Source organism: Exiguobacterium sp. EF_C8, from assembly GCF_054956715.1.
Window position 1 is genome coordinate 314,660 of the sequence record NZ_CM143264.1, and the last position, 56,497, is coordinate 371,156.

At 46.2% G+C, this 56,497-nt stretch carries 60 protein-coding genes and 1 pseudogene (2 of these 61 cut by a window edge); 36 read left to right on the forward strand and 25 right to left on the reverse strand.

Annotated elements, in window-relative coordinates; all coding sequences use genetic code 11:
• From ACY2IG_RS01770 to ACY2IG_RS01785, 4 genes are all read right to left on the reverse strand, one after another.
• A protein-coding gene (locus ACY2IG_RS01770; protein ID WP_035411324.1) for a DHA2 family efflux MFS transporter permease subunit crosses the window boundary here: on the reverse strand, positions 1–231 show its start. It extends 1,305 nt beyond the left edge of the window; 231 of the gene's 1,536 nt are visible here — the first part of the coding sequence; its start codon is at positions 229–231; its stop codon lies beyond the left edge, outside the window.
• Positions 232–490: 259 nt separating this feature from the next.
• Positions 491–817 (reverse strand): bacillithiol system redox-active protein YtxJ, encoded by a 327-nt coding sequence (gene ytxJ, locus ACY2IG_RS01775; RefSeq protein ID WP_035411320.1) that lies wholly within the window; start codon positions 815–817, stop codon positions 491–493.
• A gap of 6 nt (positions 818–823) precedes the next feature.
• On the reverse strand, positions 824–2,452 hold the full coding sequence (locus tag ACY2IG_RS01780) for an acetolactate synthase large subunit (RefSeq protein WP_462618277.1): 1,629 nt from the start codon (positions 2,450–2,452) through the stop codon (positions 824–826).
• Positions 2,449–3,885: an NAD-dependent succinate-semialdehyde dehydrogenase gene (locus ACY2IG_RS01785; protein WP_035411314.1), complete on the reverse strand. Its 1,437-nt coding sequence runs from the start codon at positions 3,883–3,885 to the stop codon at positions 2,449–2,451. Before ACY2IG_RS01785 ends, ACY2IG_RS01780 begins: the two co-directional genes overlap by 4 nt.
• Positions 3,886–4,234: 349 nt before the next feature.
• Here ACY2IG_RS01785 and ACY2IG_RS01790 point away from each other — a divergent pair, with 349 nt between their 5' ends.
• The 4 genes from ACY2IG_RS01790 to ACY2IG_RS01805 all read left to right on the forward strand — a co-directional run bounded on the left by ACY2IG_RS01790 (position 4,235) and on the right by ACY2IG_RS01805 (position 7,368).
• The gene (locus ACY2IG_RS01790; protein ID WP_056064035.1) at positions 4,235–5,935 is read left to right on the forward strand and encodes a glycoside hydrolase family 13 protein; all 1,701 of its coding nucleotides are present in this window, start codon (positions 4,235–4,237) and stop codon (positions 5,933–5,935) included.
• A 108-nt stretch (positions 5,936–6,043) separates the two neighbouring features.
• Positions 6,044–6,466: a YwiB family protein gene (locus ACY2IG_RS01795; RefSeq protein ID WP_231496909.1), complete on the forward strand. Its 423-nt coding sequence runs from the start codon at positions 6,044–6,046 to the stop codon at positions 6,464–6,466.
• Positions 6,456–6,875: a hypothetical protein gene (locus ACY2IG_RS01800; RefSeq protein ID WP_050677289.1), complete on the forward strand. Its 420-nt coding sequence runs from the start codon at positions 6,456–6,458 to the stop codon at positions 6,873–6,875. Before ACY2IG_RS01795 ends, ACY2IG_RS01800 begins: the two co-directional genes overlap by 11 nt.
• Positions 6,876–6,930: 55 nt before the next feature.
• A complete protein-coding gene (locus ACY2IG_RS01805) occupies positions 6,931–7,368 on the forward strand; it encodes an NUDIX hydrolase (protein WP_462618278.1) in 438 nt (145 codons plus the stop codon).
• A gap of 48 nt (positions 7,369–7,416) precedes the next feature.
• On the opposite strand, the gene ACY2IG_RS01810 is transcribed toward ACY2IG_RS01805, so the two are convergent.
• The gene (locus tag ACY2IG_RS01810) at positions 7,417–7,764 is read right to left on the reverse strand and encodes a hypothetical protein (protein WP_035411302.1); all 348 of its coding nucleotides are present in this window, start codon (positions 7,762–7,764) and stop codon (positions 7,417–7,419) included.
• A gap of 204 nt (positions 7,765–7,968) precedes the next feature.
• Here ACY2IG_RS01810 and ACY2IG_RS01815 point away from each other — a divergent pair, with 204 nt between their 5' ends.
• The 7 genes and pseudogenes from ACY2IG_RS01815 to ACY2IG_RS01845 all read left to right on the forward strand — a co-directional run bounded on the left by ACY2IG_RS01815 (position 7,969) and on the right by ACY2IG_RS01845 (position 15,887).
• A complete protein-coding gene (locus ACY2IG_RS01815) occupies positions 7,969–10,104 on the forward strand; it encodes a (Fe-S)-binding protein (protein ID WP_462618279.1) in 2,136 nt (711 codons plus the stop codon).
• A gap of 196 nt (positions 10,105–10,300) precedes the next feature.
• Positions 10,301–10,378, forward strand: a pseudogene (locus ACY2IG_RS01820) (MerR family transcriptional regulator); the annotation flags it as partial.
• Positions 10,379–10,405: 27 nt separating this feature from the next.
• Positions 10,406–10,627 (forward strand): MerR family transcriptional regulator, encoded by a 222-nt coding sequence (locus ACY2IG_RS01825; RefSeq protein WP_235514036.1) that lies wholly within the window; start codon positions 10,406–10,408, stop codon positions 10,625–10,627.
• A 36-nt stretch (positions 10,628–10,663) separates the two neighbouring features.
• Complete coding sequence (locus ACY2IG_RS01830) at positions 10,664–11,986, forward strand: hemolysin family protein (protein ID WP_308102221.1); 1,323 nt, start codon at positions 10,664–10,666, stop codon at positions 11,984–11,986.
• A 178-nt stretch (positions 11,987–12,164) separates the two neighbouring features.
• The gene (locus tag ACY2IG_RS01835; protein ID WP_462618280.1) at positions 12,165–13,841 is read left to right on the forward strand and encodes a LytS/YhcK type 5TM receptor domain-containing protein; all 1,677 of its coding nucleotides are present in this window, start codon (positions 12,165–12,167) and stop codon (positions 13,839–13,841) included.
• An 89-nt stretch (positions 13,842–13,930) separates the two neighbouring features.
• A complete protein-coding gene (locus tag ACY2IG_RS01840) occupies positions 13,931–14,962 on the forward strand; it encodes an aldose epimerase family protein (protein WP_462618281.1) in 1,032 nt (343 codons plus the stop codon).
• 70 nt (positions 14,963–15,032) lie between these two features.
• Positions 15,033–15,887 carry a DegV family protein gene (locus ACY2IG_RS01845; RefSeq protein WP_035411284.1) on the forward strand — a complete coding sequence of 285 codons (855 nt, stop codon included), beginning with the start codon at positions 15,033–15,035 and terminating at the stop codon, positions 15,885–15,887.
• Positions 15,888–15,934: 47 nt separating this feature from the next.
• Here the strand turns inward: ACY2IG_RS01845 and crcB (ACY2IG_RS01850) are convergent, their stop codons facing one another.
• Positions 15,935–16,285, reverse strand: a complete 351-nt coding sequence (crcB, locus tag ACY2IG_RS01850) for a fluoride efflux transporter CrcB (protein ID WP_462618282.1) — start codon at positions 16,283–16,285, stop codon at positions 15,935–15,937.
• Positions 16,286–16,684, reverse strand: a complete 399-nt coding sequence (crcB, locus tag ACY2IG_RS01855) for a fluoride efflux transporter CrcB (protein ID WP_462618283.1) — start codon at positions 16,682–16,684, stop codon at positions 16,286–16,288.
• Positions 16,685–16,838: 154 nt separating this feature from the next.
• On the opposite strand from crcB (ACY2IG_RS01855), the gene ACY2IG_RS01860 reads away from it, so the two are divergent.
• The 3 genes from ACY2IG_RS01860 (at position 16,839) to ACY2IG_RS01870 (ending at position 20,108) form a co-directional block, all read left to right on the forward strand.
• Complete coding sequence (locus tag ACY2IG_RS01860; RefSeq protein ID WP_462618284.1) at positions 16,839–18,308, forward strand: methyl-accepting chemotaxis protein; 1,470 nt, start codon at positions 16,839–16,841, stop codon at positions 18,306–18,308.
• A gap of 112 nt (positions 18,309–18,420) precedes the next feature.
• Positions 18,421–19,356, forward strand: coding sequence for an NADP-dependent oxidoreductase (locus ACY2IG_RS01865; RefSeq protein WP_214856188.1), 936 nt, complete (start codon positions 18,421–18,423; stop codon positions 19,354–19,356).
• A gap of 167 nt (positions 19,357–19,523) precedes the next feature.
• Complete coding sequence (locus tag ACY2IG_RS01870; RefSeq protein WP_462618285.1) at positions 19,524–20,108, forward strand: DUF4352 domain-containing protein; 585 nt, start codon at positions 19,524–19,526, stop codon at positions 20,106–20,108.
• A gap of 49 nt (positions 20,109–20,157) precedes the next feature.
• On the opposite strand, the gene ACY2IG_RS01875 is transcribed toward ACY2IG_RS01870, so the two are convergent.
• On the reverse strand, positions 20,158–20,940 hold the full coding sequence (locus ACY2IG_RS01875; protein WP_462618286.1) for a nucleotidyltransferase domain-containing protein: 783 nt from the start codon (positions 20,938–20,940) through the stop codon (positions 20,158–20,160).
• A gap of 104 nt (positions 20,941–21,044) precedes the next feature.
• Positions 21,045–21,395 carry a winged helix-turn-helix transcriptional regulator gene (locus tag ACY2IG_RS01880; RefSeq protein ID WP_290785982.1) on the reverse strand — a complete coding sequence of 117 codons (351 nt, stop codon included), beginning with the start codon at positions 21,393–21,395 and terminating at the stop codon, positions 21,045–21,047.
• Positions 21,396–21,516: 121 nt separating this feature from the next.
• On the opposite strand from ACY2IG_RS01880, the gene ACY2IG_RS01885 reads away from it, so the two are divergent.
• Positions 21,517–22,365 carry a VOC family protein gene (locus tag ACY2IG_RS01885; protein WP_308102213.1) on the forward strand — a complete coding sequence of 283 codons (849 nt, stop codon included), beginning with the start codon at positions 21,517–21,519 and terminating at the stop codon, positions 22,363–22,365.
• 48 nt (positions 22,366–22,413) lie between these two features.
• Here the strand turns inward: ACY2IG_RS01885 and ACY2IG_RS01890 are convergent, their stop codons facing one another.
• The gene (locus tag ACY2IG_RS01890; RefSeq protein WP_308102212.1) at positions 22,414–23,199 is read right to left on the reverse strand and encodes an NUDIX domain-containing protein; all 786 of its coding nucleotides are present in this window, start codon (positions 23,197–23,199) and stop codon (positions 22,414–22,416) included.
• Between the two features lie 271 nt (positions 23,200–23,470).
• Between ACY2IG_RS01890 and ACY2IG_RS01895 the strand changes: the two genes are divergently transcribed.
• The 3 genes from ACY2IG_RS01895 (at position 23,471) to ACY2IG_RS01905 (ending at position 26,171) form a co-directional block, all read left to right on the forward strand.
• Positions 23,471–24,052, forward strand: coding sequence for a DedA family protein (locus ACY2IG_RS01895; RefSeq protein WP_313489447.1), 582 nt, complete (start codon positions 23,471–23,473; stop codon positions 24,050–24,052).
• A 273-nt stretch (positions 24,053–24,325) separates the two neighbouring features.
• Entirely contained in the window at positions 24,326–25,693 is a 1,368-nt protein-coding gene (locus ACY2IG_RS01900; RefSeq protein WP_462618287.1) for a PepSY-associated TM helix domain-containing protein, read from the forward strand.
• Positions 25,686–26,171, forward strand: coding sequence for a FixH family protein (locus tag ACY2IG_RS01905; protein WP_462618288.1), 486 nt, complete (start codon positions 25,686–25,688; stop codon positions 26,169–26,171). The genes ACY2IG_RS01900 and ACY2IG_RS01905 overlap by 8 nt, the downstream gene beginning before the upstream one ends.
• 66 nt (positions 26,172–26,237) lie before the next feature.
• Here the strand turns inward: ACY2IG_RS01905 and ACY2IG_RS01910 are convergent, their stop codons facing one another.
• The gene (locus ACY2IG_RS01910) at positions 26,238–27,206 is read right to left on the reverse strand and encodes a hypothetical protein (protein WP_462618289.1); all 969 of its coding nucleotides are present in this window, start codon (positions 27,204–27,206) and stop codon (positions 26,238–26,240) included.
• Between the two features lie 242 nt (positions 27,207–27,448).
• Between ACY2IG_RS01910 and ACY2IG_RS01915 the strand changes: the two genes are divergently transcribed.
• From ACY2IG_RS01915 to ACY2IG_RS01925, 3 genes are all read left to right on the forward strand, one after another.
• A complete protein-coding gene (locus ACY2IG_RS01915; protein ID WP_462618290.1) occupies positions 27,449–28,819 on the forward strand; it encodes a copper amine oxidase in 1,371 nt (456 codons plus the stop codon).
• 63 nt (positions 28,820–28,882) lie between these two features.
• On the forward strand, positions 28,883–29,410 hold the full coding sequence (locus tag ACY2IG_RS01920) for a copper resistance CopC family protein (RefSeq protein ID WP_462618291.1): 528 nt from the start codon (positions 28,883–28,885) through the stop codon (positions 29,408–29,410).
• Positions 29,344–30,393, forward strand: coding sequence for a copper resistance D family protein (locus tag ACY2IG_RS01925; RefSeq protein WP_462618292.1), 1,050 nt, complete (start codon positions 29,344–29,346; stop codon positions 30,391–30,393). Before ACY2IG_RS01920 ends, ACY2IG_RS01925 begins: the two co-directional genes overlap by 67 nt.
• Positions 30,394–30,445: 52 nt before the next feature.
• On the opposite strand, the gene ACY2IG_RS01930 is transcribed toward ACY2IG_RS01925, so the two are convergent.
• Complete coding sequence (locus ACY2IG_RS01930; RefSeq protein ID WP_462618293.1) at positions 30,446–32,239, reverse strand: acyltransferase family protein; 1,794 nt, start codon at positions 32,237–32,239, stop codon at positions 30,446–30,448.
• 136 nt (positions 32,240–32,375) lie between these two features.
• A complete protein-coding gene (locus tag ACY2IG_RS01935; protein WP_313533213.1) occupies positions 32,376–32,537 on the reverse strand; it encodes an ATP-binding protein in 162 nt (53 codons plus the stop codon).
• 301 nt (positions 32,538–32,838) lie between these two features.
• On the opposite strand from ACY2IG_RS01935, the gene ACY2IG_RS01940 reads away from it, so the two are divergent.
• From ACY2IG_RS01940 to ACY2IG_RS01950, 3 genes are read left to right on the forward strand one after another with little or no spacing between them, the layout of a single operon-like run.
• On the forward strand, positions 32,839–33,882 hold the full coding sequence (locus ACY2IG_RS01940) for a bifunctional transcriptional activator/DNA repair enzyme AdaA (RefSeq protein ID WP_462618294.1): 1,044 nt from the start codon (positions 32,839–32,841) through the stop codon (positions 33,880–33,882).
• Positions 33,879–34,925 (forward strand): DNA alkylation repair protein, encoded by a 1,047-nt coding sequence (locus ACY2IG_RS01945; protein WP_329469894.1) that lies wholly within the window; start codon positions 33,879–33,881, stop codon positions 34,923–34,925. The genes ACY2IG_RS01940 and ACY2IG_RS01945 overlap by 4 nt, the downstream gene beginning before the upstream one ends.
• The gene (locus ACY2IG_RS01950; protein WP_329469897.1) at positions 34,926–35,267 is read left to right on the forward strand and encodes a GNAT family N-acetyltransferase; all 342 of its coding nucleotides are present in this window, start codon (positions 34,926–34,928) and stop codon (positions 35,265–35,267) included. It begins immediately after the preceding gene.
• A gap of 37 nt (positions 35,268–35,304) precedes the next feature.
• On the opposite strand, the gene ACY2IG_RS01955 is transcribed toward ACY2IG_RS01950, so the two are convergent.
• Positions 35,305–35,883: an AAA family ATPase gene (locus ACY2IG_RS01955; RefSeq protein ID WP_174315936.1), complete on the reverse strand. Its 579-nt coding sequence runs from the start codon at positions 35,881–35,883 to the stop codon at positions 35,305–35,307.
• Positions 35,884–36,015: 132 nt separating this feature from the next.
• Here ACY2IG_RS01955 and ACY2IG_RS01960 point away from each other — a divergent pair, with 132 nt between their 5' ends.
• Positions 36,016–36,543 carry an NUMOD4 domain-containing protein gene (locus ACY2IG_RS01960; protein WP_052019130.1) on the forward strand — a complete coding sequence of 176 codons (528 nt, stop codon included), beginning with the start codon at positions 36,016–36,018 and terminating at the stop codon, positions 36,541–36,543.
• Between the two features lie 47 nt (positions 36,544–36,590).
• Here ACY2IG_RS01960 and ACY2IG_RS01965 read toward each other — a convergent pair whose 3' ends face one another.
• The 6 genes from ACY2IG_RS01965 to ACY2IG_RS01990 form a co-directional block, all read right to left on the reverse strand.
• Positions 36,591–38,240: a methyl-accepting chemotaxis protein gene (locus ACY2IG_RS01965; protein WP_462618295.1), complete on the reverse strand. Its 1,650-nt coding sequence runs from the start codon at positions 38,238–38,240 to the stop codon at positions 36,591–36,593.
• An 87-nt stretch (positions 38,241–38,327) separates the two neighbouring features.
• The gene (locus ACY2IG_RS01970) at positions 38,328–38,504 is read right to left on the reverse strand and encodes a hypothetical protein (protein ID WP_023466867.1); all 177 of its coding nucleotides are present in this window, start codon (positions 38,502–38,504) and stop codon (positions 38,328–38,330) included.
• A gap of 143 nt (positions 38,505–38,647) precedes the next feature.
• On the reverse strand, positions 38,648–39,052 hold the full coding sequence (locus tag ACY2IG_RS01975; RefSeq protein WP_056063969.1) for an NUDIX hydrolase: 405 nt from the start codon (positions 39,050–39,052) through the stop codon (positions 38,648–38,650).
• Positions 39,049–39,699, reverse strand: coding sequence for a Type 1 glutamine amidotransferase-like domain-containing protein (locus tag ACY2IG_RS01980; protein ID WP_313489459.1), 651 nt, complete (start codon positions 39,697–39,699; stop codon positions 39,049–39,051). The genes ACY2IG_RS01975 and ACY2IG_RS01980 overlap by 4 nt, the downstream gene beginning before the upstream one ends.
• A 48-nt stretch (positions 39,700–39,747) precedes the next feature.
• The gene (locus ACY2IG_RS01985) at positions 39,748–40,746 is read right to left on the reverse strand and encodes an ABC transporter permease (RefSeq protein WP_462618296.1); all 999 of its coding nucleotides are present in this window, start codon (positions 40,744–40,746) and stop codon (positions 39,748–39,750) included.
• Positions 40,739–41,419 (reverse strand): ABC transporter ATP-binding protein, encoded by a 681-nt coding sequence (locus tag ACY2IG_RS01990; protein WP_462618297.1) that lies wholly within the window; start codon positions 41,417–41,419, stop codon positions 40,739–40,741. Before ACY2IG_RS01990 ends, ACY2IG_RS01985 begins: the two co-directional genes overlap by 8 nt.
• Positions 41,420–41,721: 302 nt before the next feature.
• Between ACY2IG_RS01990 and ACY2IG_RS01995 the strand changes: the two genes are divergently transcribed.
• Genes ACY2IG_RS01995 through ACY2IG_RS02005 form a run of 3 tightly spaced genes read left to right on the forward strand, consistent with a single transcriptional unit; the run spans position 41,722 to position 42,618 of the window.
• Positions 41,722–42,006, forward strand: coding sequence for a hypothetical protein (locus tag ACY2IG_RS01995; protein ID WP_462618298.1), 285 nt, complete (start codon positions 41,722–41,724; stop codon positions 42,004–42,006).
• Positions 42,003–42,365, forward strand: a complete 363-nt coding sequence (locus tag ACY2IG_RS02000; protein WP_462618299.1) for a hypothetical protein — start codon at positions 42,003–42,005, stop codon at positions 42,363–42,365. The genes ACY2IG_RS01995 and ACY2IG_RS02000 overlap by 4 nt, the downstream gene beginning before the upstream one ends.
• Positions 42,355–42,618 (forward strand): hypothetical protein, encoded by a 264-nt coding sequence (locus ACY2IG_RS02005; protein WP_462618300.1) that lies wholly within the window; start codon positions 42,355–42,357, stop codon positions 42,616–42,618. Before ACY2IG_RS02000 ends, ACY2IG_RS02005 begins: the two co-directional genes overlap by 11 nt.
• 34 nt (positions 42,619–42,652) lie before the next feature.
• On the opposite strand, the gene ACY2IG_RS02010 is transcribed toward ACY2IG_RS02005, so the two are convergent.
• On the reverse strand, positions 42,653–43,042 hold the full coding sequence (locus ACY2IG_RS02010) for a RidA family protein (RefSeq protein ID WP_069940214.1): 390 nt from the start codon (positions 43,040–43,042) through the stop codon (positions 42,653–42,655).
• A gap of 89 nt (positions 43,043–43,131) precedes the next feature.
• On the opposite strand from ACY2IG_RS02010, the gene ACY2IG_RS02015 reads away from it, so the two are divergent.
• The 3 genes from ACY2IG_RS02015 (at position 43,132) to ACY2IG_RS02025 (ending at position 47,653) form a co-directional block, all read left to right on the forward strand.
• The gene (locus ACY2IG_RS02015) at positions 43,132–43,455 is read left to right on the forward strand and encodes a nucleoside triphosphate pyrophosphohydrolase (protein ID WP_290774517.1); all 324 of its coding nucleotides are present in this window, start codon (positions 43,132–43,134) and stop codon (positions 43,453–43,455) included.
• Positions 43,452–45,767 carry a DEAD/DEAH box helicase family protein gene (locus tag ACY2IG_RS02020; protein ID WP_290774514.1) on the forward strand — a complete coding sequence of 772 codons (2,316 nt, stop codon included), beginning with the start codon at positions 43,452–43,454 and terminating at the stop codon, positions 45,765–45,767. Before ACY2IG_RS02015 ends, ACY2IG_RS02020 begins: the two co-directional genes overlap by 4 nt.
• 83 nt (positions 45,768–45,850) lie before the next feature.
• Complete coding sequence (locus ACY2IG_RS02025; RefSeq protein WP_462618301.1) at positions 45,851–47,653, forward strand: DUF262 domain-containing protein; 1,803 nt, start codon at positions 45,851–45,853, stop codon at positions 47,651–47,653.
• A gap of 135 nt (positions 47,654–47,788) precedes the next feature.
• On the opposite strand, the gene ACY2IG_RS02030 is transcribed toward ACY2IG_RS02025, so the two are convergent.
• Entirely contained in the window at positions 47,789–48,100 is a 312-nt protein-coding gene (locus tag ACY2IG_RS02030) for a nucleotide pyrophosphohydrolase (protein WP_290774508.1), read from the reverse strand.
• Complete coding sequence (locus ACY2IG_RS02035) at positions 48,079–49,776, reverse strand: DUF2075 domain-containing protein (protein WP_462618302.1); 1,698 nt, start codon at positions 49,774–49,776, stop codon at positions 48,079–48,081. The genes ACY2IG_RS02030 and ACY2IG_RS02035 overlap by 22 nt, the downstream gene beginning before the upstream one ends.
• A gap of 100 nt (positions 49,777–49,876) precedes the next feature.
• Here ACY2IG_RS02035 and ACY2IG_RS02040 point away from each other — a divergent pair, with 100 nt between their 5' ends.
• Positions 49,877–50,722, forward strand: a complete 846-nt coding sequence (locus ACY2IG_RS02040; RefSeq protein WP_290774504.1) for a P-loop NTPase family protein — start codon at positions 49,877–49,879, stop codon at positions 50,720–50,722.
• A gap of 45 nt (positions 50,723–50,767) precedes the next feature.
• Here ACY2IG_RS02040 and ACY2IG_RS02045 read toward each other — a convergent pair whose 3' ends face one another.
• Together ACY2IG_RS02045 and ACY2IG_RS02050 are read right to left on the reverse strand one after the other, a co-directional pair.
• Entirely contained in the window at positions 50,768–51,403 is a 636-nt protein-coding gene (locus tag ACY2IG_RS02045; RefSeq protein WP_313586507.1) for a DUF3885 domain-containing protein, read from the reverse strand.
• Between the two features lie 88 nt (positions 51,404–51,491).
• Positions 51,492–51,914, reverse strand: a complete 423-nt coding sequence (locus ACY2IG_RS02050) for a VOC family protein (RefSeq protein WP_035411200.1) — start codon at positions 51,912–51,914, stop codon at positions 51,492–51,494.
• Positions 51,915–52,121: 207 nt separating this feature from the next.
• On the opposite strand from ACY2IG_RS02050, the gene ACY2IG_RS02055 reads away from it, so the two are divergent.
• The 4 genes from ACY2IG_RS02055 to ACY2IG_RS02070 form a co-directional block, all read left to right on the forward strand.
• Positions 52,122–53,135, forward strand: coding sequence for a LacI family DNA-binding transcriptional regulator (locus ACY2IG_RS02055; RefSeq protein ID WP_462618303.1), 1,014 nt, complete (start codon positions 52,122–52,124; stop codon positions 53,133–53,135).
• A 190-nt stretch (positions 53,136–53,325) separates the two neighbouring features.
• Entirely contained in the window at positions 53,326–54,633 is a 1,308-nt protein-coding gene (locus ACY2IG_RS02060; RefSeq protein ID WP_462618304.1) for an ABC transporter substrate-binding protein, read from the forward strand.
• A 58-nt stretch (positions 54,634–54,691) separates the two neighbouring features.
• Complete coding sequence (locus ACY2IG_RS02065; protein WP_035411191.1) at positions 54,692–55,588, forward strand: carbohydrate ABC transporter permease; 897 nt, start codon at positions 54,692–54,694, stop codon at positions 55,586–55,588.
• A gap of 3 nt (positions 55,589–55,591) precedes the next feature.
• A protein-coding gene (locus ACY2IG_RS02070) for a carbohydrate ABC transporter permease (RefSeq protein ID WP_081780419.1) crosses the window boundary here: on the forward strand, positions 55,592–56,497 show its 5' portion. It continues 18 nt past the right edge of the window; only the first 906 of its 924 coding nucleotides appear in the window; the start codon lies at positions 55,592–55,594; its stop codon lies off the right edge, out of view.

A 56,497-nucleotide genomic window follows, 5' to 3' on the forward strand; every position in this document is an offset into this window, starting at 1 on the left:
CGAATACTTTTGAATCAAGAAAGCAGATGTCGGAATCAAGACACCATTGACGAGCATGAAACCAGTCGACAGCCATTGAGCAGTAGCTGGTTCGATCGCTAGATCCTTCATGATTGAAGGAAGGGCGATGTTGAGCAAGGTATTATTTAAGAAAGCGATGAATGCCCCGATCATCAAAACGGCGAGGATGCCGTAAGGAGCGCGAGCTGTGTGAGTTGCACTTTGTTGCATGAATATCCTCCTAACTAAACTAACGGTACAGATTTATATACGGTCGTTCTATCTGTAGTTTATCTTAATCCGATTTAGTTCGAATTACAAATAATAATAGCTAAGAAAGATAATTTTATTTTTTATGTAGTTTTGAAAGCGTTTTTCTAAATGAGGAAAATGATTCGTAAGAAATAAAAAAGCGCAATCCTTCTTTTTAGAGGAAAATTGCGCTTTGTCTTCAGTTTGAAACAGCCAGAAGCTTGTTTCATAGTTAGCGTTACTGAACGTTCGTTTCGAGTGCATCCTTTGTAATGTCGTAGTGAGATGCTGTCCAGACAGATTTGCCGTCCTGAATGAAAAGAACTTGTGGCGACTCATGTCGGACATTATAGTGTTCAGCGATGTGATTCGATAAGGTCCGAGCTTCTTGAACGAAGAGATATGCTGTCGGAACAGATGTTTCATCCGCGAACTTCGTATACTCTGAGAATCCTGCGGCACTGATCGGACATGTCGTACTGTGTTTGCAAATCACGAACGCGCTATGTTCGGACGCAAATTGATCAAAATCAGAAATAGACTGCAGTTTACGTGGTTGTGTCATAATATATCACCCTCCATACGTCCGGAGACGTTCACTTAACTTTAGATTTTCCCGGTAATCGACCGGACAGTCAATCAATACGGGTCCATCGCTCGCGAAAGCTTGATCAAGACAATGGGCAAGCGAACCGTGTTCACCGACGCGAAGTCCAAGCGCACCGAAAGCATGAGCCAGTTGAACGAGATCCGGATTATCAAAGGTGATGTACGATGATTTTCCATATGCTTGTTGTTGTTTCCATTCGATGAGACCATATGTCCCGTCTCGCCAAATTAATACGACGAGTGGCAGCTTCAAACGAACGGCGGTCTCGAGGTCCTGACCGTTCATAAGAAAAGCTCCGTCTCCAGCGGCGCAGACGATACGTCGGTCGGGGTAGAGAAGTTTGGCTGCGAGTGCACTCGATAAACCATAGCCCATTGAAGCAAACCCATTCGAAATGAACAATTGATCTGGATGTGTCGTTTGATAATGGCGAGCGAGCCAGACTTTATGTGCTCCGACATCCGAGAAAACCATTCCGACTTCACCAACCGTCCGTTCGAGCTCACGAACGATGCTTTGAGGATGTAAAGGGAGCGCGAGGGAATATGTTTCTTGAATCTCTTGGCGCAACTTATCGCGATTCCGTTGCCAACCGTTCCAGGAACGCTTTGGAAGCAGTGGTGTCAAAACGGTCAATACATCTGAAAGATTGCCGACTAGATTTGCAACGACTGGATAGTAGGCATCGATTTCGTGAGGGTTCGTATCCAGATGAACGACCGGCGTCTTTTTCGGATTCCATTTTTCCGGGGGCAGTTCCGTGATGTCATAACCAATCGTAATGATTAAATCACTCGCATCAAGAATTCGTTGGTTGTAATCAACATCCGGCAAACCGATCGTATGCGCGGCAAGCGGATGTTGTGAGGAGATGGAGCCTTTTCCCATCATTGTCTCGACGACCGGAGCATCCAGCTGTTCGACGAATGCCCGAAACGCCTCAAGTGCGTGTTGACGGTGAATCCCGAAACCGACAATGATGACAGGACGTTGCGATCGCTCGATCAATCGTAAAACGTCCGGATCATCAATCGTCAACGGATGAAGATATGTCGGAGCACTGTCGTTTTTGACAGGAGTCACAGGTTGATCTCGTTCTTGTTTTGCAACGTCTTCTGGGAAAGAGATATGCGTCGCTCCCGGCTTTTCGCTCTGTGCCGTCGCAAAGGCACGACGGACGATTTCCGGAATCACTTCTGGTGTCAGAACGGACGTACTTGACTTCGTGACCGGACGATATAGATCAACGAGATCAAACATTTGATGCGACGCTTTATGTTGCCGTGATAGTGCTCCTTGTCCTGTGATGGCAACGACAGGAGAATGGTCCATCGTTGCACTCGCAATTCCCGTCATCATGTTAGTCGCACCAGGACCAAGCGTCGATAAGCAGACACCCGGTCGTCCACTCAGGCGACCGAACATCGCTGCCATGAACGCAGCGTTCGTTTCGTGACGCGTCGTGATGAACGTGATCGACGAACGACTAAGTGATTCGAGCAATGTGATGTTCTCTTCACCGGGAACACCGAAGATATGCGTGACTCCCTCTGCCTCTAAACATTGGACGAACCAATCCGCCGCGTTCATGCTAGTCCACCGATTGAGATGTATTTTGTCTCGAGATACGCTTCGAGTCCTTCACTACCGCCTTCGCGTCCAAGACCGGATTGTTTCATTCCACCAAATGGTGCTTGTGCAGCAGAAGGAACCCCATCATTCCAGCCGACGATTCCATAATCAAGCCCTTCGATTGCACGAATGGCACGCGCGTAATCCTTCGTAAAGACGTATGAAGCGAGACCGAATGGTGTCTGGTTAGCGTAACGAACCGCTTCTTCATCAGAACTGACACGCTGGACGGGAGCGACAGGTCCGAACGTCTCCTCGTTCATGATCAACATGCCGGGTTTTACGTCAGCGAGCACGGTTGCTTCATAATAATAGACATCGTTCTCCTCGTCCGTTGTTCCTGTTCCACCCGTGACGACACGAGCACCGGCTGAAGTAGCGTCATCGACATGTTTTTTAACTTTATCGTAACCCGCTTTATTAATCATTGGACCGATCTTGGTTTCGGCATCCAGACCGTTCCCGGTTTTCAATTTTGCCGTCTCCTGACCGAGTTTTTCAACGAACGCGTCATAAATCGAATCAGATACATAGATCCGGTTTCCGCAGACACACGTCTGTCCGCCGTTTCGGAATTTCGACTTGATCGTCTCCGCAACAGCTAAATCGAGATCGCAATCATCAAAGACGAGAATCGGTGCATGTCCGCCGAGTTCAAGCGACATCGCTTTGATCGTCTCTGCTCCTTGAGCCATCAATGTCCGTCCGACTTCGGTCGAACCAGTGAAGGTGATCTTATCGACATGCGGATGTGTGGCGAGTGATTCACCGAGTGCTTTCCCGCTACCTGTAACGGCATTGACGACGCCTTCTGGAATCCCGACTTCCTGACAAAGTTCAAGTAAACGAAGTGCTGTTAATGGAGTCGCGGTGGGTGGTTTGATGACGAACGTACATCCGGCAACGAGAGCCGGAGCCAATTTTCGGGTAATCATGGCTGCTGGGAAATTCCATGGTGTGATCGCGGCGACGACACCAACCGGTTGTTTGATGACTTGAAGTCTTTTAGAAGCATCGTGTGTCGGTATGACACGTCCGTATGCCCGTTTTCCTTCCTCTGCGAACCATTTGACGAAGTTTGCCGCATACTGGACTTCACCTTCTGATTCAGCCAGCGGTTTCCCCATCTCAAGCGTCATTAACCGGGCGAGTTCATCTTTTTTCTCGATCATTTTGGCATAGAGTTTTTCCAAGAGTTCAGCGCGTTCATATACTGTCCGCTTCGACCATTCTGGAAAAGCCTTCCGTGCTGCTTCGACAGCATCATTGACGTCTGATTTTGTTCCGTTTGGTACGCTACCGACGACTTCTCCGGTTGCTGGATTCGTGACATCTGTCCGTTCTCGTCCGTGATCCAGCCATTGTCCACCAATAAAGAATTGTCCCTTCATCTTGAAAATCCCCCTTTTTTACGTGCATTGGTTAGGGTATACCCGAACGAATAAAAAAAGATTCATTTTGGAAAGGAAAGGTTATGCAAAAAGGTAGAAATTGACCGATAAACAGTGTAGGATGATTCAGTAAATGTAATGTAAATTCAACTGAAATATTCGATGTAAACGAAGAGTGATCCCCATTGATGTGAAATGGTGAAATCATCCTCGAGACATTGACTTTAAAAGTGGATTTGATAAGATAAAAGTAAAGGGTTTGCGCAATCGGTTGCGCAAAACAAAATGAAGGACGAACAAATATACCTAACTCCTACTAATGACTCACCTACGAGAGGATTTCTAACACATGACACAAATGATACCGCGCCCTGAGACGGCCCAACAAACAATTACACGAGCTTGGTGGAAAGAAGCAGTAGCATACCAAATCTATCCACGCAGCTTTTATGACGCAAATAACGATGGAATCGGCGATATTCCGGGTATCATCGCAAAACTGGATTACTTGAAGGATCTTGGCGTCGACGTTTTGTGGATTTGTCCGATGTTCAAGTCACCGAACGATGATAACGGATATGATATCAGTGACTATGAAGACATTATGGATGAGTTCGGAACAATGGCAGACTTCGATCTCTTAATGGAAGAAGCGCATAAACGAGACATCAAAGTGTTACTTGATCTCGTCGTCAACCACACATCTGATGAACATCCATGGTTCCTTGAATCGCGTTCGTCAAAAGACAACGAGAAACGCGATTGGTACATCTGGAAAGATGCGATCAATGGAGGAGAACCGAACAACTGGGAAAGTATCTTTGGTGGATCAGCATGGGAATATGATGAGAAGACTGAGCAATACTTCCTGCACGTCTTCTCCCGTCGTCAGCCAGACTTGAACTGGCAAAACCGCGATATGCGTCAAGCGGTCTATACAATGATCAACTGGTGGCTTGATAAAGGCATCGATGGTTTCCGAATCGATGCGATCAGTCACATCAACAAGGATCAGTCGTTCGGCGATCTCCCGAACCCACTTGGTATGCCGTATGTGCCGTCGTTTGACATGCATATGAACGTCGAAGGCATCCATGCGTATCTTGAAGAGCTAAAGGATGAGACATTCTCGAAATACGACATCATGACTGTTGGGGAAGCAAACGGCGTCTCGCCGGAAGAAGCAGACCTTTGGGTCGGAGAAGAGAACGGCAAGATGAACATGGTCTTCCAGTTCGAGCACATGGATCTCTGGCGCGCAGATGCGGAAAAAGGCGTCGACGTCGTCAAACTGAAACAAGTGCTGACGAAGTGGCAAAAAGGACTTGAAGCGACCGGTTGGAATGCGTTGTACCTCGAAAACCACGATAAGGTTCGTTCGGTCTCCCTTTGGGGTGACGAGGAACAGTACTGGAAAGAGAGCGCGAAGTCGCTTGCGATGATGTATTTCTTCATGCAAGGCACACCGTTCATCTATCAAGGTCAGGAAATCGGGATGACGAACGTTCAGTTCCCGGATATTTCGGATTATGATGACGTCGCGACGAAAAACATGTATGAGATGCAACTCGCTTCCGGGAAGACACATGAGGAAATCATGGAAGTCATCTGGAACTCGTCCCGCGATAACTCACGCACACCGATGCAATGGACGAACGAGCAAAATGGTGGCTTCTCGAATCAATCCCCATGGTTCGGTGTTAACCCGAACTACGCGGACATCAATGTCGCGTCACAAGAACAAGACGAAGACTCGATTTTGAACTTCTATAAACGAATGATTCAAATCCGTAAGATGGAAGAGACATTGATTTATGGTGCGTATGATCTCATCTTACCGGAAGATACGAAAGTCTATGCCTATACACGGACGCTTGGTGACGAACAGTTCTTGATTGTTACGAACTTAAAAGGCGAAACAGCAGAAATCGATACGGATATCATCTTGCATTCGGATAATATGTTGCTTGGCAACTATCCGACGATGCACCACGAAGGAACAGAACTGGAACTTCGTCCATTCGAAGCTCGTCTGTACCGTGTGCGCTAATATGTTTTGAACGGATTCGAAGTACATCGAATCCGTTTTTTTGTTGCGCGTAAGCAGAAGATGCATCAGACGAAAAAATCGTGTACGCTAAACGATGAGGTGATAGAAGTGAAACCAGTAAAGTACTCGGTGTCATTACGACAGGTGACGACGATTGAAGATGGTCCGATGCGTGAATCGGTCGAACTTGAGGCGGACGGCACGTTGTTCGAAACAAAGGATGGTTTTGCCGTGAAATTCGTTCAACCGGATGAACAACCGATTGATACGACGATCAAATGGTCAAAAGACCAGATCGCCCTGAATCGCAAAGGTCCTGTTGCGATGCATCATGTTTTCATTTTAAAAGAGACGACTAAAAGCCAGTATGGCAGTCAGTTCGGTCAAATGTTGATGGAGACAGACACGGAGACGATTGAGATGAAACCGCAGCAGATGAAGTTTCGCTATACATTAAAAATGAATGGACAAGCAGTCGGTACGTATACGATTGATTTAACTTGGAAACGGAGTGAGACGAATGGCATTTGAACAAACAGTACGTCAAATGGAACAGATGTTGGAAGAGGAATGGTTCGAGTGGCTCGAGAACGATGAGCCGCGCTACAACGAATGGCGTGATCAACTCGAAGGACTCGCAGAGCAGGTCATCACGGAATACAATCCGAAGGTCGATCCGGAGTCAATCGATACGCTACTTTTAATCAATGAAGAATTACCTGTCTTATACGGTGAAGATACCGTCATGCTGTATACAGCGCTTTTGAAAGCACGTCAGGAAGACGATCAAGTATATGAGCGTTACTTGACGATCCTGGGTGCGTTTGCGGACGAACAGCATCCAGCGATCCGTGAAGTCGAAAAGTTAGTCGCGAAAAAGGATTATAAAAATGCCTTCGCACGTGCAGTCCGTCTGCCACAGTCGCTCGGTCTAGAATAAACAATCAGTGGACCATCTTGTTTTAGACAAGGTGGTCTTTTTAGGAGGAAGCGTCATGTATCCACTCTATCGAATCATCGTCGCGATCATCCGGAAGGGCGATCAACTGCTCATTGTCAACAATCAATCGGGTCAGGACAATCGGTGGAGCTTACCCGGTGGACAGATTGAAGCTGGGGAGACACTCGAGCAAGCACTTCGTCGTGAGGTTGCTGAAGAGACTGGCTTGGCAGTCACATCATCGTCGTTTGCCTTCTTGACGGAGAACTTCATGCCAACTTATCAAGCGCACAGTCTCGTCACTTATTTTGATTGCGAGGTGAGCGGAGTACTCGATCCGAATGATCCTGATGAAGAAATTAGCGAGACGAAGTGGATCAATCAAAGAGAGCTAACGGAATACATCACAAGTGAGGATGTCCGTCTTCCGTTATATATATACTTAACAGAACAACACAAAGGTTATTATATGTTTGAAGAGATGAAGTGGTAAGCAAAAAGAACGGATCATCCTTATAAAGGAGTGTATCCGTTCTTTTGCTTAGAATGCTGCTTCTTGACGAGCAGATGTTTCAGATAATAGACGTGTATGGATTCCGCGTTGTTTCAAAGCTTGTTGGAAGGAGGTGTCGATTGGACGATATCCTTTTTCAATCAACTCGTTTATATAGATTTTATTATAGATGAACGAAAATACGAGACTGACGAGACCTGTTCCAAAGCCTACCGTAGCAGTACCGACGACAAGTGCAAGAACGAGTTGAATCAATCCCCATTTAAAATCGCCTCGGAAAAAAGCTGGGAAAAAGCCGAAAAAGAATGTTGTCCAAGAAAAGCCTACTTTGACTTCTTTGACGAGACCGCTTGGATGTTGAAGAATACCTTGCATAATGAAAACCTCCTGATATGTATATAAATAAAATGACCATATATACGATAACTTACTTTTTATGGATGTGTTTTATTTTTTTGACAGATTAAGTCAATGAATAAGTCAGAAATTTATTTGAAAATTTATGAATGAATAGTCATTCATTATATGCTATACTCATTTCAACACAACTGCTTTAGGGGGAAAGGGGTTTGTTCGAACATGAATACGTTTTTAATCATTAACTGGATTGCCTTCCTACTCGTCATCGGTTATGCAGGCTATCTGTTCACATCACTTGTCAAAAGTCGTTACGCCGCCATTAAACGGGGGAAAAAGGCGGAATGGACGCTGACGAATAAAGAACGACTAGACGCAGTTTTAGTTAACGTCTTTGGTCAAAAGAAACTATTAAAAGATAAGAAAAGTGGCGCCATCCACGTCATGATGTTCTATGGATTCTTACTCGTTCAATTCGGAGCGATTGATTTTATCTGGAAAGGACTTGCCGTCGGTCAGCGTTTTCCGCATGTCCCGCTCGGTCCACTTTATCCATTTTTTACATTCTTTCAAGAGATCGTCATGCTCGTCATCTTGATTGCCGTCGTCTGGGGTTTTTATCGCCGGTATGTCGAGAAGCTCGTCCGTCTGAAGCGAAATTTCTTAGCAGGTCTTGCCTTGATCTTCATCGGTGGCTTGATGGTTGCCGTCCTCTTCGGAAATGGATTCTTCCTTGTCTATGAGAACCACTCGACGCTCGGTGAACCCGTCGCTTCAAGCATTGCGTTCTTATTCGGCTGGGTACCGGAATCGGTCGCTTTCGGATTATTCGTCTTCTTCTGGTGGGCGCATCTTTTGTTCCTACTTAGCTTCATGGTCTACATCCCACAAGGTAAGCATGCGCACTTGATTGCCGGTACAGCAAACGTCTGGCTCGGTCGGACATCGAAGGTTGGTCGTTTGGCACCGATTGATCTATCCGTCATGGAAGAAGCAGAAGGCGACGAAGCGGAATTCAGCTTCGGGGTCAATCGGATTGAAGATTTCAATCAAAAGCAACTCGTTGATCTATATGCCTGCGTCGAGTGCGGTCGCTGTACGAACATGTGCCCAGCAAGCGGAACTGGGAAGATGTTGTCACCGATGGATTTGATCGTTAAATTACGGGACCATCTTAATATGAAAACGTCAGCCATCACACAACGTTCACCATGGGCACCTGCTTTTGCGTTCGAAGGATCGCAAGGAAATCAGATTGCCTCGCTCGCAGCAGCCGGACAGATGGATATCGTCCCGGATTCATTGATTGGGAACGTCATTACGGAAGAAGAAATTTGGGCGTGTACGACGTGCCGAAACTGTGAGGATCAGTGTCCGGTCATGAACGAACATGTTGATAAAATCATCGACCTCCGTCGCCATCTCGTCATGATGGAAGGCAAGATGGATCCGGAAATGCAGCGGACGATGGCAAACATCGAACGTCAAGGTAATCCATGGGGGATGAACCGGAAAGAGCGCGAAAACTGGCGGAAAAACCGTGATGAACTCGTCGTTCCGACAGCGAAAGAAAAGAAGAAAGCGGGCGAAGAGTTCGAGTACCTGTTCTGGGTCGGGGCGATGGGATCGTACGATAACCGGAGTCAAAAAATCGCGATGGCGTTTGCCCGTATTCTGAACGAGGCAAATATCTCGTTTGCGATTCTCGGTAATGACGAGAAGAACTCGGGCGATACACCACGTCGAATCGGTAACGAAGTCTTGTTCCAAGAACTCGCGGAAGCAAACATCAAATCATTTGAGAAGTATGGCGTCAAAAAGATCGTCACGATTGATCCGCATGCCTACAATACATTCAAAAATGAGTATCCAGACTTCGGACTTAGTCCGGATGTCGAAGTCTATCACCATACCGAATTGCTCGCTCGTCTGATTGATGAGAAACGCATCACACCGTTACATGAAGTCAAAGAGCGGGTCGTCTATCACGATTCGTGTTACCTCGGTCGATACAATGATATTTACGACGCACCGCGTTATATTCTCGAGAAGATTCCAGGCATCACACTCGTCGAGACAGAACGTAACCGTGAAAAAGGCATGTGTTGTGGTGCTGGTGGCGGCATGATGTGGCAAGAAGAAAAAGTTGGTGCACGTGTCAACGTCGCGCGGACGGAACAATTGTTGACCGTCCAACCATCCGTCATCGGGTCAGCATGTCCGTACTGTTTGACGATGCTTAGTGACGGTACGAAGGCGAAGGAAGTGGATGAAGCAGTCGCCACGTATGATGTCGTCGAATTATTAGAACGGTCGATCGTTGGTATAGCGGTCGAAGAGCCAATTGCCACAGTTTAAAATTAGAAGTGTATAAGCGATTATTCTCGTATCAACGGGAGTAATCGTTTTTTTATTAAAAGCATGACGTTTTACTGTATGGTTTTGACATGATAAAATAAAAGGACTAACTATGGCAAGGAGGTGAGAATCTTTTGGGAAGGCGTTACTTCGAATCGGTCAGGTCGCGGAGACCACCGGCTTATCAAAACGAACGATTGATTACTACACATCACTCGGTCTCTTAACATCAGAGCGTACTGCATCGGGCTACCGTTTGTATGACGAATCGGTCATTCATCAAATCGAAAAGATTGAATATTTGAAGTCTCAACGGCTTTCCCTGCAAGAGATTCTTGCTTCTTTTACGGAACGAGAACAAAAAACAGGAGAGACGATTTATCAGGAAGTACAACAATTACAGACGACGGTTGAAGGACTCGAGCAACGTTTGTTGCAGTCGACGGAAGTCGAAAAACAAGCGATTCGCTTAGAACTGTCCCGACGTCTGACATTGATTGCTTCTCTGATTGCACAGCTTTAATACAAAACAATGGAGGTGACCCCTGTTTAGGGGATTTTGGATACTATATTATTCATCAATTTATTTTTAGTGGTGTTGTTGATCGTGTTGACGGCGTTCTTCGTCGGATCGGAATTCGCTGTCGTCAAAGTGCGGATGTCGCGTTTGGATCAGATGATCCAGGAAGGCAATAAAAGTGCGGTCCTTGCGAAAAAAATCGCCGGTGATCTTGATTATTACTTGTCTGCCTGTCAGCTCGGTATTACCGTCACGGCACTCGGTCTTGGGGCACTTGGAGAACCGACAGTCGAAAAGATCTTGCATCCGGTCTTCGATGACTTCGGGATCTCTGCTGCTGTTTCAACACTCTTGTCGTTTGGTATCGCATTTGTATCCGTAACGTTCTTACACGTCGTCATCGGCGAACTTGCTCCGAAGACACTCGCGATTCAGTATGCAGAACGCATGACATTGTTATTTGCTCGTCCGCTGTATGTGTTCGGGAAGATCATGTATCCGTTCATCTGGTTACTCAACGGTTCAGCACGCCTGTTCCTTGGTCTGTTCGGTGTCAAACCAGCAGGACATGAACAAGCCCACTCAGAAGATGAATTGAAAATCATCATGGCGCAAAGTTTTCAAAGTGGTGAAATCAATCAGACAGAACTTGCTCTCATGCAGAACGTCTTCGCCTTTGACGAGCATATTGTCAAAGACTTAATGGTTCCACGAATGCGGATGGAGACGATCTCGGAACGTTTGACGAAGAATGAACTGATGGAAATCTTCATGGACAATCCGTATACGCGTTATCCGGTCACAGAAGAGAACGATAAAGACCGGATTCTTGGATACGTCAACGTCAAGGAAGTCTTGACGGATTTTGCGAACGGGAACGAACATCCGGTGACACATTACATCAAGGAACTACCGGTCGTTTCTGAAGTAACATCACTTCAGGACACATTGCGGAAGATGAAACGGACCCGGACACACCTCGTACTCGTCGTCGATGAATATGGTGGAACAGCAGGACTCGTCTCGATGGAAGACTTACTCGAAGAAATCGTCGGCGAAATCCGTGATGAATTCGATGCAGATGAAGTCGAAGAAATCGAACAAATCAAATCTGACGAATTTTTACTGGACGGTACTGTATTACTCGTGGATTTAGAAGAACGTTTCAACATTCGATTTACGAACGTCGAGGACGTGGATACGATCGGCGGCTGGATTCAGATGCACAATATTGATCTTCAACCCGGTGAGCACATCGATACACCAGATTTTTCGGTTGAAGTAATGGAGATGGAGAACTATCAAATCAATCGCGTCAAGATTTGGTTGCATCCAGCTGAACAAGTAGAAGCAGAAGGATAAGATGGTCGGTTCCTCATCGAGGAGCCGATTTTTTTATATCACATCAGTCAAAAAATTAAGAACTTGCGGATTGTGTGAACTTTCAACGGTCATGATAGGAGAATGGTGGAGTGAGCGGGAATGTAATCTACAACTACCGTATTGTCGATTCGCGTCCTATGAAACGAGGAGGTATTCCGTGCTTGATCAGATTCCATTCTTACTGAGTCGTTTAGGTATGTTAGCACTGTTAGCCTTTTTATTGTCCCAGTGGCGCATTTCTCGATACATATTCAAGATGGACCGCGGGATGAATGTACCACTTCTTTTAGCATTCGTATCATCTGGTATTTTAATGAACTATGCGGGAATCGTGCTTTCGAATGATACAACGATCGATCCGTTACTCGGGTTATCCGTCAAAAAGGATGCTTTATTACTTGATACACGTTTAGCAGTCATCGTGACGAGCGGTCTGATCGGTGGACCAATCGTCGGTGGGATCACAGGATGTCTAGTCGGGTTGCACCGCTATTTACTCGGTTCTCTAGGGGCAGAAGCAGGTTGGATCATTGCGATGGTAGCTGGGCTCGTGAGTGGATGGTACCGGAAACGTTGGCGCTTACGGGATGACTATGCCTTGATTCCACCAGTCGGCATCGTCTTAGTCGCATTGTTCTTTGAAAGTGGAATCACGTTGTTGCTGGCTCCAGACACGACGCAGGCGCTTGATTTAATCAGTCATGCGGTGTTTCCGCTATTATTCGCGAACACATGTGGTGTCATACTGTTTATCATGATTTTACGAACGCAACTTCGACTCGAAGGTGATCTCTTCGTCCGACAAACGGAGCGTTCTGATCGGTTATTACAAGCGTTGCAACCCTTACGAAAGCAGGGATTGACGTCAGAAGTCGCCCGACAAATCGGAGCGACATTATTAAAGGAGACGAAAATGCAACGTGTCGTCTTGCTCGGAGCGACGGAAGTCGTCATTGATATGACGGAACAGCAACCTGCTGTCTGTGGCGAACAACCGAGACGTGAGGAACAACAATGGATTGAGGCAGAAGAACCCGTCCGACAGGAAGATGAACTGACGGGACAGATTCTAAGCTTTCATCCAATACGCATCAACGGTCAAAAGGCGGGTGTCATCTGTTATTTCTCGAAAGATCTATTTGACGATACGGTCGAGCGAATGACGGAACAACTTGTCCGTTTATTAGCACGAGAGTTATACATGCACCGAGAAGAGCAGTTGCTCCGATTAAGCGGTAGAAAGATGAAACCTATGTTACACGTCAGTTATCTCAAAGGCATCATCGAAGAAATTCAGCGGACAGCCGATCCCGGAACTCCTGTAAAACATCAATTGAATGCGTTGCTTCAACTTTTGACGACAGCGACGCGGCACGATGAACATCCACTGCGTGAGGAACTAGCGACGCTAAAAGCTTATCTATCGCTCGAAGGTACACGCCGCCGTCCGAATCAATTGACATCCGCTGATATCACGGTCGATCTCGACATCGAGACTTCCGTTGAGGAATACTTCGTTTTCCCGTTCCTCGTGACACAGCTTGTCGATAATGCACTACGTCACGCGTTCGTAAAGGCAGGACGGCATCACCGGATTGATGTCCGCGCCTTTAAGTCGACGACGGGTTGGGTCATCGAAGTCGCAGACAATGGGCAAGGAATGCCGTTTGCTGTGATGCAACAACTGGATCAAAAAGAATCAGGTGATTCGAATCTGTTCTTGATTCGACGCGCACTGGAGGTGACATATGGTCCGGTTGCGTCACTACGCGTCTATTCCATTATCCATCAAGGAACACGAATCGAAGTCCGGCTACCTTTTCCATCGCCTTGACGACAGTGGCACTTTGCTACTGTTGTTTTTTTGTGTTGCTTCAAGGGTAAATAGGAAAACAGCAAAACGTATTGTACAGGAGGAAGCAGATGATGATTACGACAGCAGAAGTGGGTCAACTAGGAGATCAGTACTTGTTACGGTTCACGTTAGAGAATGTTCATGGACATAGTGTCGATATCTTGAACCGAGGCGCAAAAATTCTTGCGATACGGGTTCCAGATCAGCAAGGGATGATTGAAAACGTCGTACTCGCATTTGATGACCTGTCAGAATACCAGGATGATCCACACCATTTAGGCGCAACGATCGGACGTGTCGGAGGACGAATCGCGAACGGAGCGTTCGCGCTCGAAGGAATGACGTATGTACTTGAACAAAATGAAGGCGAGCATCATCTTCACGGGGGAAGCGAGAATTGGGCGAACCGGATGTTCACGCACGAAATCAACGATGACCGACTCGTCCTACGATTAGATAGTCCGAATGGAGAGAACGGCTACCCAGGTCACTTATCGTTTGAGTTGACCTTCGAATGGACAGACGAGAACGTCCTGCATGTTCATTATGAAGCGGAGACGACGGCCTCGACACCGTTCAGTCCGACGAATCATACGTACTTCAATTTGACGGGTGAGGCGAAGACGACAATCGAACAGCACGTCCTGCGAATGGACGCCCCTTTTTATATTCCGTTGACGAAAGATGCCGTACCGACCGGTGACATACTCCCGGTAACAGACACCGTTTTTGATTTTCTCGATGCCCGTTTTCTACATGAAGTCACACACGCACCAGACGAACAACTTCGTCAAGCGGGTAGCGGGGTGGATCATCCCTTCCTGCTTAGAGAAGGTGGGGAAATCGTTCTTGACGAACCAATCAGCGGGCGGCGGTTACGGGTCGTAACCGACCAACCGGGGGTCGTCGTCTACACGGCCAATCACTTGTCAGGCGAGTTCACGATTTGTGGAAGACGGGCAACGCCGTACCTGGGCATCTGTTTTGAGACACAAGGGCTACCGGATGCGATCAATCAACCAGATTTCCCTTCCGTTGTCTTGCGTGCCGGTGAGCACTATCATAAGCGTACATCGTTTCATTTTCAGATGATGTCATGAGGTATCTTGCGATTTCCACTCCTGTATATGGTAGGATAGAGCGAGAAGAATCTAACGGAGGCTAAGGAAAATGACTAAAATTGCATGGGTGACCGATAGTATGGCCTATTTCACGAAAGAAGAGGCGGAAGCGATCGGCGTCAATGTCGTGCCGATTCAAATTTTACTTGGTGATACGGCGTATCAAGAGAATGCCATTACGGTCGAGCGTCTGTTTCGTGCCCTGGATGCGGACAAAAAGCTGATTGCAAAAACTTCACAACCGATCTTTGGTGAGTTCGTCGGGACATACGAACGGCTAAAAGAAGAAGGATATGACTGCGCGATTGCAGTACATTGTACGAATGGCTTATCAAGTACCGTTCAAAGCTCAGCATCAGCAGCGGAAGCGGCAAGCTTCCCGGTTCATATCATCGATTCCCATACCGCGTTCGAAAACCAACAGGAATTCATTCGTTACGGAATGGAACTTGAGGCACAGGGGAAATCGGTCGAAGAAATCGTTGCGGCGTTACAAGCATTGACGAAAAAGACCCATTTTTATATGATCGTCGGTAATATGGAGACGATGCGTCGCGGTGGACGTGTCTCGTCAGGAGACCTGTTCCTTGCGAACTTACTCAGCATCAAACCGATCATCACGACGGATGAAGCGGGAAAAGTCGTACCATTCAAAAAAGCGCGTTCTCTTAAGAAAGCCTACATCGAGATGGTCAAACAAATCGATGAGTCGATGCGTCAACACACGTTCTATAAGAACCGGATATATGTTGCGACGACGATGGCACCCGAAATGGCAGCAGAACTGCGCCAACAGGTCGCAGCGAAATTCCCGGATCTGACGATTCTTGAAGGCACGTTCGGACCGGCAATTGGGACACATGCCGGAGCAGAGACGGTCGGTCTGTTCTGGATGAATGATTAAAATTACATGTAAGAGGCGATGGATTTTTCCATCGCCTCTTTTTTTAATCAAGCGGTCAAGGTGATACCGAAAAAGGCAGCGAGGATTCCGAATCCATAACTGCATATCAAGTAGAAGGCGAGTACTTTACGGTTTCCATCTTGTAAGAGCTGTAACGTTTCAATCTTGAACGTCGAGAACGTCGTAAACGACCCGAGAAAGCCAGTACCAAGCAGTAACGTCCAGGTCGTATCAAGATGCGATCCGATGACGAGTCCGAGTAAAAACGAGCCAAATACATTAATCAGGAATGTTGCTAGTGGAAATTCATGTTTCCAGAACGTCTTCATCCATTGACTGACAGCAAAGCGACTGATAGCACCACAAAAAGCACCGATGGCGAGGGCGAGTAATGTCATTCAGTCACGTCCTTTCGTCACGTGCCGCAATCGTCTTGTTCCAAGCGCGTAACCAAGATAAGACAGGAACAGACCGCCGAACAGGCTGACGAGTACGTAGAGGAACGCATCCGCTAAATGACGTTCGTTAAATAAGGTCACAGTCTCGACGCTGAATGTCGAAAATGTCGTGAATGAGCCGATGAAGCCCGTTCCAATAGCTGTAATCGCATATTGATGCAAGAGTTTCGTTCGAAATAGGAAGTGTGTCGCATAGCCGAGCAGAAAGCTACCGATCAAGTTGATCGCAAGCGTGGGCCACGGAAACGGACCGGTCGTAAAGTCGCCAATCAGCAGTCCAAGTCCATAACGTGCAGAGGCACCGAGAACACCTGCGAGACCTACGAGTACATAGAGCATAGGAATCCTCTTTTCTGAAAAAAGTCTACGTTAAACGTACTCCCGCTCTCAAGAAAGCGTCAAGAAAAAAAGTCATCCGAGGGACTTAACGATTGAATTCTTTCTGCCGATGAACAATTGTATGACTTTACTATGATGAAGGAGTTTGAACAAGATGGTATCTGCCCTCGAGCAACAAAGTACAAAGATTTTATCCCGTCTGATTGCAACGTTAATTACGATTGCGCATCCATTGATTTTCTTATTTGCGCAAATGAATTACGTCCCAATCAGTGTGTTTTATCAGTTTTTAGTCGGTGGTTTGATCTTGACGGTCGCGTTGCTTGTGGGCAACCGCCTACTTGGACATCGTCCGAGCGGGAAGTACGTTCAAGTGACGTTAACGTATTTCGTCCTCGCTCTCGTTTTGATGACCTTGCCGTCTCCGAGCATTTGGACGATCGCCTATCTCTACTTGACGATTTCAATCGTCTATTTGATTCCACGTTTGGTCATTCTCGCTGGAATCCTTGGACTCGTTGAGATGGCAGTATTCACAATGCTAGGAAAGATTGTCTTTACGAATACATTCGATTTGATCGTCGCCTATGTCATCTATTTGATGATTTTCTCAGCAGCTGTTTTTGTCGCCGTCTTTGGACGAAACGTCATGTTAGCCGTCCGCCAAGAACAAGAACGGTCGGAAGCCTACGCGGCAACGTCGCAAATTGCCCTTGAGCAGACGGCAGCAACCGCAACGGAAGTAACGACGTTCACGGAAGAGATGAGTGAAACGGTCGACGCGGCGAAGGATTCCTTCAGTCAGGTTGATCTGGCGATGCAACAGCTGGCAAATGAAGCAGCAGGAAGCGTTCAAGCGATTCGTGAAATTCGCCAATTGAACGACCAGCAAGTTAACCGGATGCAAGAGGTAACGGTATCAGTCGACCGTGCGCTCGAGCGGAGTTCGTCATCGCGGACAACAGCTGAACAAAGCAGGCAGACGATCGGTCTTGCCGGACAATCGCTGCAACAATTAACGACGAGCATGGATGAGTCGGTCACGTCGTTCGGACAGCTTGCTGGGCGTTTCCAGGAGATCGTCGCTATCACGTCGAGTATTAACGCGATTGCGACGCAAACGAATCTGCTTAGTCTTAACGCGTCGATCGAAGCGGCTCGCGCGGGCGAGTTCGGAAAAGGTTTTACGGTCGTTGCGCAAGAAATTCGTAATCTATCATCACAGACGGCAGAAGCGTCGAAGGAAATCAATACGATCATTGAACGTGTTGAGCAGGATGTTACGCAAACCGGAAACTCGATTCATGCCAGTACGACTTTGTTACGTGAACAGGAAGAACGGATGGCAGATAGTCAATTGGCGCTACAGACGATTGAGACGAATACAGCGGAAGTCGTCGGTTCGATCCAGTCGGCGCAGACTCAGTTCGCGACGATGACAAGTAGTCTTACTGCTATCACGACAGCAACCAGTCAACTCGACACGTTCATGAATGCCTTGCTCGCGCAAAGTGAGTCATTATCAGGTCTGACACGTCATCAAGTCGGACAGGTCATGGAACTGCAACAGGCGATTCATGCCTTGAACGAGACGGCGTCTACCCTTCAGCAAACGAATCGTTAACGAAACAGCTCCTCATTGATCAGTGGGGAGCTGTTGTCTATTCTCAGACTGTTTGTTGGTGGAACGGACGGGGAAGAAGATAGGGAATGATTATCGAAGGAGGAGTCAACGGATGAAAGCAGCTTACATTGAACAGTATGGTGGATCGGAACAATTTAAGATCGGAGAACTGGAAAAGCCGGTCATCGGACCAGATGATGTTTTAATTGAAGTCTATGCCGCGAGCGTAAATCCGGTCGACTGGAAGTTACGAGAGGGGTACTTGCGTCAGATGCTGAGCTACGAAATGCCGCTCGTTATCGGTTGGGACGTTGCAGGAGTGATTCAGGAAGTCGGAGAAAACGTCTCGGATCTTCAAGTCGGGGACGCCGTCTTCAGTCGTCCAGAAATCGCTCGTCAAGGGACCTATGCGGAGTATGTCGCAGTTGATGCGCATCTTGTCGTTAAAAAACCAGAATCGCTCAGTTTCGCAGAAGCAGCGTCCCTTCCGCTCGTCTCGCATACAGCGTGGCAGGTCATGTTCGAAGTGATGGATGCGAAGCCAGGTGATCGGATCTTTATTGGTGCCGGATCAGGGGGCGTCGGAACGGTTGCAATCCAACTTGCGAAAGCGAACGGGTTGTACGTCATTACGTCAACAAGTACGAAAAATGTCGACTGGGTAAAATCGCTTGGAGCCGACGAAGTCATCGACTACAAACAAGAAAATCCAGCCGACCGTGTCCGGGACGTCGATTTTGTATTCGATACAATGGGCGGAGACAAGCAAGGGGAGCTCTATCAGATGCTGAAACCAAATGGGATGCTTGTTTCGATTTCCACACCACCCGATGAAGAGCAAGCGAAACAACACAATGCCCGTTCGGCCTACGTCTTCATGCAACCGACCGGTGAGCGTTTGCAACATATCGCTAAAGCCGTCGAACGTGGCGAGCTACAACCCGTCGTCGACCGGATCTTTGATCTCGACCAAATCAAGGAAGCGCATGATTATGGCGAAGAAGGACATGCAAAAGGCAAAATAGTCATCCGGGTCAAAGGAGAATAAGAAGAGGAGGGCGCTGAAATCAGCGTTCTCTTTTATTTTTGTCAATCTTTTTATCAAACCATAAACAAAAAATAACCTGGTTAAAAAAGTGTAAAGGATAAGGGGTTGCTTCTTCCTATACTAGGGCTATTAGAAGTGAGTCAGCCATATTAAAAGGAGGAAGTAACATGAAAAAAGGATTGAAGTGGGCAGGAATCATCGTAATCGGAGCAGTCATCCTTGGAAATCTAGGAGATGATGAAGAACAAGTGGCGCCAGAGAAAAAAGTAGAGGTCGAACAAGAAGCAGTCCAATCAGAAGCAAAACCAGTGAAAGCAAAAGCAGCGGCGAAGCCGGTCAAGAAAACCTATGGCATCAAGGATCAGGTAAAGGTCGGGAAATTGACGTATGTCGCCAATGACGTCAAGATGGTCGACACGTTATCGAACGTCCTTGGCGAAAAGAAAACATCAGGACAATTCTTAGTCATCGGTCTGACGATTCTAAATGGAGATAAGGAAGAGCGCTTCGTCGATAGCAACATGTTTAAAGTCAATGTCGGCGATACCGAGTATTCAGCCGATACGGAACTCGATCTCTATGCGAATGAAGACGGCATGGGCTTCTTCCTAGAGACGATCAACCCGAATATCGAAAAAACCGGCAACATCGTCTTTGAATTACCGAAACAGGTCAAAAATCCGAAGCTTGAAGTCTCATCCGGTTTTGGCTGGGCAGGTGGACAATCAAAAGAGATTCAATTGACACGTTAATTAGCGAGCATAAAAAGGAGTAGCGGATTTGTTCGCTCCTCCTTTGTTATTACCGTCCGGATTGTTGGATCGAGAGCTCCTGTGTCAATCGGTCGAGTAAGTCGAGTGTCTCGGGATGCGTGACGAGCGTCCGATCGAGTGTCTTCCGTTCAGTCTCTAGACATGCCAGATAACGTTGAGCCGCTTCAGCATGCGTTGCGGGTGTCAAGACTTCATAGATTGATTCAAGAGAAAGGCGTGGACCGTCAGGCAATGTCGTCGGAATCGTCTTTAATCCGAGCTGCGCCCGATCTGGAGTATGGTGATGAAGCAAGACTTTCGCGAACTTGATCAAGGCGCTCCGGAGCATCTCGACTGCCCATAAGTCGTTTCCCCGTGCCGCTGCTTTTTTGTATTGGAACAAGAACCAGACGGCATCAATCGCTTCATCGGTCGCTTCTTGTGCGGAAAGCGTCAAGTCGCAAGTATCCGTAAAGTCCGTCAATTGCTGTTTTGGATCGTACAGGACACGTAATTGATCCTTATGGTTTAGCGAATCAAGTGTCACCGTGAATAAATCGATATGTAACAAATCATCATAGACGACGATCATCTGTGGTGCGATGATGTCGATCTCATCTTTCCAGATGATGGGGCGATAAACAGAGAGGTGGGACAGTCGACGTGATAAAAATTTCGTTTGGCGTTCTTCCGAGACGAGACAGTACAGATCGATGTCTGAATGAACGTCTTCTTCTCCTCGTCCGAAGGATCCTTTCAAGAAGATGGCTTCGACTGCAGGATCTTGTTTGAGCCGAGCAACGAGTTGCTCGATTGCATGGAGTTGATGCATGAGGACTCATTCCTTTCCGAAAACAGAAGTCTATTAGGTTAGTATACGGGGGAATAGACAGTTTATTCCATACAAAAATGAGAAATCACATCGAAATGGATTTCTCATTGGGAGGCAGAAGTTACTTTTTCTTTATTTTCAAGATGAATGACGTGCTGTTCGCCCCATGCATTGATGGCGTCAAGAACCGGGATAAGTGTCCGACCGTAATCCGTCAGCGAATACTCAACGCGTGGCGGGACTTCTTGGTAAATCTCGCGATGCACGATATCGTTTAGTTCGAGCTCGCGCAATTGAGCTGTCAGCATCTTTTGCGTAATGTTCGGCAATTGTCGTTTCAATTCACTGAAGCGGAGCGTTCCGTGTGTGATCAAGACGAGTAAAATCGACGGTTTCCATTTTCCGGTCAAGATTTCGAGTGCGGTCTCGACTCGACAGCTTGGTGTCTCTTCCATCGGTCTTCCTCCTTCATGGTATCGTTTAGGATACTATACCACTTATTCGTGCCTACTTCCGCTTCCATCACTTCCGCGTAATAATAGAGGTACAAGCTATTTCATTGAAGGAGGAAACAACATGTCGATTCACCCACAGATTACACTTGGTCCCGTTCGTTTACGCGTCACGGATCTTGACCGTTCCGTTTCATTTTATACAGCATCACTCGGATTACGTGTACTGACACAAACGGATCAGCTAACAGTTCTTGGCGCACAAGGTACACCACTCGTTGAGCTCGAAGTTCATCCGAATGCCCGCCGTTTCCCACCGAACTCGGTTGCCGGGTTATACCATTTTGCGATTTTGCTACCGAACCGAAAAGAACTCGGTTTCGTCATCCGCAATTTGATCGAACAAGGGATTGAGATTGGTCAAGGTGACCATCTTGTCAGTGAAGCCTTTTATCTATCGGATCCGGATGGGAACGGGATCGAGATTTATGCCGATCGTCCACGTGAGACGTGGACGTATGAAGCAAATGGAGATGTCAAGATGACGACCGATCCTGTCGATTGGCAAAGTATGCTCGTCGAAGCTGGAGAAGAAGACTGGTATGGTATGCCGGCCGAGACCGTCATGGGACATGTCCATTTCCACGTCAAGACACTGGAAGCAGCGCGGACATTTTATGTCGATACGCTCGGCTTTGAGGTTGCGGCTGACGCTTCGCGAATGCGTGCGTTGTTCGTCGCTGCTGGCGGTTACCATCATCATATCGGTCTGAACGTCTGGTCGGGAGTTGACGCACCGACGAATCCGCAAGATGCGGTCGGGCTTGTCTACTGGACACTGCGTTATCCGGATCAAGCGACGCTCCGTGCAGCAATCGAGACGTTGAAGTCTTCTGCTTATACCGTTACGGATCAAGCAGATGCTGTCTATGTCACCGATGATGCTGGAATCACTGCTCGATTGACAACATAACTGAAAAAATCCCCTTGTAGAGAAAAATCTGCAAGGGGATTTTTTGTTTTATCGTGAAGATGACGTTGCATTACCGTCATACCGGCTGATCAGCTCATACGGTCTGACTTTATATAAGGCATGCGGGAAGTAGTGCGGATCCATGGCGTCGAGCGTCCGCAACTGGAAATGATCCCGTTTGATGTATTCACTCAGCGAGTCACGTGTCAGTGGGAAGAAGCCGACATCCGTCGTTTCGCCTTCTTGTGTCGTAAGTTCACCACCGACGGATTTTCCGCGGAAACAGACACAAAGGACATGACTTGAGACGTTTTGATAGATACCGGTAATTCCATCGATTGTGACATCAATCCCGGTTTCTTCTTTGACTTCTCGTTTGATCGCGTCAAGAATCGACTCATGATTTTCGACTTGTCCACCCGGCATCTCATACGTATCACCCCGGTGGAGGTTGCGAACGAGCAGGACTTCACCGGCATCGTTTGTGATGTACGCGGTCACGCTGACGATCGCGCGAGGGGGAGCGTACGTACCAGTCGACGTCATGAAATCTTCATAGGATTTGATATAGAGGTTTTTGCCGAGGCGCGCGCGTTTCTTCATCGCTTCACGGCGTAAGGCACTGTTTCGGACATCACGATCGACTTGTTCGTAATGTTCGCGGTCGCGGTATTCCCAGATAGCGATGACTTCATCTTCTGCTTCCGTCACCCAGCGACCAACGAGACGGGCACCATGACTGACTTGAAGCGGATACAGGTAGGTATGAAAAAACTCAGTAAATTCTTCTAGGCGTTCGGGACGAATCGTATAGGTCTTCCGGCGATGCAACATGGAAATTCCTCCTATCAGATGAGCGTTCGGATGTACGTTGTACCCCTTCTCGAACGAACGGATGAAACCCTTTTTCTCGAGGTGGAAAAAGGATTTTTTATGAAAAGGGGCTGAACCCATTCATATGACGTAACAGGCTTTCCGAAATCGATGACGATTTATTTTGCTCAAAAAAGTACAGCTAAAGAAGAACTTAAGAAACGGACGGGGCTCAACTTTAGAAAAATCGGGGATACTGAATATAGAGAGAAACAGAAAGTAGGGATATGTGATGGATATCATGGCACTCGTCCGCCTAGCTGGCGGAATCATGTTTACCCCATTGTCGGACGATGTCTTAATGATGGGTTTTGCAGCACTGCGTTTAAGAGAAGGAATGTATCCGGTCGTCATCTGGTTGACGGCATGGCCGATTTTCTTTATCGCTTTTACATGGTTTTATCTGCTTGCCCGGTTCTTTCGAGAAATTCCACTCGTCAAACGCTGGATGAAGTCCCGTTTCTTAGAACGAGCAGAAGCAATCATCGAACGACGCGGGTTATGGGCAATTGGACTATCATTTTTCTTACCCGGCGTCAGACATCCGATTCATTATGTCGCTGGACTTCTCGGTTATCCGTTACCGCGTTATTTAGCGATGACGTTCTTAGCAGCAGGCGTCTATACGGGACTGTGGACATTCATCATCATTCGAATCGGAGAAGCTGTGACCTGGTCGGAACTGTGGAACTGGCTACAGGTGAATCCTGGCGTCATCGGATCAATCATCATGATCCTTATTGGAGCAGCAGTCATCGGGATCGTCCATCATCATCGTCAAAAGGAATCGTTGAAAGAAGAGTCCTCGATGTAAATCTAAATACAACGGCGAATCCGATAATGGATTCGCTTTTTTGGATAAAGTTTGGTTTTATAAATAAGGATAGTTTTTTGAAATAAGAAATAATCCATCAAAGAAGTGAAATCATTGTCAAAAAATGACGCACATCACTTCTTAAAAGCAACGTGGTTTACACACTGGATTGGCAATTTATCGTCACAAGCCAGTGGATGGAAAGGGATTGTAAACGCTTATACTAAGAGGTGTTCACAGAGTGGACATATTTCCTGTCGAAGGAGGATACATATGAATCTCATGCAGACGGAAGAGACGGTCAAAAAAGCACCGACTTCTTCTGCTTATCGGACGATTTGGCGATGGCACTTTTATGCTGGTATCATCTTTGCACCGTTCCTAGTCATGCTTGCTGTGACAGGATCGATCTATTTATTTAAGCCACAAATCGAAAACGTCCTGTATCAATCGTATTATGACGTTACACCAAAAGCAGATCGCATCACTGCGACGGAACAAATCAATCGCGTTAAAGCGAAGTATCCGGACGCGCTCGTCACGTCATACCGACCGGGTGAATCCGACGACCGATCAAGTGAAGTGAATATCTCTTCACCTAAAATGTCGGCGACGGTCTTCGTCAATCCGTATTCCGGTAAGATCATTGGAACATTACCGGATGATGACCGGATCATGAACAAAATCGAAGAGATCCACGGAGAGCTGATGGCAGGAACGACAGGCGACCGGATTGTCGAACTTGTTGCGTGTTGGGCGATTGTTTTGATCGTGACAGGATTATTCTTGTGGTTCCCGCGTAAGCAAAAGGGGCTGTCAGGTGTTTTGTTCCCACGTCTTCGTCAAGGCAAGAAGTTATTTCGTCGTGACCTCCACGCCGTTCCGGCATTCTGGATCACAGCAGGAATGTTATTCCTCATCCTGACAGGTCTTCCGTGGTCTGGCTTCTGGGGGACGAACTTCCAGTCACTCGTCACGAACCAAGGTCTTGGTTATCCACCGTCCATCTGGGGTGGGGAAGCACCGAAGTCAACTCTTCAAACGAAGGATATCGCAGAAGTCCCGTGGGCTGCCGAAACACTTGATGTCCCGCAATCAAAAGTCGAAGGAGCCGTCCCGGCTTCGATCGATGACATCGTTGCAATCGGCAAACAACAAGGGATGGATCCAAGCTTTAAGATCAGTATTCCAAGTGATCCGAGCGGTGTCTATACGCTGTCTGCGTATCCAGCGAAAGCACAGAATGAAGCGACGATCCATCTCGATCAATATTCCGGTGCCGTGCTCGCCGACTATCGTTATGACAACTATGGTATCGTCGGAAAGATCGTCGCGACCGGAATCACGCTTCACAAAGGAACGGAATTCGGCTGGTTCAATCAGTTAATTAGTCTGTTGATTTGTCTCGGAATCATTCTCGTGGCAGTCAGTGGTTTCTATCTCTGGCTGAAGCGAAAACCAAGTAAAGGGATGGGGGCGCCGAAAGGACCGAAAGCATTCATGTTGAAAGGATTCCTCGCTGTGCTTGTCGTGCTGGGAATCGTCTTCCCGCTCGTCGGTCTATCGTTGCTCGTCGTCTGGCTGGTCGATTTCCTCGTCATCCGTCGTATTCCGAGTGTAAGGAGGTTCTTCAATGCGTAAATCGATACAAACACTCATGCTCGGCGGACTGTTCGTCACGACGACGAGTCTTGCTGGCTGTGCGGTCGATTCCGATGCAGCAGAACAGTATGCCGTAGCTAAGCCGTTATCGATCAAAATGAATATCCCAAAGGACTTACAACCGGATGCCAAGAAAAAGCAGACGTTTGAAGCAACAGTCTGGCGTGAAGCCAAACCGGTTCAAAAAGTCGATTATGTACATTTCGAAATCTGGAAAGCAGATGGAACAGTACGCTATAGTATGGAACCGGCAGAGGAGACAAAGCCAGGTGTCTATACGATTGCGAAGGCACTACCGAAATCCGGTTTGTATTATGTCAAAGCGCATGCAAGCAGTGAAGGTACGATGATCATGCCAACACGGCAGTTCATCGTCGGTGAGTTATCGAAAGAAGATTTAAGAATCTTACAAGGTGGAGCAAAACCAGCTGGCGGAAGTAGCGGTCACCATCATTGAAGAATAAGGAAATAAAAAATGAGAGGGTGGAATACTATTCCGCCCTCTCATTTTTCGTATAGACGATTAATCGTCATCACCATGATCTCCGTGATCATCCCCGTCATCGTCTGAATCATCATCATCCGAGTGCTCATCTTCTGATTCGAGTTCCTGTCCATTATAGAACTTGATCTGGACGTGTAACGTTTTGATGTTTGGTAATTGAAGCGCCTGTGCGACTAACGTTAATAATTCTTCTTCCGTCATCGATGGTGTGACGAGAAGACGATCTTTTAACGTCGCAACGTCAGTAATACCGATCTCGTCTTTAAAGCGTAGTTCTTTCCGTTGATGTTCATTACTGTAACGCCACTCGAACTTTTTCTTATTCGTATCCGTTACTTTGATCATGATCCGTTTGAGTTCTTGGTCATTCTGAACTCCGTCTTGATCCGTATCTTCCTGATCGTCTCGAGTCCCATCCTGATCGCTGTCTGCTTTGGTTGGATCAGAACCAAGTTCGAACTCGTCTTCATTCAGAAGCGTATCTTGATCCCGGTCCTCTTCGTTATCTTTGATGCCGTCACGATCTGAATCATTTTTCAGTGGCTGCGTACCCACGATGAATTCTTCTCGTGTCGTCAATCGATCTTTGTCTTGATCTTCTTTATCATCAGAAATACCATCTTGACCGGAATCCTTCTTCAACGGATTTAGATGCGCTGTGTATTCTTGTTGATTCGTAAGTAAGTCGCGGTCCGAATCCTCTTTCCCATCCTTGATTCCGTCGCGGTCCGAATGCGATTTTGTAGGGTTGAGGCGAAGTTGATACTCTTGTACATTCATCAAACCGTCGCGATCGTGATCTTTTGTTGCGACTTGTTTTCCATATCCCAAATGATATTGTTTTTGCCAAGCATCTGGAATCCCATTTTTGTCTCGATCGACTTGCACGACAGGTTTCTTCTTCACTTTACTTTTTGCTTCGACAGGTCCAACTGCTTGCGAGACGACGAGCGAAGCAAGTACTGCGCCAATGACGATTCGTTTCATGATTCCACTCCTGTTCTAAAAAATAAAAGATGCGGTTATAAGAAGATTCTAATGAATTGATTAGAAAATAAGTCAGCTGTTTCGTGAAATGAGTAAATAAAAACTAAAAATAATGAAAGTACTACATAAGTTTATTTCTAATTAAAAAATATTTTAAATAAAAAATGTAAAAAGATAAAACCATTTATGAACTCCATACGTTATCTATGTGAAGTCCAAAAAATCAAAGGGGTGTTCATAAGATGAAGATGAAAAAGTCGTATCTCGCTGTTCCACTAAGTGCCGCATTGTTGATTCCAGCAGCAGGTGTCAGTGCACATGGTCATGAGGACCATAGTAAGATGTCTCACAGTTCAGGAAAAGTCTCACTAGATGTCTCCTCTCCAGCATCGGATCTGCGAGCGACACTCGATCAAATTCTATCTGAACATGCATATCTCGCAGTCGTCGCGATGCAAAAAGGGATTGATGGTAAAAAAGATTTTGAACAAGCAGCAGGCGCATTGAATCAAAATACGGATGATTTAGCGGCAGCTGTCGGTTCTGTCTACGGTGACGATGCAGGAAAAGCGTTTAAAGATATCTGGTCGAGCCACATCGGTTACTTCGTCGATTACGTCAAAGCGACTGGAGCAAAAGATGAAGATGCTAAACAAAAAGCATTGAAAGATTTGGATGAGTACCGTGTCGAGCAGGCTGCATTCCTTGATAAAGCAACAGGCGGGCGATTGAAAGCAGCAGATCTCGAAGAAGGGCTCAAAGTCCACATCACACAATTGTTAACATCGTTTGATAGTTACGTTGCTGGTGATTATGACGCTGCCTACAGCAATCTACGTGAAGCAATCGAGCATATGTATATGGTCGGAGAAGGATTATCTGGTGCGATCGTTGATCAGTATCCGGACAAATTCAAAAATACGAAAGTCGATACACCAGCAGCCGATCTTCGTGCCGGGCTCAACCGGAACTTCTCAGAGCACGCAGCGCTTGCGGTGCTCGCGATGCAAAAAGGAATTGACGGTGCAAAGGACTTTGACGCGGCAGCCGGTGCCTTGAGTCAAAATACAGATGATTTGTCGGCTTCAATCGGTTCCGTTTACGGCAGTGAAGCAGCACAACAATTCAAGAAAATCTGGTCGAGCCATATCGGCTACTTCGTCGACTACGTCAAAGCAACAGGTGCAAAAGATGATCAAGCACGCGACATGGCTGTAAAAGAACTCGATGAGTACCGTGTCGAACAAGCTGCATTCCTCGATGCAGCAACGGAAGGTCGTTTAAAAGCAAAAGATTTGGAAGAAGGACTAAAGGTCCACATCGACCAACTCTTACTCGCCTTCAATAGCTACAATGAAAAAAATTACGACAAAACGTACCCAGCGATTCGTGAAGCGTACGCGCATATGTACGGCGTAGGGGAAGGAACAGCGACAGCAATCGTCGATCAGTTCCCAGATAAATTCAAAGGTGCACCATCTGGTATGCCGAACACAGGTCTCGGTGGTATGCAAGCAGCATCATCGGCGACAGGTATCGTGTGGTCATTGCTTGGTATTGCCGCAGCATCGATCCTTGGATTGTTCGCACTCCGTCGTCGCCCGCAACAATAAAGGACGACCCGCTGGAAACAGCGGGTTTTCTTATACACATCAAGCTGAAAGGAGGTAAACGACATGCGTATCATCCGATTTGCACTTCTATTCCTCATTTGTCTGCTTCCCATCTCCGTTGAAGCACACACGAGTCTCAAAAGTTCCAATCCGGCAGAAGGAGCGGTGTTATCAGAGCCCGTCAATCGAATCCGCTTGACGTTTAGTGAGGCTGTCGAAAAGACGAGTACCTTACGTGTAGTGGATACGAACGGTGTCGAACAGTCGCTTGCGAAACCGCTCATCATCGGGAATGAACTCAGTGCCGTCGTCTCGAAACCATTGCCAAAAGGACAGTACACGATTAAATGGGCATCGATTTCAGATGATGGTCATCCCGTGAAAGGAACGATCGGATTTACAGTGATGGGTGCCGCGACAACTGAAGCGAGTACAGTTGAAAAAGCAGAGCCAATGGAAACAAAGGCAGCGGTCGTCCCAGAAGCTGAACCTGTTTCAAAAGGACTCGTTCCGACGCTTCTTCCTTGGATTGTTGGTGGACTATTAGTCAGCATCGTCTTACTTCTCTTATTCCGTCGTCGTTCGATATGAGTGCGTTTCTAGGAGAACTACTTGTCTACATGGGTGGAGCGATTTGGATGGGTTATCTGGTGTTATGCTTCATCTCAACGAAACAAAAACCGCCATTAATGGATGGTACGTCATGGGCGGTAGCGGGGCTCGGGATGCTTGTTCTTGGAACAAGTATCCCGGTCATCGGTGCCGTTCGTTTTCTGCTTTCGACGCAAACGATGACGGAGGCTCTACGGACAGGATTATTTTTGCATATCGGTCAAATGTTTCTTGTCGTTTACTTCGCTGTCTTACTCCTATTGATCGTACTTGCCTGGCAAAAGCAACGATCTGTCCTACTCGCACTCTTGACGATCCCGATATGGATTGGCATTGCAGGAACGAGTCATGCCGCAACGAAATACGGGGCGCTTGGGTGGACGCTTCAGTTCAGTCACTTCTTATGGGTGACGGCTTGGATCGGTGTTGTGTTTTGGGTAGCTGTTGGTGCCCGTTCGACCGAGCATTGGTCCGCCTTTTTAAACTGGTTCAGTCCGTTTGCTCGGATTGCTTTTACCGGTGTCATCCTGTCAGGTCTGTTGCTGATGCAACTGGCGATTCCGCTTGAACGTTATCCGAATCTATGGGGCGTGCCATACGGTCAAGCCATGTTGCTGAAGCATCTTTTGTTGTTACCGCTTTTATTCTACGCCTTTTGTAATGGCACACTTGTCCGGCGTCGGTTACGTTTTGACTCGACATACGATCCACGTCCGTTACTTCGAATGGAGAGTATCATTTTAATACTTCTGTTCATGGCAAGTGCATCACTCAGTCGTTTGGAACAACCCACGTTAGGTCAACTTCCGACCAGTGGTCCAGCAGGGGACGGATGGGTCTTGATGATGGGGATTGCCACCTTACCACTGCTCTTACTCGGATTCAGGCGACATGCAGTGGGTGTCTTGCTGAGCCTTCTTAGTGTCAGTCTGATCTACCTGGGACTACTTGCGACAGGGTGAACACAAAAAAAACAAGGTAGCGGATAGTTCCGCTACCTTGTTTGTCGTGATTTTATTTTGTCGAAACGGCGCAATTCGTTGCTTTCGCAAGAATCTTCGAATAGGCCCGGGCGCCCTTAATATTCAAATGAACACCATCCGCTTCAAAATAAGATGGGTGTTTGATAGCAGTGGCATGCCAGTCGATCAGTTCGACCCGTTTCCGCTTTGATGCCTCTCGTAACATCTGATTGACTTCTGCTTCCCACGGGCGTGGCACCCGTGCTGTGACGAGATAGACGTGATCGGCATTTGCAAATTGGTCGAGTAAGCTATTCAACTGATCTTTGCGGAAGCTGCCGTTCGTTCCAAGATGGAGGATGACTTGGCGTCCATGTTGATTGTACGACGCATACTGCTCACTTAGCGGAATCGCTTCTCGTAGCTGTCGACCGAGTTTCGCATCAATCGTCAGTTGTTTGAGTGTACTGCCGAGATAATCTTCGACACCGAGCAGGACGGAGTCACCAATCGCAAGCGTCGGTCGACAAATTTTTCGTTGATCAGGTTTTGCTTTCGGTGTCGTCGGTTTGAGGACCGGTTTCGGTTTTTCTTTTGGCGCCGCTATCTTATGGAAGGCGGGTTCTGGCTTCGGTGTATCGGAAACAGCAAGAATCGATAAGTTACCAATGAAGCTGACGATAAGGATCGTCAACACGGCAACACTCGCCCACTGTACCGTTGAGAACTGACGTAACTGTTGCGGATGTAGCGATAAACGCTTCAAGTAACCAGACAATCCGTGTTGACGAATCGGACGCTCGATGAAGCGATACGACGCTTCTGTTAACGCAACAAGAATAACTATGATCAATATAGTCCGTAGTACCGAGAATGTTCCAATTTGCTCGACCGGTGTCAGCAACGTGATGACGGGAAAATGCCATAGATATAAGCCGTACGACCGTTTGCCGATCGCAATAAGTGATGGATGCGCAAACCAACGACTCCAAATCGACGCCGGATGGGCGATCGTAGCAATCAATAGGGCGGCAAGGAGCGAAACGATGAAAAAGCCACCGCGGTATAAAAAGCTTCCGAACTCACTCGTGACAACCATCAGTAAAAGTAAGAGTGGCAACGTGACAGCACCTGTTTGATTCAACAATCGAACACCACGTTTTGGGATATCAATCTTAAAGCGGGTCGGTTGCCACGCGAACGCGAGCAAGCTCCCGATCAATAAGGCGAATAATCGTGTATCGGTACCGTAGTAGACACGACTCGGATCCTCACCCGGTGTGAATTGAATCGCCATCGCGAGCACGGATGCGCCGATCGCGACACCAATCAATTGAAGGAACAGGCGACGATTTTTCATGCCGAACCAAAGTAGGATCGGGAATAGCAGGTAGAACTGTTCTTCGATCGCGAGCGACCAAAGGTTTTGAATCGGTGACGGTTTCCCGAACGACTCGAAATACGAAACGTCATGGAAGATATACCACCAGTTCGTTCCGTAAATAAGCGCAAAGGCACTATCTTGACGAACTGTATGCAATAGCTCGCGTTCAAAGACGGTTACATATCCGAGAACGAGTAACAGCATGACGAATAGAGCTGGGAACAAACGACGGAAACGATGAATCCAAAACCGTTTCAAATCGAGGCGCCCGGTCGTTTGCCACTCGCGTAACAAAAGACCAGTAATCAGGTAACCGGATAGGACGAAAAAGAGATCAACACCGAGGAAACCACCAGAGAAGAATGAAACAGATAAGTGGTAGAGAATGACAGACAGGACAGCGAAAGCGCGTAAGCCGTCAAGCCCTGGCATATATGTAATCGAACGAGACGAGGATTTCATAAGACACGAACAACTCCTTTAAAACGACAACTAATTTCTAACAGTCTTTAGTGTATCGAATTCCAATTTCAAAGAAGTGTCTAAGAAGTAACAACCTAGCCCAAAAAAGTACCCGACGAGAGCATCGGATGCTGACTTACGAATGACGCGGAAAACGACACGTGACGGAAAAGCGGTTGTCTGCTGAAGTGAGCTGGACACTTCCGTGATGGCGCGCCATGATTTGTTGAACAATCGACAGACCGATACCGGAACCGCCGGAAGAACGCGATGCGTCAGACGTTCCGAACGGCGTCAATCACGCGTTTAGTTCCTCTAGCGTATAGATCGTTTCAATCGCATTCGAGCAAATCAGTTGGATGCCTTGTGCTCCTTCTTTGATTGAAATCCGAAGATCACCGATTCCGTGAAGTGTTTCTTTTAAAGAAATCTAACATGAAAACCCTACTTTCCGTTGAGTATAGCATGTAGTATGAACGTCGTCCCTTTCGAAAACAGGAGGAGAATTCTTAACTGAATCTTAAACATATCAATGCCTGATTTTCGGCGACATCGTAACTGGACAAGCCGTTATACTAGAGACAAAGGAGGGGAAAGCGATGGAACACCACACGTATTATGAAGCACTCGTTCGACGAGACGCGACGTACGAAGGAACGTTTTTTGTCGGGGTCAAGACGACCGGTATTTTTTGCCGTCCGACGTGTCCAGCGCGAAAACCGAAGGAGGAGAACTGTGAGTTTTTCGAGACGGCGCAAGAGGCATTGCTTGCCTCTTATCGACCGTGCAGACGGTGTCATCCGCTCGCTTATCCCGGCGATCACGGTACGATTCAACGCTTGATCGAAGCAGTCGAGGCGGAACCAGATAAACGGTTTAAAGAAGCCGATTTCCGAGCACTTGGTTTGGACGAATCAACAGCACGGCGCCAGTTCAAGAAACGATTCGGGATGACGTTCGTTGCCTATGCTCGGGCACGGCGGATGGGGTTAGCGATGAAAGAGATTCGGACTGGGAAGCCGGTCATCGAAGGACAGTTAGTAGGAGGCTATGAATCAAGCAGCGGTTTTCGTGAAGCGTCAGCACGGATGCTCGGGGAAGCACCGTCACGTTTTGACGGACAGGTCTTGCGCGCGAAATGGCTCGATACACCACTCGGTTCGATGCTTGCGATTGCTGATGAACAACACTTGCATCTCCTTGAATTCGTCGATCGACGGGGACTTGAGCGGGAAATTGAACAATTGCGTCAAAAAGCGCGTGCCGTCATCGTGCCTGGGGAGTCACCCATCTTTGAACAGATTGAAGGGGAGCTCCGTCGTTACTTCAAAGGAGAACCGGTCTTGTTTCAGACGCCACTGATGCGGTACGGAACGCCCTTTCAACGCCGCGTCTGGGAAGAACTTGAACGGATTCCGAGTGGCGAGACGATCTCGTATCAGGAACTGGCCATCCGAATTGGTCAACCAACCGCTGTTCGCGCTGTCGCACGAGCCAACGGAACAAATCAACTAGCAATCATCATTCCATGTCATCGGGTCATTCGAACGAATGGGGATTTAGGTGGATACGCCGGGGGACTTGCACGCAAGGAAACATTGCTCAAACTGGAGCGTACAAAGAGAGGACTGGATGTAGGATGAGTTTGATTAAAGATGTGTTTTCACCGAGTTGGCTCGATGGCTTAGGAGAAGCGGTCGATGTATCAGATTTTCGCAGACGAGTCGAACGGGAGGACTGGGAAGAGCTTGCGTTTAAACAACGCGTCCGTCGTGTTGCGGAGACACTAGAATCCGTCCTGCCACCGTTTCCGGACTCGATCGGGGAGCTGGAACGACTCGCACCGCAGTTTACTGGATTACCAGGGATCGTTTTTCCCGAGTATGTCGAACGGACAGCAACACTCGTTGACTGGAAGCTTGCGTTAGAGACACTCGTTAAATTGACGCCGTATTCGACGTCTGAGTTCGCTGTCCGGCGTTTTCTACTCGCTGATCAAGAGCGTTATCTCGAGCAAGCACTCATGTGGGCAACATCAGACGATGAACATGTTCGGCGCTTAGCGTCGGAAGGGACACGACCGCGTCTGCCATGGGGACAAGCGATTCCGAGTCTGATTGCTGATCCGCGACCGGCGTTACCGGTTCTTGACGCGTTACTACAGGATCCGTCACTCTACGTCCGAAAAAGTGTCGCCAATCACTTGAACGATATTTCAAAGACACATCCGGAATATCTGATTGAGCGGATCGAACGTCACTTAGGAACAGATCCGAACACGGACTGGATTTTGCGCCACGCCTCCCGGACGTTACTCAAACGCGGAAATCCAGAAGTCTTACAGTTATTCGGACACGTTACGCAAGGGGAGGTCGAGATTACAAATTTAGTCGTCTCGCCGGTTACGATTGGTGGAGAGCTTGATTTCTCGTTCACTGTGACGAGTTCAGTTCCACAACGTTTACGCTTGGAGTACGCGATCGATTACGTCAAACAACGCAGAACGAGTCGGAAGGTGTTTCAACTGCGGGAGCGGGAAGTTAAAGGTGTCTTACAAGTCGAAAGACGCCAATCGTTTCGGAACATGACGACGCGTGTCCATTATCCTGGTACACACACATTGACGATTTTGATTAATGGAGAGGCTTACGCGACAGCAACGTTTGAGGTCGAGGAGGAGAGCTGAATGCAAGGACGGCATCCGGATTTTAAAACGTCACGATTATTTGTTGAAGCAACGGATGAAGAATCGGGTTGTAAGTGGACGTTGCATGCGATACGTGAGAAAACGATCGTTGGAACGATTATTTTTACATGGGATGATTCAATCGGAAGCCTGCGATATACGTCAAATGATGAAGACGATCAGCACGGGTACATCACGGAAGCTTTGACATCGATTTTGCCTTATCTCGCACGGACGTTATTACTGAAGCGTGTCTATAGTGAAGCGGGCAGTGACACGGTCTGGCGTCGGAACGGATTTCAGTTGCAGGCGAATCGATATGCACGCGAACTTCATCATTAGAGCCCCGTCTGCTGAGCAGAACGGGGCTTATTTGTGATTAGACCGTTGTTTTCGACCAGTTGAAATGGTCGCAAATCGCTTCAGCGCTTTCACGCGCACTTAACTGTTCCGTATCAAGAAAGAGATAATTGACGTCCGGCAATTCGCCTGGTAGCGAGCGTGTCCGGTATCCGTCCGCCGTCTCGCGTAAGTCTTGTTCAGAAGCGGCGAGGTCACGCTTCGTTACTTTGTGCGTCAATCGGTTTTCGGTCGTGTTCCGGTGCAGACGGGTCGCGACCGGCGCATCCAGTTCAACGATATAGACGTCAGCACCTGCTTGTTCGAACAACTCAACCGTTTCTTCGATGAACTCGAGACCACCACCTTCGACGCCAAATAGACAGAGGAATGTAAACAGGACACCTTCGAGCGAACTGTTCGCCATTTCCTTGAACATCTCGCGCCGAATCGTATCTTTTAAGCGGTGATGGGCGGGTTCAGAGAAATCAAAATAAGGCAATAACAAGTCGATCGTCTGGTGGTTATGGAAGACTTTCATCTCCGTCAACCGTTCGATTTCCTGACCAATCGTCATCTTTCCGACTGCTTGGGGACCAAGTAACAAAACAAATTTCATGGACGAACCTCATTTCCTTTTTCTGCTAAGAATAGCACATTCCGATGAGTGACATCACTAGAACGTTTGTTCGTAATTTGGTATAATTCAGGTATGAAGTCCCGTCGTGTCCTTGTCTGAAGGAGGACAACTATGCAAGAGCAATGGAAGGCCGTCATCGGCTATGTAGGTATATATGAAGTCTCGTCACTTGGTCGCGTAAGGTCGCTTGATCGGACAATCGTGACGTGTCGCGGCGTCCGACAACGCCGAAAAGGTGTCTTGCTTCGACCGCGGCTCAATCGAGAAGGATATCGGAAAGTCACGCTCTATCAACGGGGGCGAGGAGAACGAGTGCAGGTTGGTCTACTCGTTGCGCAAGCTTTTCTGACGGTTGACGTCACGGAAGCGCGACTCGTTCGACGCAACGGTAAACGAGCTGACGATCAGTTATCGAACTTGGACGTGTTGCCTTCATTTGATCAGCAGTATACCGAACTACTTGGTGAGTTTGATCTCTTATTAGAACAACATGTGACACTGTCATCATTCCAGATTCGAGCGATTCGCGCCCAATATGAAAAAGGGAAGACGATTCGTCAACTGGCGGAGCAGTATCAGGTGACGGAGAACCGGATTCGCAATATCATCGATAAAAAGGAAGCACGTTATATCGGCTGAGAACAGAGGAAAAGAGCGCTTGCCAGGAATGGCAGGTGCTCTTTTTGTTAAGACGACGATTCGCTCGAGCGAACGGTCTGTTGCAACGAACTGATCCGTGACTCGAGTACCGCGCTATGTGTCTTCAATTCCGTTTGCTGAATGACGTGGTGTTGCATTTGATCCCCGAGCACCTGGCTGTAGGACGAGAGCTCTGACATCAACTTTTGGACAGATTGTAGATGCTGTTGCATATTCGACTGGACTTCTGCGACGATTTGACGTTGGTGTTCAACGGTCCCCAGTGTCGTCTCGATCGTCGTCGCTTCAGTCAGCATCTGTTGCAAGTGCTCCGTTGCCGTCTCAAGCTGTTGTGACGTCGAGAGAAACCGTTCCGTCATCTGCGAGAGCGCTTGTTCGACTTGATTGAGCCCTGTCGTCCACGTCTGATTGACCTGACGGATGTGGCCCGTACTCGTCCGGATATCGATCGCTAGTCTTTCGACTTCCTTGGCCACGACCGTGAAGCCACGACCGGCTTCGCCGGCACGAGTTGCCTCGATCAGCGCATTTAGCGATAGGCGGCGCGTCTCTTCAGCGACACGCTGGATGTGGGAAATTGAGGTCTCCATCTGCTGCTGTAGATGTGAGGTCTGTTGCAAGATTTGCTCTGTCGTCGCGGATTGTTCCTTCAGCAAGTAGCTTTCTTGTTGTAATGTCCCAAGTGTCGTGTGATTCGTCTGAACAGTCTGTTGAAAACGAGTTACGGCACGTTGGCTGTTCAGAAGTGTCGTTTGCATTTCGCTTAACGCATCGTGTCCTTGGGCAGCCAAACGTGTGGAGGCGATGATCGTCTGATTCATCTGCGTCGATTGCGCAAGTAAGGAACCGGCGACTTCATCGACGGCATGCACCGATTCATCCATCGCGGATAAATGCGATGAAAAGTGGGGCTGGACGGATTCAAGTTCCTGACTGGCTTGTTGCATCTCGACCGTCAAATCCCCAATCTGTTGCATCAATTGATTGTATTGAAACGTGAGCTGTTGTAACTCAAAGGTCGTCGTCTTAAGTGTTAACGGACGATACGATCGCTTCGCATGGGCTTCTTCAATCTGTAGAGCGAGTTTCGATAACGGTGCTAGTTGTCGTTGAATTCGCCAGCGGATCAAGAGGCTGATGCTGACAAGTGTGATCACGCTCACCCAGATGAGTGTCCAAGCTAAATCTCGAGCAGGAGCGATTAATTTATCGCGATCGGTCGTCAGCAAGATGACGTCATCAAGTTCCGGAATCGTCATCGCGACAAGAAACTGGTCTTGATTTGAAAAGGCATATGTACGAGCTGTTTTTAAATGCTGTAGTAGTTGTTTCCGTTTTGCTGGGTCGAGTGTCAACGGTCGGAACGCCTCACTCGTGTTCAGGCTCTGAAAGCGAGTCGTGTAGTCATCACGTGATAAGTCGGTTCGCTGTTGCTGTTGCAATCGTTTAATGGCACGCGTACGGTCTGTTGCGTCATTCGGATATGCGAGAAACGTTGCCCGGACGTTCACGTCAAACATCGTTAATTCGCGCATCAGCCGTTCCTCAGTCGCTGCGACGGATTGTTGGTACGACGCGTAAACACTCAGACCACTGATCACGATCAGTCCGATGGCGACGATCGGAATCAGCCATCCATTTAATTGTTGTGCCAGTAATCGTTTTTTCTTTGGCATAAAACATCTCCTCCCGTATTCCTATCGGGAGGAGATAGCTCAACATGTATGAAGGCGTTGTACGACTTGTGTAAAGGTCTTGTGAATCTAGTTCACGTAAATCGGAAGGACAGTCGCAAGATGTGTCATAAGTGCTTGTGTCTCTTCTTTTGGTTCAGACGTGACATAAATGATCAATGCAGCAGCAACGATGACAAAGATGGCAATGACAAGAATGATGAAGAACGGCATCTTACTTTTTCGTTTTTCGGCTTGACGGTCCATGAAAGATTCCCCCTTAATAATGTATACGATAGATATATTTAAGGGATTCCCTGTTCATTACTTTAAAAACACGACAACTGTCCGGTAATGAAAAAAATACTGCCTTGTCTGACGAGAGCGTTGGACAAGGCAGTATATTACGGTCAACTAAGGAGAGACCAGACATCATATCGCTCAAAATCAGCCAAAATATTTGGCGCAATCAACTGACGGATCATTTCTTCGTCCGCCCAGAGATAAGCGTCGTGTTCTGCGGATAACTGAACGCTCGTCTGGTTCGTCGAGCAGACGTACATCAACAAAATGATTTGCCGATCGGGATGCGTTAGGAAGCTAGAGGCATAGAGTAGACGTTCTGGCGTAACCGTCAACTGTGTCTCTTCTTTTATCTCGCGAACAAGGCTGTCGAGCGGCAGTTCACCGAAGTCGATCTTTCCACCTGGACATTCCCATGTTCCGCCGCCGAAGTCAGCGACAGCCCGGCGGACGATCAGGAGACGTTGCTCGTGAATGATGATGCCTTTGACGGCAGGGACAATCGCCGTCATCTGACGGGACTCCGCGATAACACCACGGGATCGGTTCCTTCTGTTTCGATCAAGTACTGATCGCACAGATAGATCCCGCTTGCGTCGGCAAGTCCGAAGGCACGGCTCGTGCCTTCTTCCGTAAAGGATTGCACGAGGTGGGCGGCTTCGCCCCACGTCTCGTAATGCACACAGACGACCGCGTCTTTCAGCAGGGCAAGACCAGGCAAGCGAAGACGTCGATTGTCGCGTTGGTCGATCTCCGGAATCACACAACGTTCGGGTGAAACGAGGGCACCGGCAGAAAAGCCAGCGACCGGAACACCGTTTACGAAACGCGACTGGATGATGTCACCAATCGGTGTCGCGACCAAGTATTGCTGATACAATTCGGTCTCGCCACCGGAGATGATGATGCCCTGACACTGCTGTAGTTGCGCGAGTTGTTCGTCCGTTGGCGCGTCAGACAGTGGTAGATGGACGAAGGACGAAATACCCTCTTCCTGCAACGCTTCCGTATAAATCGAGGCGTAGGTCACCCAGTCCTTACCAGTACGTGGGACATACAGAATCGCGACCGGACCACCATTCGTTAATGCAGCAAACCGTTTTTGCAAATTCGGTGTAAATGGAGGACCGCCTCCAAATAAGAATAAATGAGTACGCATGAAGTCATCCCTCCAACCGTGTAATAGAAAAAGTATAGCAGAAATCAATCAATTGGAAATATGCTGGTAGAATGATTGTCTGCGGAACCACGTGTGATGTTGTTTCCGTTCTTGAAAGAGAACGAATAGCACGAAGGCGATGACGAGACCGCGTCCAATCCATGGTAAGACGAGAAGACCGTAGTTCATCGCAACGAACAACTGGAGCAAGAAACGACGTTTACTCGGATCCCGCAGATACGTGAGCAGTGGAAGTTGCTGATGCGTCTGCTTGAATAATCGCAGATGAAGGAACGGACGCTTTCGGTGCGACGGCTTCGGTAAGGCACCGTTCAATTCAAGGACGGTCGCGGATAAACTCGACTGTCGTTTCATTGACAACAGGATATCCTCCGTTAATCCATCCTCACGCTGTGACCAGTTCCGGACATTAAGAGATCCGAACAGCAATATACATAGTGCGACAACGAAGAGGACTGGATGCGGTTGAAGCCACAGCAGGAGCAACAAGGTGATGCGTCCTGCTGCCAGGAAGAGATGACCGCTCCATTTCCGCAAGAACCGTTGCCCAGATAACCGGTATGTCCAGAAGCTAAAGAACGGTTGGAGTAAAGAAAGCGCGAGACTAGTCAGCAGTACGGTGATACTGGATTGATCAAACCGGATACTATGTAATGGAAAACAAAGTAGATGTAAGCCGGCAGTCAATAGAAAAATCCGCAAAAAGTGATACCGAACGGAATACCACTTCATTCGAACGATCGCTCCAGGAACCGGTTTGAAGAAGAGGCGATCTGCTGGTTCGAACCAGGCGTAAAAGGCGGGCAGGAATCCATATAGCATCCAACCGAGTAAAATCCAAGCGACCGGAACCGTTTGAACCCAGTCCGCTTGACCGTTTAAGATCTGAACCGTCTCATAGATGATGAACAGACCGACTGGAATGACGAGATACAGCAAGATCGTCCAATCAAAAATTTCTCGAAAGAAGCGACGCTGTTCCGCATGCCGCCGACGGATCCGTTGCTTCAAAAAGGTTTCAATCATGTTCGAGCACCATCGCTTCCATGATGTCAAATAAGCGGGCACCTGGCTGACCAGAGGCTTCACCGATTTGAGCGAGTGTTCCTTGATGTTTGATGCGTCCCTGATCAATCCAGACGAAGTCGTCACAAAGCCGTTCCGCGGAATCAAGGACATGAGTGACGAGCAGAATCGCTACGCCACGCGTTCGTTCTGCTTCGAGTACATGCAATAACCGAATCGTTGCGACCGCGTCGAGACCAACGAACGGTTCATCGATGATCAAACAGTCCGCGCGTTGCATCAAGGCACAGACGAGCATCACCTTTTGCTTCATTCCTTTAGAAAAAGAGGATACATAGTCACCTGTGACAGCATGCAGTTCGAATGTCTTTAAGAGTCGTTCCGTGTAAGCGTGATCTGTCTCGTGAAGTGAGGCGACCAGCTCAAGGTGCTCGGCAAGCGTCAAATATTCATAATAGGTCGGCTGTTCCGGAATATAGGCGAGTGAGACCGGTAAATCGATCTCTCCTTCGACCCAAGGCAGCGTACCGAACATCGCTTGAATCGTCGTACTTTTTCCTGCACCGTTCGTACCGATCAAACCGGTGATAGATCCAGGCTGTAAAGCAAACGCAATCTCGTGTAAGACGGGCTGACCGATGTCATAACCGGCTTGTTGAATGGATACATTCATGTCAAACATCTCCTTTCACTACATTTACTGATAGAAGAAGAAAAATGTTTCACAGTCACAGAAATCAGCAGAACCATAGTAAAAAATGTAACAGGTTAAAAATAGCAAATGGGCTATAATGGAAATATCAATTTTAGAGGATGAGCGTGATGCAAACAGTCGAACGAATTTACTTCCGAGAGTCCGGTATGGGAAGAGGACAGACGTTTTGATGGGACCGTGCAAGTCGGACAGTTCGTGTGGAAGATGAGGAAGAAATATTATCTCCACGGTTTCCACGTGAATTAATATTCCTTGACGAAATGGATCCATTGCTTATAAACCTGACGGAAGAGGATATCTATTTGATCGACATGTGGTCAGATTTGTTCGATGCCGAGAAATGGCGGGAATACTCGGATCCTGAAAGTCTTACGATTATGGACGGAACGGATTGGGAAATTCATGTGACGACAGAACACGGTACAGAAAAAGTGTCACGTTCAAATGTGTTTCCACCAGGGTGGGAGATGATTCGAGAACTGCTATACGGTTATTACGATGCCGGGAGTAACCGAGAAGACGAAGAAGGGGAGGGTGAACTATGAAACGAGCACTATTGTATCTGATTCCGTTTGCGTGGCTAGGACCTTACCTCGATTGGAAAGAGGGTTCGATACTAGGGTATGCCTTATTTTTATTTGGACTTGGTGTATTATCGTATTCACTTGCACGGAGTGGAAAACCCAAATACATCGTCATCGGCAACATGGTTTCGTTTGCGATTTCGTACGGGATCGCACTCAGTGTAAGGGAAGGATACGGCGAAGGATACTTCAATCCATTGACAGCCAGTCAGCTGGTTCTTGGAGTCAGCGTCTTGAATCTGGTCGTACAAATACCAATTGTGATGAATGCGATTCAAAACAAAGTGATGAAAAAGGAGTTAGAGGGACATGACGGATGAGAGCCAACAATTACTTGATGTAATTCAGCGAATCCTAGAACGACAATCGCCAATCGACTTAATTGATATCTACCAGCGTGTCAGGCAAGCAGAGCATTTGGATCTATCACGCTTTACATCAGAGGCAGGACTCGAGGCACGCATCCGGAAATTGATTTACCTGCATGCGAGTGAGTGTGAATTGTATAGGGGAGAGCAGGACCTTTTTTACAGTGAGACCGGAAAAGGAACAGGACGCTGGGGACTGCGATAAAAAAACGCTACGCAGCGAGTGCGTAGCGATTAGATCACACGAGTCCTAAAATCTCGACTTCAACTAATGCACCTTTTGGTAGTTCCTTAACCGCAATACAAGACCGAGCCGGGAAGTGATCGTGCGGTGCGAAGTAATCGGAGTAGATCGTATTAAAAGAAGCGAAGTGTTCCATGCTCGTTAAGTAGCATGTCGTCTTGACGACGCGGTCAGGTGTCAGTCCTGCTTCTTTCAGGATGGCATCGACGTTTCGCATGACTTGTTCCGTCTGCTCCGTGATTCCGCCTGGTACAAGTTCACCTGTTGCCGGATCAATCGGGATTTGACCGGAAGCATAGAGTGTTCCGTTCGCGATAAAGCCTTGCGAGTAAGGACCGATCGCAGCAGGGGCGTTCGTTGTGTCAATCTGTTTGAATGTAGACATGAAAAGAACCTCCTCTTATAAAATACATATGTACGACACCGAGTGATTCGACTCGGAGATCCCCCAACCCTTCAAAGGAGTGAATTGATATGCCACTTTATCATAAATTAGTTCGAGACACGATTCCAAACATCATCGACCAAAACGGGAAAAAAGCGACGTTCCGAACGCTGAACGAAAATGAATTCCTAGTGGAAGCCAAAAAGAAGTTGCATGAAGAACTCACTGAATACGAGGAAGCGACGACGGACGCAGATGCTGTCGAGGAATTAGCCGATTTACTGGAGCTGATCCAGGTGTTAGCGAAAACGCATGGCGTGACAGTCGAGGAACTGGAAGCCGTCCGAGCGAAGAAACAGCAACAACGAGGCGGCTTCGAAGAACGCCTCTACCTGATCGAGGTCGAGGATTGATCCCGGAAGCGAAGCTGACGACGCATCATTTATATGACTCACTCGTCGAGGCCATTGATCAGGCAGAGGAAGTCTATATCGTCGCAGCGTTTGCTCAGAAGTCAGGCGTCGCCTTGCTCGTCCCGGCATTTCGTCGTGCCTTGCAACGAGGAGCCGAGATTCGGCTGTTGATTGGCGACTATCTACATATCACCGATCCAGAAGCATTGGCGCAGTTGCTTGCGCTTGATGGGTTGTCAGTTCGCTTTTATCGGTCAGGTGGACGCTCTTTCCATCCGAAAGCGTATCTGTTTCGAAACGCAGAGACTGGCTTATCAATCGTCGGTTCGTCGAACATCTCGAACAGTGCGCTTCGGTCCGGTATTGAATGGAACGTTCATCTACCGCAAGCTGTCGCTCCACAGATCCTTGATGATGCGATTGATGCCTTCATGGATCTTTATCTCAGTGAATCGGCAGAAGAACTGAATCCGGTTGTCTTAGAAACCTATCGTCAAGAGTACGCGGCACGTCAATATGTCGCGGAACCAGAAGTCGAGTATGACGAAAGAACGGTCGTCGTTTCACAAGAAATCCTGCCACACCGGGTGCAGGAAGAAGCGCTGCACGCGTTACGGGAAACGATGGAAGAAGGACGGACACGGGCGTTGGCAGTGCTTGCGACTGGATTAGGGAAGACCTACCTCAGTGCGTTCTTTGCGGGAGACTTTACACGAGTCCTATTCCTGGCGCATCAAAAAGAACTGTTACTGCAAGCGGAGCGTTCGTTTAAAAAAGTCAATCCGGCGTGGCAGACCGGCTTTTATATCGGCAGTGACCGGACCGTCACGGAGACGACGGAGATCGTCTTCGCTTCCGTCCAGACGTTGGCGCAAAAACGTCACTTGGATCGCTTTGCAACGGACCAGTTTGATCTCATCATTGTCGACGAGTTCCATCACGCGGCAGCGACGAGTTATCGGAAGGTCATCGATCATTTCACGCCCCGTTTCCTGCTTGGTCTGACGGCGACACCAGACCGGATGGACGGTGCGGATGTCTATGCGATCTGTCACCATAACGTTGCGTTCCAGATGCATTTCACAGCAGCGATTGCTGAAGGCTTTTTGACGCCGTTTCATTATTACGGTATTCACGACACGATCGACTATTCCCAGATTCGACGAATCGGTCGGACGTATGATGCGTCGCAGCTCGAGCATCGACAACTTGATCGTGAAGTAGCAGATAATATTTATCATTCGTGGGAGAAACATCGGCAAACGAAGACGATCGGCTTTTGTTCGTCAATTAAGCAGGCGGAATATCTGGCGCAAGTATTCCAGGATAAAGGAAAGACGGCATTTGCACTGACCGGAAAGACGACGAATCGTGCAAAATACATGCAAGCATTCGAGCAAGGCGAAATTGACGTTCTCTTTACTGTCGATCTATTCAACGAAGGTGTCGATATTCCGAAAGTCGATACACTGCTGTTCTGTCGTCCGACGGAATCCGTCGCTATCTACACGCAACAAATCGGACGCGGACTACGATTAGCACAAGACAAATCGCACTGCGTCATCATTGATTTGATCGGGAACTATCGTAACGTCGAGACGAAACTGAAACTGCTCGGGAAGATGAAAGAATCGTTCAAGCGAGGGGAGACAGAACCGATTACGCCACCACCTGGCTGTGTTATTGAGTTCGATACGCGGGCACTAGAGTTGATTCATCGACTCAGGCAACCAAGTCAGCGGAAGTTACGGTTGATCGAGCAGTACGAGCAAATCAAATACGAACTCGGTCGTCGACCATCCTATGTTGAAATCGGAGAGTATGCAGCCGTTCCGCAAGGCTATAAACAGGAGTGGGGTTCTTATGTTGGGTTCTTGAAAGAGCATCAGGAGTTATCAGGCGAAGAGGTCGAAGCGTACGACGCAAATCGTGAATTGATTGAGCAGGTCGAAAAGACGATCATGAACCGGAGCTATAAGATGGTCGTCTTGCTAGCTATGCTTGAGCGGGGAGAAGAGCGTTGGATGGAGCCGATTACGGCCGAAGAAGTAGCACCATTCTTTTATGAGTATTTGCATGCGGAGAAGTATCGGGAATTGAAGGATGCGCAAACGGCAGAGTTAAAAGGAGAATTTAATAAACATAAAATAGAGCGCTTATTAATAAAACAGCCAATGTCTAAAATTGGACCACCATTTGTATATAAAAATTATCATTTATCAGTTTTAGTTTCACTAAAATTTCCAAATGAAATTTTTAAAATAATACAGGGTATAATTAATTATAGATTAATAAATTATTTTTTAAACTGAAGGATAATAAGATAAAATGCAATTATTAAAGTTCTATAAAGTTTTTAATTGTTATGATAAATAAAACGTAATGAGGAGAAAAAATGAATATAAACCCTGAATCAAAACCTATTTCTGAAATATTTTCTATTGAAGGAAAAACAATATATAAAATTCCGATATACCAACGCAATTATTCATGGAATGACAGTAATATCGAATCACTTTACAATGATGTGATCAACGAAGAATCTGGATACTATCTAGGGAATTTACTGGTAACTCCTTCTCAGAATAAAAATGAATTTGATGTTGTAGATGGTCAACAGAGGCTTACAACGATTGCTCTGTTTTTATTAGCGATCTATGAAGAACTAAATAATATCGATGACAAAGACTCTTCAAAAGGACAAAGAGAATCTATTTATTCTTTAAAAACAGATATTAAACGAAAGCTAATAGGTTATGAAAATAAACCTAAATTAAAATTACTTGAACCAGATGCAGGGATTTTCATGAATTATCTTCAAGTGTTTGAAGATAAAGAGAAGGGTAAATTCGGAAATAGAACCTTTGGAAAACGTTATAAATTTATTCAAAGTCTTATAAATATTGATGGTATAAATGATTTGGATGAAATAGAAAATTTTTATAAAAAGTTAAATAACATAGAATTATTAAGAATCACAGTTAACGATTTAACCGATGCTTACTCAGTTTTTATTTCTTTAAATGCTAAAGGACTACCTTTGACACTAATTGATTTATTGAAGTCATATTACCTAAGTGAAGCAGTAAAAGATATTGGAGATAGTATGGCTTTAGAAGAATGGAATAAGCTGATTCACATTTTTTCTAATGAGAACGGAGAAACAAATATTCCTTCAATAACACAATTTTTCCAAAATAATTATGATACTTTTGAAAGTGATTCTACTTCTTCAATAACTAAACAAGCTTCCCTTAGAAAGTATGAGAAATTATTCAAAGAAAAGAAGTATAAATATATACAGACATTATTAATTAACGCAAAAATTTTCTCTAATATTATTCCTAAAATAAAAAGTAGCGATGAATTATTTTTTAATGAGAATCTCCGAATGAAAATTAAACAATTATCTAAACTTGAAACATCTCCAATATACCCTTTAATGCTATTTTTATTAAAAAAGCTAACTGAGAAAAAAATTTCTGAGAATACATTAACTTCTATTTTTGACTATTTAGTGAGTTACTATGTTCGCAGAAATATTGTGCTAAAACCTAAATCTTCAAACATTCGTGCGAAAGCAATACAGACTGTCCGCCAACTTGAGAAAATCGAAGATAACTTAGATGATATTGCTTTACTAACAATTAAGAATATTTTAAATCCTATAAAAGTAAGCGATGAAGAATTTTTAGTGAGATTAGATGAATCTGTATATGATACTTCACCACAAACAGTTCGATTCATCTTAATAGAAATTGAACGAAGATATGGAAACTTATTTAATAAACAATATAAGGATACATTAGATGATTATGAGAATGGGAAACCTATTTGGACGCTAGAACATGTCTTACCGCAAAATATTGATCTTAAGAAATCATGGAAGCAAATGATTGCTCCAGATAATATAGAACACGCTGAAAATCTTCAAAAAGAAAATATGCATAGAATAGGAAACATTACTCTTACTGGTTATAACTCTGAATTGAGTAATAATGATTTTATAGAAAAGCGTGATTATAGGCCAAAAGGATCTCAAGAATATACAGGGTTACGTACCAAACTATTTATAAATAAATCTATCATTACTGATGAATTAACAGGAAATTTAAAAACATCCTGGACCATACAGGATATTGATACTCGCACAAAAAAATTAGCGGATTTAGTGTTAAAAGTTTTTTCTACTGATTAATTCAATTGAATATTTAAGCACAATGAAAAAATATAGCTAGAATAATAATGAGCTTTTAGTGCTATATTTTTTCATTGTTAATTTTTATATGATCTTTAAAAACAGTTATAATAAATATAATGAATTTATAGAGTTTTACTTAATTTCATCGATTTTATACTTTATGTTATTTTTATTGATTTTTTCTAAGATAATATCTTCAACTTTTAAATTCAACTCACTACATAACGTTAACGCATAAATTAATACATCAGCAATTTCTTCTTTAATATTCTCTTTATTCTCTTCCCAAGCTTCTTCACTTGTCTTCCACTGAAAAGCCTCTAGTAACTCAGATGCTTCGATAGATAAAGAAATCGCTAAGTCTTTAGCGTTATGATATTGCCTCCAATTCCGTTCATCCCGAAAGTCATCGACTTTTTTTATTAAAAATTCAATTTCATGCATGAGTCATTCTCCTTTAGCTGTAATAGACGTTTTCGCAATTGCAGATCCGTAGCATAAAGATAAAGTCCTTTTACACCTCGTTTCATTAAAACATTTAATGAGTTTAAAATGATGTCTTCCTTTGCCTGTTCATTTTCTGATTTACTTAAGTCCTGACGCGAAATAAAGGCACCTTTATCCTTATACTGCTTAGGATCAATGACTAGTTGCTGAGTCTCTTCGTCATATTGAATGGAAGGGCCAAGCACAACACCTACATAATTCAAATCAAATCCTTGAATTGTATAGATTGATCCAACTTCATTTATCGTTTCGGGTTGCTCTGCCCACGTTATATTTGAATAGCTACGATTCCAGGGAAGGTTGATGCCATCCTCGTCTACGTAATAGTCAGCACCATCTTTTTTATGAAGATAGTCAAAAGTTGATACCATTCTTGAAAGCCCATATTTTTGATCTTTTTGAAAAATTGCTTGTTTGAATGCTTCAGGATCTTCGAAAATTTGAAAATCATAATTAGAGTCTGATGGTAACGGTAAGATTTCTCGTTCTACAAAACGATTGATCCAATGTAATGTTTCTTGACTAGCTCGCATCCGAAATTGCTTGGATAATCGTAACGTTTTCGTTGCGAAGGGACCGACGATTTCCTGAAGAGTATTACGTCCCCAGTGGCTCTTGATTTTTAACACTTGTTTAGGATCAAAAATTAGAATAGTGACTTTACTACGTGTGATGATTTCGTTCAGCTGATTTTTTTGATGGAAGTTATTATACGTATCTTCTTTTGTTAAGAGGAGGTGTGCTTCATCAATTAGTACAATGTCTACCATCATGTTTTGATTACTTAGTGTGTTTATGAATGGTGTAGGTTTTTGGAATTGTTTTTTCTTCAGGTTCGGTAAGCTTCCCGCAATCGATTTATACGTTTTTAGCATTTCACTATGATTAACAAGTAGGTAATTGTCTGTTTGATAAAGAGCGGAACTTGTATCTTTCGACAGGTCCTGGATTGTATTGAATAAAGAACTAAGCAAAACACTTTTGCCTGTCCCGGCATCTCCTTCAACAATAAATACATGATGTCCTGATTGTGTAATATTTATTTTGCAATATTCTAGTATTGCTTGTTTTACTTCGAGTTGTTGCTCAGACAATTCACGATATGGAGAGAGTTTATATACATCTTTATTGCGTAGGTGTTCAAGTGTTCCTTTAGCAATGCTTTCTTCACGCAATCGTTGCCAAATGTTTTCGAAGACCGTCTCATTAAAAAAGGACTTTTGATAATAATTATGAGTATAGCGAGAGGCTGTTTGACTGACGTTCTGCAACTTATAATGACCGTCAGCAATCAGAAAATTGATCAAATTAGACTCTATGTTATAAGTGGCCGATTGGTTAAACTGCTCGTGTCCAATTAAAATTGTTTGATCAAGTTGTTTACGTCGAGAATCTTTTAAATGGGATTTTAATCTTTGGTTTTTTTGAACCGTTTGCCCTACATATGCTTGTTCTTTAGTTGAATTGTACAATAGGTAAACGATTGGATAATCGTCTATAAAATCCGAATGTGTATTGATTACGTCACTATAAGTAAATTTACGTTTTTCAAAATAAAGATTTTTCACTGTATGAAATCCTCTCAAGGTAATGATAAATGATTTGAATCGCATGTAATATAATGTAATTTATATAACTAAATAATACTATAAATTGTAATCTATATAGCATATGAATTTTAAACATGCTATTTAGTCAGGAGGAAAAGAACTAATGACAAAATTATTTATAGTTGAAGGGCTCCCAGGCTCAGGCAAAACAACAACAGCTGAAGCATTGACTCGTCTACTCCAAGAGCAACAAATCAATACGCGTCTTCATATCGAAGGAGACCTCAACCATCCTGCGGATTATGAGAGTGTCGCTTACTTAACGCTTAGTGAATGGGTAGAGTTTCAAAGTAAGTACGCTTCACTCGATGTCTTACGATTTGCTGAGGTGTTCAATGATTATGTGCTTGTATCATATCGTCAGTGGCAGTCAAAACAGAATGTTGCTGAAGCTGCGCTTTCATTTTTGCGAGCACGTGATATCTATGAACTACCGTTCGAGTTACATCAATCACTGATACTAAAGAAGTGGGAAGCGTTCGTTGCTCAAGCTTTGATAGCGAATACAACGTATATTTTTGAATGCTGCTTTTTACAAAATCCATTGACGATGGGGCTCATCAAATACGATCTACCGGAAGCGACGTTACAAGCGTACATCGAACGCATAGCGACAATCATTACGCCGCTACAACCTGTTCTCGTCTATGTTGATCAACAGGATGTAGAGAGAAGCTTCCGTAAAGCATTACAAGAGCGTCCACCAGAATGGGCGGACGGATTCGTATCCTATTACACGGAGCAAGCATATGGTGTGAATCACTCGTTATTAGGAGTGGAAGGGACGATTGCAATCTTAAGGGAACGAAAAGCATTGGAACATCAGTTGTTAAAAACGCTTCCCTTTAGAGTAGAGGTATTTGGAAATGAAGAGTTTTCAGTAAAAGCAAGACAAGCTTGGGTGAAGCAGTTGATTCAGTCGACTGTGCGTTCGACTTCTTTAATTTAAGCGAGAGCTAATAAAGAGGCGATTCTAAGTCAAAGAATCGCCTCTTTATAGTGAGAATGTCTGATCAATAGTGTTTTTATCATAGTTCAATATCCAATGCTTATAATCATCGTAGAGATCACGGATAGCGTCAGGTGTTTCGCCGATCAGGTCACAGCCTCGGTCATCATAGATGTGAAACAGACTCTTTCGTCTCGGATTAAAGAAAAAGGTACGATGGATAAAAGAAGGGCGATCAGTGACATCGTGACTGCAAATATCACGGATTAAAGCTGGATAATGAATCTCTTGCCGCGTACAGGTCAAAGACAATGTGTATGTAGCATAGGGATGCTCTTCCACATATTGCGGTGTACGATCGCACCGCAGGCGATAGCGGAAGGAAGGGGACTTCAAGTACTTCACAAATCCACTATGCACGACTGGTTTCCAACCGCTCGTTCTTTTGTAGGGACTGACCTGCACGATCCATGTGATAAGATCAGATGGAGCATGAATGGCTTCGAATAAGGTTAGGGCTTTTCGATAGGCGGACTCTAGATAATTCGGATCATCTAGACCAACGTTTTTGAGCAATGTTGAATCGCCTAGCTCAAAGCGGATTCCGTTCGCATTGTGATAAAATAAGTTCGGATATAAGACGAGCTGGGGAAAGATCGTATACAGCTCTTGGTGATTCAATAGGAACCCCTCCCTTCAATGTATAATGCGCTACACTTGTTTCTTGAATGAATAATGACCCGGCTTCTAAAAGCCGGATCATTATTCATTAGCCCATACTCGTTTCATGATTAACCTGCCATTGTACGCCAAACGCATCTTCGACAATACCGTAGGCTTCACTCCAAAACGTCTTTTGAATCGGCATGATGATCTTGCCGCCTTCAGCGAGCCGCGCGAACGTTTCGTGCAATAGCTCCACATCGGCTAAGTGAAGGGCTAGCGTAATGTTTTGTCCGAACGTCACAGGGTTTTGTGGCATCGCGTCTGAGAACATGAGACGTGTGCCATGAACGATGAGCTGCGCATGTAAAATCAGTGTCTGGTGCTCCGGTGGATACGGTTGACCATCCGGTCCAGGACCTGGTCCGAACTCCATGATTTCCGGCATTTCTTCCTGGAACACCTCTGTGTAGAACGTCAACGCTTCACGGGTATTTCCATTAAAGACAAGATACGGATTAATCGGCATGGGAAAGCTCCTTTCAAAAGGGAGAATGTGTTTCTTTCAGTGTACCAAACATTCGTTCGTATAAAAAGAGTAGGTTGCTGATTTATTTAGTATAAATGATAACGGTTTCAATTTATCTGATTTTTATAAAAAATAGGTTGCAACTTCCAGAAAGACTTCGTATACTAAATTTATCGAAAGCGCTTTCGGTGAAATGGAGTGAGTAGTATGGGAACAATTTATGATTTAGCGAAGATGACCGGCTTTTCGATCACAACGGTCTCGAAAGCCTTAAATAATTATTCAGATGTCAGTGAAAAGACGAAAGCGAAGATCGTCCAGGCGGCAGCTGAGATGGGATACTTGCCGAATGCACATGCTCAATCGCTCTCGACAAAACGTTCGTGGACGATTGGTGTCATGTTTTCAGAAGCACATGGTGTCGGCATGATGCATCCGTTCTTTAATGCGATCATTGAAAGCTTCCGGAAAGCAACAGAGCAACAAGGTTACGATCTGATTTTTGCATCACGAAATTTACGTAATCGGGACATGAGTTACTTGGAGCACTTTCGACACCGAGCGGTTGATGGCATTGTCGTCATCTGTTCGGACCAGTTGGATCTGCACGTTCAAGAATTGATTCAAAGTACGATTCCGATCGTTGTCGTTGATATGTACAGTCCGGATTGTAGCGTCGTCTATTCCGACAATATTACGGGTGGGCGACTAGCCGTCGAGCATCTATATGAATTAGGTCATCGCCGGATTGCGCATATCGCTGGCGACACGACGACGGATGCTGGTGCAGCAAGGATTGAAGGTTATAAACAAGCAATGACTCAGTTTGGTTTGCCGATTCCGGACGGCTATATTGCAAACGGTGGGTTGTTTTCCGGAGAAGAAGGAAAACGGGCGATGCAAGAATTGCTGGTGCTACCGGATCGACCGACTGCTGTCTTTGCGGCAGGGGACCAAATGGCAATCGGCGCTATTGAAGCGATTCATGAAGCTAGCTTACAGATTCCAACAGATATCTCACTCGTAGGCTATGATGATATCGAGATGGCGAAGTATATCACACCGAAGCTGACGACTGTCCGGCAAGATACGGAAACAATTGGTCAGCAAGCGGCTTCAGTCTTGATCGAACAGATTGTCGATAAACAGCGGATGACGACACAAGACGTCATTCCCGTCGAGTTGATCGTTCGTCATTCGACAGGTCCTGCACCTGAGTGACGTGCGACGATTTCGGAATCGCTCTCGCTGGTTGTCAGGGAGAAAACGCGAGAGCGATTCCGAAATTATTTTTACGGCAGTTACGAAAGGGCTTTCGATTATTTTCTTGTCATTTTCGAAAGCGCTTTCGGATTAAACGATTAAATTGAAACCGCTTACTTAAAAACTATTTGATAAAGGATGGGACGAAATGAAAAAGACGTTCATTAGTGCAATGACGATTGGTGCCATGACAGCAACTGTCTTAGCGGGATGTACGGGAAGTGGCGAAGACACTACAAGTGGTGGCAAAGAGGTCTTAAAAATCTGGTCGTTTACGGATGAATTAAAAAAACCAATCAAAAAATTTGAAGAAAAGAATGGCGTTAAAGTCGAATTGACGATCGTGCCAATGGCCGACTATCCGACGAAGTTGAAGCCAGCTCTTGAAAGTGGCGTCGGAGCACCGGATATCTTCACTGGTGAAATCGCCTTCTTGAAACAATGGGTCGACGCTGGCTACTGGGCCAATTTATCCGAAAAGCCGTTTAATGCAGATGACGCCGCAAAAGACTATATTCCGTATGTATTTGACATGGGGAAAGATAAAGAAGGAAACGTGCGTGCGCTCTCTTGGCAAACGACGCCAGGAGGCATTTACTACAAACGAAGCATTGCGAAAAAAGTACTCGGAACAGACGACCCGAAAAAAATCGGCGGCATGATGAATTCAATGGATGGGGTGTTTGAAGTCGCCGATAAAATGAAGCAAAAAGGCTATAAAATGTTCCCGGATGAAGGATCGATTCGCTGGTTCGTGCAAGGCAATGATCCACAACCATGGGTCAACGACAAGCAGGAGCTCGTCTTGACCGATGCGCGAAAAGAATATATGGACTACGCAAAAGAACTCCGTACGAAACAATATACGGCCCTTGCACCGGAATGGTCACCATCGTGGTACGCCGGCATGGATAAACCAGTCAAAGTCAAAGAGAATGGCAAGGAAATTCAGACAGAGGTCTTCTCGTATGTGTTACCGACTTGGGGACTGCATAGCGTCTTGAAGGAAAACGTGAAAAAATCCGCAGGAGACTGGGCTGTCACGAGCGGACCAAGTCCTTACTTCTGGGGCGGAACATGGTTAGGCGTCTACAAAGATTCGAAAAAACAAAAACTCGCCTATGATTTCGTCAAAATGATGACGCAGGACGAAGAATTCTTGACAGACTGGGCAAAGGAAACGGGTGACGTCTTAGCATTCAAGCCAGTCACGGATAAAATCAAGACCAACTTTAAAGAAGATTTCTTGGATGGACAGAACAACTACGAATTTTTCTTAAAGCAAGCAGACCAAATCAAACCAGGCATCGTTACGAAGTATGATCAACAACTTGACACGCTCTATGGAGCTGCCGTAACAGAGTATGTTCGCGGAAAAAAATCGAAGGATGAAGCTCTTACGGAATTCTATAAAAAAGTCAAAAACGCATATCCTGATGTAAAAGTACCCGAATAACGAGCAGGTGGGGCGCATCCTGCCTCACCTTTTCTCATGGAAGAAAGGAGCTTAACCTGTGAAAAAAATCGATCGCACTGGGTATCTCTTCATCGCACCGTTTTGGATCGTCTTCCTGATCTTCAGTATTTATCCGGTCGCCCTGACATTCTATTATAGCTTTACGAACTACACGGGAGCTGAAGGGGAACAAGTCGTTGGTCTTGCGAACTATACTCGGCTACTGAGTGATAGTTACTTCATCGAAGCGTTCTTTAACACGATCAAGATTTGGGCTGTCAACTTTACCTTACAAATTGGCGGGGCATTGTTGCTTGCATTGCTGTTCTCCGACCTCCAATTGAAATTGAAGGGGCTCGCGTTCTTCCGAGCGACCTTTTATCTGCCGAACTTGATTACGATCAGCTCCGTGGCGTTACTGTTTGGAATCTTGCTCGACTGGCAACATGGCTCGCTCAACATGATGTTGATGAAGATCGGTATCATTTCAGAGCCAATCAACTGGTTGACGCAACCTGTCACGGCACAAGTATCTGTTTCACTCATCCTGACATGGATGTGGCTCGGTCACTCGTTCATCGTCGTCATGGCAGGCGTGTCTGGCATCTCGAAAGATTATTTTGAAGCGGCTTTGATTGACGGAGCGACCCGATGGCAAATTTTTTCTCGAATCACTTTGCCGCTGCTCAAGCCAATTTTATTGTATATCATGATCACCTCACTGATCGGTGGTTTGCAATTGTTCGACCTGCCGATGCTGATCACAGATGGAATCGGGGCGCCGGACGGGGCACTGAATACGATGGTGCTGTATCTCTATAACCAGGCATTCAAATACAACAACTATGGCTATGCTGCAGCGGTCGCTTATGGGTTGTTTGCCATCACGCTTGTTTTTTCAATCATCGTCTTCAAAGGGATGTTCCGAAAAGAACGTTCACCGAAAGGAGCCTAACCGATGGAACGAAATGCAGAAGCACGCCGGCTCGTGCCGCAAACGGAAGAACAACCAGAACGCTCGGAGCATCCGCTTCGATTGACGCCACCTCCGAAACGAAAAAAACCATGGCTTGGAAAAACGATCATTTACCTCGCATTGATTGCTTTGACGATTGCCTGCATCATTCCATTCTTGATGATGATCGTCAACGCAACCCGTTCGAATGAAGAAGTCCTGTCCGGCTTTTCTTTAATCCCGGGCAACTCGCTTGCTGACAACTACGCGGCGTTGAGTTCGTACGTCAATATCTGGTCCGGCTTTAAAAACAGCTTGATCATTGCTGTACTCGTGACCGTCTTGTCGGGATACTTTTCCGCCCTGACCGCATTCGGTTTTGCATTCTATCAATTTAAAGGAAAAAATGTCTTGTTCGTGTTCATGCTGATCATGATGATGATTCCAGGACAGCTCGGATTGATCGGTTTTTATGAGCTCAGCAAAAACTTAGGATTGCTCGATAGCTTCATTCCGCTCATCGTACCGGCTATTGCTAGCCCGTTCACCGTGTTCTTCATCCGGCAGTACGTCCAGACGGTCCTCCATCCAAGTTTGATTGAAGCAGCGCGTATCGATGGAGCAAGCGAATGGCGGATCTTCCATACGATCGCCTTACCGATGATGATGCCCGCGATCGCGACGATGTCGATCTTCACCTTCATCGGTTCTTGGAATAACTACATCATGCCGCTCGTCTTACTCTTCTCGCCAGAAAAGTATACGCTCCCGGTCTTGATGGGATTCTTAAAAGGTTCACAAGTCGCAGAGAACTTAGGGTCACTGTATCTCGGCATCGCGATTTCCGTCGTGCCGATCATGATCGCTTTCTTGTTCCTCTCGAAGTATATCGTTAGCAGTATCTCGGCT

What these genes read in the sequence shown, in the direction of transcription:
- ytxJ (WP_035411320.1), bottom strand. Translation starts at nt 817, where the DNA reads ATGACACAACCACGTAAACTGCAGTCTATTTCTGATTTTGATCAATTT.
- ACY2IG_RS01780 (WP_462618277.1), bottom strand. Translation starts at nt 2,452, where the DNA reads ATGAACGCGGCGGATTGGTTCGTCCAATGTTTAGAGGCAGAGGGAGTC.
- ACY2IG_RS01785 (WP_035411314.1), bottom strand. Translation starts at nt 3,885, where the DNA reads ATGAAGGGACAATTCTTTATTGGTGGACAATGGCTGGATCACGGACGA.
- ACY2IG_RS01790 (WP_056064035.1), top strand. Translation starts at nt 4,235, where the DNA reads ATGACACAAATGATACCGCGCCCTGAGACGGCCCAACAAACAATTACA.
- ACY2IG_RS01800 (WP_050677289.1), top strand. Translation starts at nt 6,456, where the DNA reads ATGGCATTTGAACAAACAGTACGTCAAATGGAACAGATGTTGGAAGAG.
- ACY2IG_RS01805 (WP_462618278.1), top strand. Translation starts at nt 6,931, where the DNA reads ATGTATCCACTCTATCGAATCATCGTCGCGATCATCCGGAAGGGCGAT.
- ACY2IG_RS01810 (WP_035411302.1), bottom strand. Translation starts at nt 7,764, where the DNA reads ATGCAAGGTATTCTTCAACATCCAAGCGGTCTCGTCAAAGAAGTCAAA.
- ACY2IG_RS01815 (WP_462618279.1), top strand. Translation starts at nt 7,969, where the DNA reads ATGAATACGTTTTTAATCATTAACTGGATTGCCTTCCTACTCGTCATC.
- ACY2IG_RS01840 (WP_462618281.1), top strand. Translation starts at nt 13,931, where the DNA reads ATGATGATTACGACAGCAGAAGTGGGTCAACTAGGAGATCAGTACTTG.
- ACY2IG_RS01845 (WP_035411284.1), top strand. Translation starts at nt 15,033, where the DNA reads ATGACTAAAATTGCATGGGTGACCGATAGTATGGCCTATTTCACGAAA.
- crcB (WP_462618282.1), bottom strand. Translation starts at nt 16,285, where the DNA reads ATGACATTACTCGCCCTCGCCATCGGTGCTTTTTGTGGTGCTATCAGT.
- crcB (WP_462618283.1), bottom strand. Translation starts at nt 16,684, where the DNA reads ATGCTCTATGTACTCGTAGGTCTCGCAGGTGTTCTCGGTGCCTCTGCA.
- ACY2IG_RS01860 (WP_462618284.1), top strand. Translation starts at nt 16,839, where the DNA reads ATGGTATCTGCCCTCGAGCAACAAAGTACAAAGATTTTATCCCGTCTG.
- ACY2IG_RS01865 (WP_214856188.1), top strand. Translation starts at nt 18,421, where the DNA reads ATGAAAGCAGCTTACATTGAACAGTATGGTGGATCGGAACAATTTAAG.
- ACY2IG_RS01870 (WP_462618285.1), top strand. Translation starts at nt 19,524, where the DNA reads ATGAAAAAAGGATTGAAGTGGGCAGGAATCATCGTAATCGGAGCAGTC.
- ACY2IG_RS01875 (WP_462618286.1), bottom strand. Translation starts at nt 20,940, where the DNA reads ATGCATCAACTCCATGCAATCGAGCAACTCGTTGCTCGGCTCAAACAA.
- ACY2IG_RS01880 (WP_290785982.1), bottom strand. Translation starts at nt 21,395, where the DNA reads ATGGAAGAGACACCAAGCTGTCGAGTCGAGACCGCACTCGAAATCTTG.
- ACY2IG_RS01885 (WP_308102213.1), top strand. Translation starts at nt 21,517, where the DNA reads ATGTCGATTCACCCACAGATTACACTTGGTCCCGTTCGTTTACGCGTC.
- ACY2IG_RS01890 (WP_308102212.1), bottom strand. Translation starts at nt 23,199, where the DNA reads ATGTTGCATCGCCGGAAGACCTATACGATTCGTCCCGAACGCCTAGAA.
- ACY2IG_RS01895 (WP_313489447.1), top strand. Translation starts at nt 23,471, where the DNA reads ATGGATATCATGGCACTCGTCCGCCTAGCTGGCGGAATCATGTTTACC.
- ACY2IG_RS01900 (WP_462618287.1), top strand. Translation starts at nt 24,326, where the DNA reads ATGAATCTCATGCAGACGGAAGAGACGGTCAAAAAAGCACCGACTTCT.
- ACY2IG_RS01905 (WP_462618288.1), top strand. Translation starts at nt 25,686, where the DNA reads ATGCGTAAATCGATACAAACACTCATGCTCGGCGGACTGTTCGTCACG.
- ACY2IG_RS01910 (WP_462618289.1), bottom strand. Translation starts at nt 27,206, where the DNA reads ATGAAACGAATCGTCATTGGCGCAGTACTTGCTTCGCTCGTCGTCTCG.
- ACY2IG_RS01915 (WP_462618290.1), top strand. Translation starts at nt 27,449, where the DNA reads ATGAAGATGAAAAAGTCGTATCTCGCTGTTCCACTAAGTGCCGCATTG.
- ACY2IG_RS01920 (WP_462618291.1), top strand. Translation starts at nt 28,883, where the DNA reads ATGCGTATCATCCGATTTGCACTTCTATTCCTCATTTGTCTGCTTCCC.
- ACY2IG_RS01930 (WP_462618293.1), bottom strand. Translation starts at nt 32,239, where the DNA reads ATGAAATCCTCGTCTCGTTCGATTACATATATGCCAGGGCTTGACGGC.
- ACY2IG_RS01940 (WP_462618294.1), top strand. Translation starts at nt 32,839, where the DNA reads ATGGAACACCACACGTATTATGAAGCACTCGTTCGACGAGACGCGACG.
- ACY2IG_RS01945 (WP_329469894.1), top strand. Translation starts at nt 33,879, where the DNA reads ATGAGTTTGATTAAAGATGTGTTTTCACCGAGTTGGCTCGATGGCTTA.
- ACY2IG_RS01950 (WP_329469897.1), top strand. Translation starts at nt 34,926, where the DNA reads ATGCAAGGACGGCATCCGGATTTTAAAACGTCACGATTATTTGTTGAA.
- ACY2IG_RS01955 (WP_174315936.1), bottom strand. Translation starts at nt 35,883, where the DNA reads ATGAAATTTGTTTTGTTACTTGGTCCCCAAGCAGTCGGAAAGATGACG.
- ACY2IG_RS01960 (WP_052019130.1), top strand. Translation starts at nt 36,016, where the DNA reads ATGCAAGAGCAATGGAAGGCCGTCATCGGCTATGTAGGTATATATGAA.
- ACY2IG_RS01965 (WP_462618295.1), bottom strand. Translation starts at nt 38,240, where the DNA reads ATGCCAAAGAAAAAACGATTACTGGCACAACAATTAAATGGATGGCTG.
- ACY2IG_RS01970 (WP_023466867.1), bottom strand. Translation starts at nt 38,504, where the DNA reads ATGGACCGTCAAGCCGAAAAACGAAAAAGTAAGATGCCGTTCTTCATC.
- ACY2IG_RS01975 (WP_056063969.1), bottom strand. Translation starts at nt 39,052, where the DNA reads ATGACGGCGATTGTCCCTGCCGTCAAAGGCATCATCATTCACGAGCAA.
- ACY2IG_RS01980 (WP_313489459.1), bottom strand. Translation starts at nt 39,699, where the DNA reads ATGCGTACTCATTTATTCTTATTTGGAGGCGGTCCTCCATTTACACCG.
- ACY2IG_RS01985 (WP_462618296.1), bottom strand. Translation starts at nt 40,746, where the DNA reads ATGATTGAAACCTTTTTGAAGCAACGGATCCGTCGGCGGCATGCGGAA.
- ACY2IG_RS01990 (WP_462618297.1), bottom strand. Translation starts at nt 41,419, where the DNA reads ATGAATGTATCCATTCAACAAGCCGGTTATGACATCGGTCAGCCCGTC.
- ACY2IG_RS01995 (WP_462618298.1), top strand. Translation starts at nt 41,722, where the DNA reads ATGGATCCATTGCTTATAAACCTGACGGAAGAGGATATCTATTTGATC.
- ACY2IG_RS02000 (WP_462618299.1), top strand. Translation starts at nt 42,003, where the DNA reads ATGAAACGAGCACTATTGTATCTGATTCCGTTTGCGTGGCTAGGACCT.
- ACY2IG_RS02005 (WP_462618300.1), top strand. Translation starts at nt 42,355, where the DNA reads ATGACGGATGAGAGCCAACAATTACTTGATGTAATTCAGCGAATCCTA.
- ACY2IG_RS02010 (WP_069940214.1), bottom strand. Translation starts at nt 43,042, where the DNA reads ATGTCTACATTCAAACAGATTGACACAACGAACGCCCCTGCTGCGATC.
- ACY2IG_RS02015 (WP_290774517.1), top strand. Translation starts at nt 43,132, where the DNA reads ATGCCACTTTATCATAAATTAGTTCGAGACACGATTCCAAACATCATC.
- ACY2IG_RS02025 (WP_462618301.1), top strand. Translation starts at nt 45,851, where the DNA reads ATGAATATAAACCCTGAATCAAAACCTATTTCTGAAATATTTTCTATT.
- ACY2IG_RS02030 (WP_290774508.1), bottom strand. Translation starts at nt 48,100, where the DNA reads ATGCATGAAATTGAATTTTTAATAAAAAAAGTCGATGACTTTCGGGAT.
- ACY2IG_RS02035 (WP_462618302.1), bottom strand. Translation starts at nt 49,776, where the DNA reads ATGCGATTCAAATCATTTATCATTACCTTGAGAGGATTTCATACAGTG.
- ACY2IG_RS02040 (WP_290774504.1), top strand. Translation starts at nt 49,877, where the DNA reads ATGACAAAATTATTTATAGTTGAAGGGCTCCCAGGCTCAGGCAAAACA.
- ACY2IG_RS02050 (WP_035411200.1), bottom strand. Translation starts at nt 51,914, where the DNA reads ATGCCGATTAATCCGTATCTTGTCTTTAATGGAAATACCCGTGAAGCG.
- ACY2IG_RS02055 (WP_462618303.1), top strand. Translation starts at nt 52,122, where the DNA reads ATGGGAACAATTTATGATTTAGCGAAGATGACCGGCTTTTCGATCACA.
- ACY2IG_RS02060 (WP_462618304.1), top strand. Translation starts at nt 53,326, where the DNA reads ATGAAAAAGACGTTCATTAGTGCAATGACGATTGGTGCCATGACAGCA.